This is a genomic window from Deltaproteobacteria bacterium, from assembly GCA_016235345.1.
GTDB lineage: Bacteria > Desulfobacterota > Desulfobacteria > Desulfobacterales > Desulfatibacillaceae > JACRLG01.
Genome location: JACRLG010000016.1, coordinates 1 through 57,671, shown reverse-complemented (window position 1 = coordinate 57,671; position 57,671 = coordinate 1). Strand labels below are relative to the sequence as shown.

At 57.0% G+C, this 57,671-nt stretch carries 49 protein-coding genes and 1 tRNA gene (1 of these 50 running past the window's edge); 23 read left to right on the top strand and 27 right to left on the bottom strand.

Annotation, left to right across the window (positions count from 1 at the left end; genetic code table 11):
- Window positions 1-1,370, top strand: the 3' portion of a protein-coding gene (locus HZB23_08550; protein MBI5844703.1) for a cobyric acid synthase. The gene continues 178 nt to the left of window position 1, outside the view; the window shows 1,370 of its 1,548 coding nt (coding positions 179-1,548); its start codon lies beyond the left edge, outside the window; its stop codon occupies window positions 1,368-1,370.
- Window positions 1,371-1,481: 111 nt separating this feature from the next.
- Here the strand turns inward: HZB23_08550 and HZB23_08545 are convergent, their stop codons facing one another.
- From HZB23_08545 to HZB23_08535, 3 genes are all read right to left on the bottom strand, one after another.
- Window positions 1,482-1,646: a hypothetical protein gene (locus HZB23_08545; GenBank protein MBI5844702.1), complete on the bottom strand. Its 165-nt coding sequence runs from the start codon at window positions 1,644-1,646 to the stop codon at window positions 1,482-1,484.
- Between the two features lie 283 nt (window positions 1,647-1,929).
- Window positions 1,930-2,313 carry an IscA/HesB family protein gene (locus tag HZB23_08540; GenBank protein MBI5844701.1) on the bottom strand — a complete coding sequence of 128 codons (384 nt, stop codon included), beginning with the start codon at window positions 2,311-2,313 and terminating at the stop codon, window positions 1,930-1,932.
- 129 nt (window positions 2,314-2,442) lie between these two features.
- Window positions 2,443-2,967: an O-acetyl-ADP-ribose deacetylase gene (locus tag HZB23_08535; protein ID MBI5844700.1), complete on the bottom strand. Its 525-nt coding sequence runs from the start codon at window positions 2,965-2,967 to the stop codon at window positions 2,443-2,445.
- A gap of 215 nt (window positions 2,968-3,182) precedes the next feature.
- Between HZB23_08535 and ndk the strand changes: the two genes are divergently transcribed.
- From ndk to mdh, 4 genes are all read left to right on the top strand, one after another.
- Window positions 3,183-3,614, top strand: coding sequence for a nucleoside-diphosphate kinase (ndk, locus tag HZB23_08530; protein MBI5844699.1), 432 nt, complete (start codon window positions 3,183-3,185; stop codon window positions 3,612-3,614).
- A gap of 5 nt (window positions 3,615-3,619) precedes the next feature.
- Complete coding sequence (locus HZB23_08525) at window positions 3,620-4,402, top strand: RNA methyltransferase (protein ID MBI5844698.1); 783 nt, start codon at window positions 3,620-3,622, stop codon at window positions 4,400-4,402.
- Between the two features lie 12 nt (window positions 4,403-4,414).
- Complete coding sequence (locus HZB23_08520; protein MBI5844697.1) at window positions 4,415-5,251, top strand: fumarylacetoacetate hydrolase family protein; 837 nt, start codon at window positions 4,415-4,417, stop codon at window positions 5,249-5,251.
- A gap of 157 nt (window positions 5,252-5,408) precedes the next feature.
- Window positions 5,409-6,338, top strand: a complete 930-nt coding sequence (mdh, locus tag HZB23_08515; protein MBI5844696.1) for a malate dehydrogenase — start codon at window positions 5,409-5,411, stop codon at window positions 6,336-6,338.
- Window positions 6,339-6,603: 265 nt separating this feature from the next.
- Here the strand turns inward: mdh and HZB23_08510 are convergent, their stop codons facing one another.
- From HZB23_08510 to HZB23_08495, 4 genes are all read right to left on the bottom strand, one after another.
- On the bottom strand, window positions 6,604-6,924 hold the full coding sequence (locus HZB23_08510; protein ID MBI5844695.1) for a hypothetical protein: 321 nt from the start codon (window positions 6,922-6,924) through the stop codon (window positions 6,604-6,606).
- 11 nt (window positions 6,925-6,935) lie between these two features.
- A complete protein-coding gene (locus HZB23_08505; GenBank protein ID MBI5844694.1) occupies window positions 6,936-7,400 on the bottom strand; it encodes a hypothetical protein in 465 nt (154 codons plus the stop codon).
- 444 nt (window positions 7,401-7,844) lie between these two features.
- Entirely contained in the window at window positions 7,845-9,515 is a 1,671-nt protein-coding gene (locus tag HZB23_08500) for a ribonuclease J (protein ID MBI5844693.1), read from the bottom strand.
- Window positions 9,515-9,850: a hypothetical protein gene (locus tag HZB23_08495; protein ID MBI5844692.1), complete on the bottom strand. Its 336-nt coding sequence runs from the start codon at window positions 9,848-9,850 to the stop codon at window positions 9,515-9,517. Before HZB23_08495 ends, HZB23_08500 begins: the two co-directional genes overlap by 1 nt.
- A gap of 317 nt (window positions 9,851-10,167) precedes the next feature.
- Between HZB23_08495 and HZB23_08490 the strand changes: the two genes are divergently transcribed.
- From HZB23_08490 to HZB23_08480, 3 genes are all read left to right on the top strand, one after another.
- Window positions 10,168-12,273 carry an ATP-binding cassette domain-containing protein gene (locus HZB23_08490; GenBank protein MBI5844691.1) on the top strand — a complete coding sequence of 702 codons (2,106 nt, stop codon included), beginning with the start codon at window positions 10,168-10,170 and terminating at the stop codon, window positions 12,271-12,273.
- A 248-nt stretch (window positions 12,274-12,521) separates the two neighbouring features.
- Window positions 12,522-12,932 (top strand): ATP-binding protein, encoded by a 411-nt coding sequence (locus HZB23_08485; protein MBI5844690.1) that lies wholly within the window; start codon window positions 12,522-12,524, stop codon window positions 12,930-12,932.
- Between the two features lie 74 nt (window positions 12,933-13,006).
- Entirely contained in the window at window positions 13,007-13,984 is a 978-nt protein-coding gene (locus tag HZB23_08480; protein MBI5844689.1) for a hypothetical protein, read from the top strand.
- A gap of 288 nt (window positions 13,985-14,272) precedes the next feature.
- Here HZB23_08480 and HZB23_08475 read toward each other — a convergent pair whose 3' ends face one another.
- The 8 genes from HZB23_08475 to HZB23_08440 all read right to left on the bottom strand — a co-directional run bounded on the left by HZB23_08475 (window position 14,273) and on the right by HZB23_08440 (window position 22,223).
- Window positions 14,273-15,970: an SGNH/GDSL hydrolase family protein gene (locus HZB23_08475; protein MBI5844688.1), complete on the bottom strand. Its 1,698-nt coding sequence runs from the start codon at window positions 15,968-15,970 to the stop codon at window positions 14,273-14,275.
- Complete coding sequence (locus HZB23_08470; protein MBI5844687.1) at window positions 15,970-16,938, bottom strand: SGNH/GDSL hydrolase family protein; 969 nt, start codon at window positions 16,936-16,938, stop codon at window positions 15,970-15,972. Before HZB23_08470 ends, HZB23_08475 begins: the two co-directional genes overlap by 1 nt.
- 79 nt (window positions 16,939-17,017) lie before the next feature.
- Entirely contained in the window at window positions 17,018-18,238 is a 1,221-nt protein-coding gene (locus tag HZB23_08465; GenBank protein ID MBI5844686.1) for a response regulator, read from the bottom strand.
- A gap of 170 nt (window positions 18,239-18,408) precedes the next feature.
- The gene (locus HZB23_08460; GenBank protein MBI5844685.1) at window positions 18,409-18,936 is read right to left on the bottom strand and encodes a response regulator; all 528 of its coding nucleotides are present in this window, start codon (window positions 18,934-18,936) and stop codon (window positions 18,409-18,411) included.
- A 61-nt stretch (window positions 18,937-18,997) separates the two neighbouring features.
- Window positions 18,998-20,587 (bottom strand): (Fe-S)-binding protein, encoded by a 1,590-nt coding sequence (locus HZB23_08455; protein MBI5844684.1) that lies wholly within the window; start codon window positions 20,585-20,587, stop codon window positions 18,998-19,000.
- 70 nt (window positions 20,588-20,657) lie between these two features.
- A complete protein-coding gene (locus HZB23_08450) occupies window positions 20,658-21,581 on the bottom strand; it encodes a respiratory nitrate reductase subunit gamma (protein ID MBI5844683.1) in 924 nt (307 codons plus the stop codon).
- Between the two features lie 29 nt (window positions 21,582-21,610).
- Complete coding sequence (locus HZB23_08445) at window positions 21,611-21,994, bottom strand: response regulator (GenBank protein ID MBI5844682.1); 384 nt, start codon at window positions 21,992-21,994, stop codon at window positions 21,611-21,613.
- Window positions 21,957-22,223, bottom strand: coding sequence for a hypothetical protein (locus HZB23_08440; protein ID MBI5844681.1), 267 nt, complete (start codon window positions 22,221-22,223; stop codon window positions 21,957-21,959). Before HZB23_08440 ends, HZB23_08445 begins: the two co-directional genes overlap by 38 nt.
- Window positions 22,224-22,625: 402 nt before the next feature.
- On the opposite strand from HZB23_08440, the gene HZB23_08435 reads away from it, so the two are divergent.
- The 4 genes from HZB23_08435 (at window position 22,626) to HZB23_08420 (ending at window position 28,281) form a co-directional block, all read left to right on the top strand.
- Complete coding sequence (locus HZB23_08435; GenBank protein ID MBI5844680.1) at window positions 22,626-23,021, top strand: response regulator; 396 nt, start codon at window positions 22,626-22,628, stop codon at window positions 23,019-23,021.
- Between the two features lie 10 nt (window positions 23,022-23,031).
- A complete protein-coding gene (locus HZB23_08430; GenBank protein MBI5844679.1) occupies window positions 23,032-24,834 on the top strand; it encodes a PAS domain-containing protein in 1,803 nt (600 codons plus the stop codon).
- A 392-nt stretch (window positions 24,835-25,226) separates the two neighbouring features.
- Entirely contained in the window at window positions 25,227-26,597 is a 1,371-nt protein-coding gene (locus HZB23_08425; protein MBI5844678.1) for a sigma 54-interacting transcriptional regulator, read from the top strand.
- Between the two features lie 133 nt (window positions 26,598-26,730).
- Window positions 26,731-28,281, top strand: coding sequence for an FGGY-family carbohydrate kinase (locus HZB23_08420; protein MBI5844677.1), 1,551 nt, complete (start codon window positions 26,731-26,733; stop codon window positions 28,279-28,281).
- Window positions 28,282-28,448: 167 nt separating this feature from the next.
- Here the strand turns inward: HZB23_08420 and HZB23_08415 are convergent, their stop codons facing one another.
- The 4 genes from HZB23_08415 to HZB23_08400 form a co-directional block, all read right to left on the bottom strand.
- Window positions 28,449-28,847 (bottom strand): hypothetical protein, encoded by a 399-nt coding sequence (locus HZB23_08415; protein ID MBI5844676.1) that lies wholly within the window; start codon window positions 28,845-28,847, stop codon window positions 28,449-28,451.
- A 75-nt stretch (window positions 28,848-28,922) separates the two neighbouring features.
- Window positions 28,923-29,369: a universal stress protein gene (locus tag HZB23_08410; GenBank protein MBI5844675.1), complete on the bottom strand. Its 447-nt coding sequence runs from the start codon at window positions 29,367-29,369 to the stop codon at window positions 28,923-28,925.
- Window positions 29,370-29,510: 141 nt separating this feature from the next.
- Window positions 29,511-30,278, bottom strand: coding sequence for a hypothetical protein (locus tag HZB23_08405; protein MBI5844674.1), 768 nt, complete (start codon window positions 30,276-30,278; stop codon window positions 29,511-29,513).
- A 5-nt stretch (window positions 30,279-30,283) separates the two neighbouring features.
- A complete protein-coding gene (locus HZB23_08400) occupies window positions 30,284-31,549 on the bottom strand; it encodes a sulfite exporter TauE/SafE family protein (GenBank protein MBI5844673.1) in 1,266 nt (421 codons plus the stop codon).
- Window positions 31,550-32,269: 720 nt separating this feature from the next.
- On the opposite strand from HZB23_08400, the gene HZB23_08395 reads away from it, so the two are divergent.
- The gene (locus tag HZB23_08395) at window positions 32,270-32,410 is read left to right on the top strand and encodes a hypothetical protein (protein ID MBI5844672.1); all 141 of its coding nucleotides are present in this window, start codon (window positions 32,270-32,272) and stop codon (window positions 32,408-32,410) included.
- A gap of 174 nt (window positions 32,411-32,584) precedes the next feature.
- Here the strand turns inward: HZB23_08395 and htpX are convergent, their stop codons facing one another.
- Window positions 32,585-33,517, bottom strand: coding sequence for a zinc metalloprotease HtpX (gene htpX, locus HZB23_08390; GenBank protein ID MBI5844671.1), 933 nt, complete (start codon window positions 33,515-33,517; stop codon window positions 32,585-32,587).
- 125 nt (window positions 33,518-33,642) lie between these two features.
- Between htpX and HZB23_08385 the strand changes: the two genes are divergently transcribed.
- The gene (locus HZB23_08385) at window positions 33,643-34,806 is read left to right on the top strand and encodes an amidohydrolase family protein (protein ID MBI5844670.1); all 1,164 of its coding nucleotides are present in this window, start codon (window positions 33,643-33,645) and stop codon (window positions 34,804-34,806) included.
- A gap of 161 nt (window positions 34,807-34,967) precedes the next feature.
- Here the strand turns inward: HZB23_08385 and HZB23_08380 are convergent, their stop codons facing one another.
- Window positions 34,968-35,858 carry an alpha/beta fold hydrolase gene (locus tag HZB23_08380; GenBank protein ID MBI5844669.1) on the bottom strand — a complete coding sequence of 297 codons (891 nt, stop codon included), beginning with the start codon at window positions 35,856-35,858 and terminating at the stop codon, window positions 34,968-34,970.
- Between the two features lie 37 nt (window positions 35,859-35,895).
- Window positions 35,896-36,222 (bottom strand): divalent-cation tolerance protein CutA, encoded by a 327-nt coding sequence (locus tag HZB23_08375; GenBank protein MBI5844668.1) that lies wholly within the window; start codon window positions 36,220-36,222, stop codon window positions 35,896-35,898.
- A gap of 134 nt (window positions 36,223-36,356) precedes the next feature.
- Between HZB23_08375 and HZB23_08370 the strand changes: the two genes are divergently transcribed.
- On the top strand, window positions 36,357-36,965 hold the full coding sequence (locus HZB23_08370; GenBank protein MBI5844667.1) for a threonylcarbamoyl-AMP synthase: 609 nt from the start codon (window positions 36,357-36,359) through the stop codon (window positions 36,963-36,965).
- Between the two features lie 163 nt (window positions 36,966-37,128).
- On the opposite strand, the gene HZB23_08365 is transcribed toward HZB23_08370, so the two are convergent.
- The 3 genes from HZB23_08365 to HZB23_08355 all read right to left on the bottom strand — a co-directional run bounded on the left by HZB23_08365 (window position 37,129) and on the right by HZB23_08355 (window position 43,725).
- Window positions 37,129-40,140, bottom strand: a complete 3,012-nt coding sequence (locus tag HZB23_08365; protein ID MBI5844666.1) for a formate acetyltransferase — start codon at window positions 40,138-40,140, stop codon at window positions 37,129-37,131.
- A gap of 113 nt (window positions 40,141-40,253) precedes the next feature.
- Window positions 40,254-40,922 carry a TetR/AcrR family transcriptional regulator gene (locus HZB23_08360; protein ID MBI5844665.1) on the bottom strand — a complete coding sequence of 223 codons (669 nt, stop codon included), beginning with the start codon at window positions 40,920-40,922 and terminating at the stop codon, window positions 40,254-40,256.
- Window positions 40,923-41,343: 421 nt separating this feature from the next.
- The gene (locus HZB23_08355) at window positions 41,344-43,725 is read right to left on the bottom strand and encodes a PAS domain S-box protein (GenBank protein MBI5844664.1); all 2,382 of its coding nucleotides are present in this window, start codon (window positions 43,723-43,725) and stop codon (window positions 41,344-41,346) included.
- A gap of 836 nt (window positions 43,726-44,561) precedes the next feature.
- On the opposite strand from HZB23_08355, the gene HZB23_08350 reads away from it, so the two are divergent.
- The 5 genes from HZB23_08350 to HZB23_08330 all read left to right on the top strand — a co-directional run bounded on the left by HZB23_08350 (window position 44,562) and on the right by HZB23_08330 (window position 51,476).
- Entirely contained in the window at window positions 44,562-48,815 is a 4,254-nt protein-coding gene (locus HZB23_08350; protein MBI5844663.1) for a diguanylate cyclase, read from the top strand.
- A 159-nt stretch (window positions 48,816-48,974) separates the two neighbouring features.
- Window positions 48,975-49,166: a hypothetical protein gene (locus HZB23_08345; GenBank protein ID MBI5844662.1), complete on the top strand. Its 192-nt coding sequence runs from the start codon at window positions 48,975-48,977 to the stop codon at window positions 49,164-49,166.
- A 293-nt stretch (window positions 49,167-49,459) separates the two neighbouring features.
- Window positions 49,460-50,212, top strand: a complete 753-nt coding sequence (locus HZB23_08340; GenBank protein ID MBI5844661.1) for a ribonuclease H-like domain-containing protein — start codon at window positions 49,460-49,462, stop codon at window positions 50,210-50,212.
- 80 nt (window positions 50,213-50,292) lie between these two features.
- Window positions 50,293-50,847: an oligoribonuclease gene (gene orn / locus HZB23_08335; GenBank protein ID MBI5844660.1), complete on the top strand. Its 555-nt coding sequence runs from the start codon at window positions 50,293-50,295 to the stop codon at window positions 50,845-50,847.
- A 62-nt stretch (window positions 50,848-50,909) separates the two neighbouring features.
- Complete coding sequence (locus tag HZB23_08330) at window positions 50,910-51,476, top strand: class I SAM-dependent methyltransferase (protein MBI5844659.1); 567 nt, start codon at window positions 50,910-50,912, stop codon at window positions 51,474-51,476.
- Between the two features lie 109 nt (window positions 51,477-51,585).
- On the opposite strand, the gene HZB23_08325 is transcribed toward HZB23_08330, so the two are convergent.
- On the bottom strand, window positions 51,586-52,584 hold the full coding sequence (locus tag HZB23_08325; GenBank protein ID MBI5844658.1) for a hypothetical protein: 999 nt from the start codon (window positions 52,582-52,584) through the stop codon (window positions 51,586-51,588).
- A gap of 79 nt (window positions 52,585-52,663) precedes the next feature.
- A complete protein-coding gene (locus HZB23_08320) occupies window positions 52,664-53,305 on the bottom strand; it encodes a protein-L-isoaspartate(D-aspartate) O-methyltransferase (protein MBI5844657.1) in 642 nt (213 codons plus the stop codon).
- A gap of 210 nt (window positions 53,306-53,515) precedes the next feature.
- Here HZB23_08320 and HZB23_08315 point away from each other — a divergent pair, with 210 nt between their 5' ends.
- The 3 genes from HZB23_08315 (at window position 53,516) to HZB23_08305 (ending at window position 57,351) form a co-directional block, all read left to right on the top strand.
- Window positions 53,516-55,147, top strand: coding sequence for a PQQ-binding-like beta-propeller repeat protein (locus HZB23_08315; GenBank protein ID MBI5844656.1), 1,632 nt, complete (start codon window positions 53,516-53,518; stop codon window positions 55,145-55,147).
- 56 nt (window positions 55,148-55,203) lie between these two features.
- Window positions 55,204-56,706 (top strand): cobalamin B12-binding domain-containing protein, encoded by a 1,503-nt coding sequence (locus tag HZB23_08310; GenBank protein MBI5844655.1) that lies wholly within the window; start codon window positions 55,204-55,206, stop codon window positions 56,704-56,706.
- Between the two features lie 569 nt (window positions 56,707-57,275).
- Window positions 57,276-57,351, top strand: a tRNA-Arg gene (locus HZB23_08305).
- Window positions 57,352-57,671: the final 320 nt, after the last annotated feature.

The window sequence follows — 57,671 nt, the reverse complement described above, 5'->3', positions numbered from 1 at the left end:
AGATGGGCCGGGCCCAGGTGGTCCAGGCCGAGGCGGCGCGTGTTGCTCCCCACGTGGACATGAACCCGGTTCTGTTGAAACCCGCCACGGACACCGGGGCCCAGGTGGTGGTGCAGGGCCGCCCCATAGGAAACCGCAAGGCTGCGGATTATTTCAAAGACACCCTGCCCCTGTTTGAAAAGGCCAAGGAAAGCCTGGACCGCCTGAGGTCGGAACACGATCTCATAATCATGGAAGGCGCGGGCTCCTGCGCCGAGATGAACCTTTTAAGCCGCGATTTCGTCAACTTCCGCATGGCCGGGTACGCCAAAGCCCCGGTGATACTGGTTGCCGACATCGACCGGGGCGGGGTCTTCGCCCAGATCATCGGCACCATGCACATTCTTCCCGAAGAATACAAAAGCCTCGTAAAAGGCTTCATAATCAACCGGTTCCGGGGCGACGCCGCGCTTTTCGACGATGGCATCCGCTACATCGAGGAGTTCACCGGCCTTCCGGTTCTGGGTCTTGTGCCGTATTTCCGGCACATAGAAATCGACTCAGAGGATGGCCTTCCCCTGGACATCGTAATCGATCCTCCGGCAGGGCCGGTTCCCGGACGAATCAACATCGCAGTGATCCGGCTTCCCCACATATCCAACTTCACGGACTTCAACCCGCTCATCCGCCAGAAGGCCGTGAGCCTACATTATCTTTCAAAGCCCCGTGCGCTTTCGGGCTGCGACCTTGTGATCCTTCCTGGCTCCAAGAACGTGAGGAGCGATCTCGGCTGGATGCGGGAAACCGGCTGGGACCGGGCCATAGGGGATTACTGGGACAGTGGGGGGAGGATCCTGGGGGTCTGCGGCGGCTACCAGATGCTTGGAAATATTATCCGCGATCCCCTTGGCCTGGAAGGCGATCCGGGCGACACAGTTGGTCTTCGATTCCTCGACGTTGAAACCGAACTTCAGCCCGAAAAAATCCTCACCCGTTCCAAGGGGGTCTGGATATCAAACGGCTACGCAATTGACGGTTACGAAATCCACATGGGCCGGACCCGCGCCCTTTCGGAACCCGCCCCCACGGCCCGGATTTCCTCCAGAAACGGTGAGCCCGCAAGCGAGACCGACGGCCACGCATCCCCTGACGGCCTTGTGATAGGGACCTACCTTCACGGCCTCTTTGATCAGCCGGGCTTTTGCCACGCGTTTTTATCGGATTTGAGGCCGGATATGGAAGAATCGCTGTCATCGCCCGATTCCGCCGCAGCCGATGCCTTCCGCCAGGGCCAGTACGATCTTCTGGCCAGGCATTTTTCGGACCACCTAAATATGAAACGGCTTATGACGATTCTGGACCGGGCGGAACCGGCGATAAGGGAGGGATAAGGGGCAGGCCAACAAAAAGGGTTTTACTGGCGGCCCCCTATGGGCCAAAAAAACGGGGAAAAGGCCGCTGGGCCCTTTCCCCGTTTTGATCAGAATCCATAGATTTTTGAACTATCCGCAGCTTCCGCCGCAGCTTCCGCTTTTGCATCCGCCAGCGGCAATCTCAAGGCCGGAGGAAAGCTCGAAACCCATTGGCGAAAAGTCAATCTTGATGGGCTTTGCCTGCTCCATGAACTCCTTGTCCACGAGGTAGGTGAAGCCGTTTATGTCCAGCACGTGGTCGTTTGCCTGCGGCTCATCCAGAGCCAGCGCCAGTGACGGCCCGCCTCAGCCATGTTGGTTGAGGAAAACCCGGATGGCGCTTACCGTATCCTGGTTTGCGAAATACTCCGCGAATCTTTCGTGGGCGGAGGGTGTGACTTCGAGCATGATGCCTCCTTGTTGGCTTTTATCCCCCAGGCCGAAAAAACCTGTTGGTTAAAAGATAACCTTTGGAGGAATCTTGTCAATAGTTTTTCGCAAATCCATAGAAAAAGGCCGAAAATCTTCGAGGGCTTCTCTAATGGCAGCCGCAGCCGCCGTGGCCATCACCCTCACCGTGGCTGTGGCCGTCTTCGTGATCGTGGCCGCTTCCGCAGCCTCCGCCGCAACCGCCGCAACCTGCGCCCGGTTCAAAGACGAGGCTTGAGGAAAGCTCGAAACCCAAGGGCGAAAAGTCGATTTTTATGGGCTTGGCGGCTGCCAAAAACTCCTTGTCCACAAGATAGGTGAATCCATTGATACTGAAAACCTGATCGCTTACCTGCGGGTCGTCCAGGGCGAGCGCAAGGGACGGGCCGCCGCAGCCGCCCTGGTTAAGGAAAACCCGGATGGGGCTTACCTCAGGCTGTTCCTTGAAATACTCGGTAAATTTTTCGTGTGCCGAAGGGGTGACTTCCAGCATGGGATGGCTCCTTTGGATTATATTGCGGCCCTTGGGACAGGCCGGTTGTTCGCTTTTGAAAGCGAATAACTTTCAATATAGGGCACCTCGAAGCCTTGTCAAGTCAACATGTTGTTTTCTATAGACAATCTAAAAGCTATTGAAAATATCTCTGTAGATGGCAAGATGCGGCCCGGAAAAGAGGACGAAAAAGACCTTTTGGATGGAATCGTCCGATTTCAGAAATTCCGTTGTGGTTTCCACTGCGACTTCGGCGGCTTCGGATATGGGATAGCCGTAAACGCCGCAGGAAATGGCCGGAAAGGCGATGGTTTTGCAGCCGTTTTCCACCGCCAGCGTAAGGCTTTCGCGATAACAGCTTGCCAGAAGCACGGGGTCTTTTTCCGTTCCCGAATAGACCGGCCCCACGGTGTGGATCACGAATTTGGCGGGCAGGTTGTACCCTTTGGTAATGCGGGCCTGGCCCGTGGGGCAGCCGCCCTTTATTTTGCGGCACTCGGCCAGAAGCTCCGGCCCTGCGGCCCGATGAATGGCCCCGTCAACCCCTCCCCCGCCCAGAAGGCTTGAGTTGGCCGCGTTCACGATGGCGTCAACCTTCATTTTGGTGAGATCGCCCTGCACGGCCTCCATTCGTTCAAGAATGCCTTTTTCCATGTCATCCTCCCGGATTGGGTAGTGAAAACAAATCGTATCGGTAAAAGTGTATATTTTGCGGCCTCCCAAAGTCAACAAGGCGGGTTCTGTTCGTGGATTTTCATCCGACAGCCTTTGTTGACAACTTTGGGCGCAAGTTGTATCAGGCGGAAGAAAATCGGGCAATCGAGACCCTTTTTACAACTTCAACCTGTACAGAAAGAAAAGGACGAAAAATGATCCAGCGCACGCTTTCCATCATCAAGCCCGACGCCATGAAAAACGGCAACATGGGAGACATCATAGCCCTTCTTCAGAAAAACGGCTTTAACATCGTGGCCGCCAAGATGCTTAAAATGAGCAAGGCCCAGGCGGAAGGATTCTACGCCGTCCACAGGGAGCGCCCTTTTTTCGGTAGCCTCACCGATTTCATGCGCCAGGGTCCTGTCATGGTGATGGTGCTTGAGGCTGATGACGCCATCGCCCGCTACAGGGCGGTGATGGGAGCCACCAACCCGGCCCAGGCTGAGGACGGCACCATCCGTAAGCTTTATGCCACAAACGTTGAGCAGAACGCCGTTCACGGCTCTGACGCCCCTGAAACCGCAGCCGTGGAAATCGCCTATTTTTTCACTCCCCTGGAACTGATTGCCCTGCAACAGGCTTAAACTCCATGCCTCATACCATTGATCCGTTGAGGGTGGCCGTTGTCCTGTGCCGTCCGCAGATTCCCGAAAACGTGGGAGCGGCGGCCAGGGCAATGGCTAACATGGGCCTTTCCCGCCTCATCGCCGTGAGCCCAGAGAACTGGGACATCAACCGGGCCGCACGCATGGCCACGGGTAGCGGCCTGGAAATCCTTAAAAGCATTCAGATTTTCGACAGCCCCGAAGCCGCGCTCGCACCCTTCGGGTTCGTTGCCGGGGCCACTGCCAGGGTGGGGGGCATAAGAAAGAGCTGGCTTACCCCTCCGGCCCTGGCCCAGAGGCTCTTGGCCATAACGGGCGAAAACGAGGCCGCCATCGTCTTCGGAAGCGAGGACCGGGGCCTTGAAAACAACGAAATCCGCCTCTGCCACGTTCTGGTGAACATCCCCACCGCCGGTTTTTCCTCGCTCAATCTCGCCCATGCGGTGCTCGTAATCTGCTACGAGATTTTCAAGGCCCAGTCGATTGATCCCGTTCAATGGGTTCCGCGCCTCGCCAACCGCCACGAGCTTGACGGCATGTACGGGCAGCTTAGGGAGGTCCTCACCCGGATAGGCTTTCTGGACGCCGAAAACCCCGACCACTGGCTTGATTCCATGCGCCGCCTGTTCAACCGCTTTCCCCTTACGGCCAGGGAGGTGAAGACCATAAGGGGTGTTTTCAGGCAGATGGACTGGTACACCGAGCGCCGCTTCAAAAAGCTTGGGCTTAAAAGCGACGTTCCCCAGGATGCCACACCCGATGAATGAAAGGAGGAGGCCATGCGCCTTGTTCGATTCGGAGAAAAGGGCGATGAGCGCCCCGGCCTTTGGAAGGACGGACGGATAATTGAGATTAGAAAGCATTTGCCCGACTGCCCGGATATAGGCCGCGCCTTTTTCGAGGCCGGCTGGATCGAAAGGGTTGCGCGAATCAACGACCCAGGCGAAATTCTGGAAACCCGCCTGGCAAGCCCGGTGTCGACGCCTGAAAAAATCATCTGCCTTGGAAAAAACTACGCCGACCACGCAAAGGAAGGCGGAATGTCCATCCCGGAAACGCCCCTTTTATTCTCGAAGACCCCCAATACGGTTAACGGCCCCTTTGATCCGGTGATCCTCCCCGAAAGCGACACCCAGATTGACTGGGAGGTGGAGCTTGCTGTGGTCATCGGCAGAACCTGCAAAAGGGTGGGCGAAAAGGACGCCCCGGCCTTCATCGCCGGCTACACCGTCATGAACGACGTCTCCGCCCGCACGGTGCAGTTTTTCGACAAGCAGTGGTTTCGGGGAAAATCCTTCGACGGCTTCGCGCCATTGGGGCCGGTTCTGGTGACGCCGGATGAGCTTGGCGACGTCTCCCGCCTTCGCCTCACAACCCATGTAAACGGCGAACTCATGCAGGACGGGGCGACGAGCGACCTCATTTTCGACGTTTACAGCCTCGTTTCCTTCATAAGCCGTGACATCACCCTAGTTCCGGGCGACATCATTTCAACAGGCACGCCTTCGGGGGTAGGGATTTTCCGGGATCCGCCAATAACACTTAAAAACGGCGACATCGTGCGGTGCGAGATTTCCGTCATAGGCTTTATCGAAAACCGCTTCCAGGCCGAATAACAGCAGGGCCGCATAAACGGCAAAAGCCCTTGGTCTTTGGCTTGACAAAAAAACCCGTTTGGTGTTCAGTTGACCGTACGGTCGGTCGATAACTTGGTTTAAGTTCTTATCAATCTGATTTTCAAGGCTTTTAACATAAAAATTGAAGGAGAGAATCATGGTCAAGAAGGTGTCGGTGATCGGAGCGGGAAACGTGGGAGCCACTGCGGCCCAGCGTCTGGCGGAAAAGGAGCTTTGCGACGTGGTGCTGGTGGACATCGTGGAAGGCGTGCCCCAGGGAAAGGCCCTCGATCTGGCCGAAGCCGCGCCCATAGAGCTTCACGACTCCCACCTCACGGGAGCCAATACCTACGAGGCCACCGCAGGCTCGGACGTGGTGATCATCACGGCGGGCATACCGCGAAAGCCCGGAATGAGCCGCGACGATCTTTTGAACACCAACGCCGGGATCATGAAGAGCGTTGCAACCGAGGTGGCCAAATACTCCCCCAACGCCTGCCTCATCATCGTGTCCAACCCCTTGGACGCCATGTGCCACGTGGCTTACGAGGCTTCGGGCTTCCCCAAGAACAGGGTTTTGGGCATGGCCGGAGTGCTGGACTCGGCGCGTTTTCGAACCTTCATCGCCATGGAGCTTGACGTATCCGTGGAAAACGTCCACGCCTGCGTGCTTGGCGGCCACGGCGACACCATGGTTCCTCTGCCGCGCTACTCCACTGTGGCGGGCATTCCCATAACCGAGCTTCTGCCCGCCGAACGTATAGAAGAACTGGTGAAGCGCACCCGTAACGGCGGAGCGGAAATCGTGAGCCTGCTCAAAACCGGCTCAGCCTACTACGCCCCGGCCTCCGCCGCCGTCGAAATGGCCGAGTCGATTTTGAAGGACAAGAAAAAGATTCTGCCCTCTGCTGTCCTCCTCGAAGGCGAATACGGCATAAAGGGGCTTTTCATCGGCGTTCCGGTGAAGCTTGGCAAAAACGGAGTGGAGGAGGTTCTCGAAATCGCCCTCACCCCCGAAGAAGAAGCGGCGCTTAAAAATTCCGCAGCAGCGGTGCAGTCTTTGGTGGACGTTCTGCACAAGAAATAACAGCCTGTCTAAAAACGCGAACTGCTGTGTCAGGCTTCAAAGCGCGGGTCGGTCATATATGAACAGCATTATTCCTCCCCGCGCTTCTCGCCAACCTTAGCATTTCATCGCGTTTATCCAGACTGATATCCAGGCTTCACATCGAGCATGTTATGTCAGGCTGTAAAAAAGCTCATAAAACAGGCCGGGGGGGGCGTCTCCCCGGCCTGCCGTCCGCTAGGTTTTCTACCCAATTGTCGCATTCGCGCAATGCAAGGTCCAATCATTACCCTGCGATCAGGAAAAAGCCCGCAATAATGAGGCTCCCGGCCACGATGGACCCCACGATGGCCGAGACGAGGTTTTTGGGTGTGATTCCGATACCCCGTCCGTTGCCGACAAAGCCCAGTCCAAAGCCTGCGGCAAGAAACACGATCATGTTCAACAGCCCGTGCGTGACCCAGTGGTGCACGGTGACCTGTTTCATCCAATCGAGAACGGGCGGGCTCGATTCCTTGACCACAACGAGAATGGCGCTGAAAAGGCTTGTCATGGCCAGGGCTGTTCCGAAAGACCGCGTATATTTTCCAAGCTCCGTGCTTTCCATGGCTTTCTCCTTTACTTGATCATCAATCCGAGTTTGGCGCCCAGGCCGATTATTGCGCCCGATCCGTCCATCACGATGCCCAAGAGTACGATAAGGCCGCTTGTCCAGAGAACGAGCTTTCTGGCCGGGTTTTTGGGCAGGAGATTGTTGGATGCCGCAATCGGCAGGTACGTGCTCAGCAGAAGAAGCCCCATGACCACGTGTTCCTTCATCTCCATGAAGAATTTATGGGCAAAAGGCCAGGGGCCTTTGAGGATGAGAGCCTTGTCAACCTTGTAGAAGGCCACATACCAGTAGCCGCCTATGATGAACGACAGCCACATGAAGACAGCCGAGTAAAAGCACAGCTTGCGTATTCTAGCCTGGTTGGCGACGTTGGCGTTAAGCGTGTCCACAAAAGCCCATAAGGCTGTGAGAATGCACAGCATTCCGAAGCCGACGTGCGTCATCAATACAAACTCATTGAAATTGGACATGACCCTCTCCTTTCGTTGAGATTGCGCCGCATGGTCCCCGGTTTCTGGGTGGTTCAGGAAACCGGTCGCCAGGGATTCCCTGATTGGTCGGCAGCAAATACGCCGACGTCAAGGATTGGAGGATGGTGGGGAGAATGGGAGAGCGCGCCGGGATTAAAGGCGGGCCGCTACGCCTGTATGAAATTTCAGCTAATAGTTCCTGTTGTTAATAGTATGAATTATTTTTTGAAAAGCAAATCTATTCAATTAATTTATTCAATAATATTCCAATTGATGGCGCAAATCAAAAAATTCTTGTTACCGTTGACGACAGCATCGGAAAAGGCTTGATATCGGGAAGGGCAGGGGAAAAGCCGTTGGGAATTTTTGAAAAAATGGCAAGAGGCAGGGGAGCTTGCTGCGGCTGGAGGAATGAAAAAATAAACCTGTGATTGAAATGACTGCCTAAATCTCGATTATAATCGGTACGATAACCGGCTTCCTCTGGATGACGAAGCTGAAGTGGCGGCGAAGTACCCTCTGGATTTCTTTTTTTATGGCCGGGATGCGCTCTGACGAGGACATGTCGGTGTTTTCCACCAGATCCACTATCTCGCACACGGCATCGGTTAAAAGATGCCCCTTTTCCATCTCGAAAACGAATCCACGGCTCGTTATATCCGGCCCGTAGAGCACGTAGCCGGTTTCGGCGTCAAGAACCAGGCTCACCACCACCACGCCGTGTTCCGAAAGCGCCCGGCGCTCCCGTAAGACCGACCGGCCCACGTCGCCTATGCCCTTGCCGTCGATGAGGGTGCGGCCCGTTTCCACGTTGCCTGTCACAGACGCCCTGCCGTCCTCGAAACTCACCACCGAGCCGTTTTCAACGATCAAGATGTTGCTTTCGGGAATGCCCATCTGCACCCCAAGCCGTGCGTGATGGGTAAGATGGCGGTATTCCCCGTGAACCGGTATGAAATTTCTGGGCTTTACGAGCTGGATCATAAGCTTCAGCTCTTCCCGGAACGCGTGGCCGGAAACGTGGATGTCGGAAATTTTTTCGTAGATGACCTCGGCCCCAAGCCGGTACAGGCGGTTGATTATCTGGGCTATGGCCTTTTCGTTTCCGGGGATGAACTTTGACGAGAGAACGAAGGTGTCGTTCTTGGTGACCTTTATCTGCCTGTGAGTGCCGGAGACTATCCGGGCGAGCGCGCTCATGGGCTCCCCCTGGCTTCCGGTGGTGATTATGACAACTTCGTTATCCGGGTAGTCCTCCAATTGCTCCACATCGATCAGCATGTCGTCGGTGATGTCCAGATACCCAAGCTGCCGGGCTATCTGAACGCTCGCCTCTATGCTGCGACCGTTGAAGCAGATCTTGGCCCCCTTTTTTTTGGCGGAGGCCACAACCTGGCAGATGCGGGGGATGTTGCTGGCGAAAACAGCCACGATCATGCGGCCCGGACTGGTGCGGGCTATTTCGTCCAGGGTTTTGCCGATGGTGTTTTCGCTTATGGTGTAGCCTTCCTTTTCCGCGTTGGTGGAATCGGAAAAAAGGGCCAGCACCCCTTCCTCGCCCAGTTGCGCGAACCGGGCCACATCGGTTGTTCCGAACTTGCCGGAATCGTGGGTGATCTTGAAATCGCCCGTATGGACCACAAGGCCAACAGGGGTATAAATGGCAAGGCCCACCCCGTCCACCACCGAGTGGCCCACCTTGACCGGCTCCACCAGAAAGGGGCCGATGCGCACCCTGTGCCTGGGCTTGATCTCGATGAGGATAGCCTTTACAGGCGGCTCACGCTCCTCCAGCTTTTTGTGTACAAGGCCCAGGGTGAAGGGGGTGCCGTAAACCGGCGCGTCAATCTCCCTCAAAAGGTAGGGGAGGGCGCCTATATGATCCTCGTGGCTGTGGGTGAGGACTATTCCGGCGACTTTTTTGTGGGGGTTTTGCCTCAGATAGTCGAAATCCGGGATGACCACGTCAACGCCCAGCATGAAATCTTCGGGGAACATGAGGCCGCAGTCCACCACCATGATGGAATCCCCATATTCCAGGACCATCATGTTGAGGCCGATTTCCCCAAGGCCGCCAAGGGGAATCATTTTAAGTGGGGTGGAATTTTCCGGCATTATACGCTTATGGAGAGCTCATTCAGAATTCTGTCAAAAAACCGTATTATCACAAGGGCTTGAACGTCATCGGCGTAGCTTATGCAGTCGCAGCGGACGCGATTTAAGGTGCGGATCAGAAGCTCGCATGAAAGTTTTTCAAAGGTAAGTTCCACCGCGAACACAAAGGGGCTGCACTGGGGATGTTCGCGCTGCACGGCGTTTTCGTGTTCGGGGTCGAGGGGAATGAACCATACGCCTTCCATCATACGGTTTTCGCCGTAGGCGTTGTTCATGTAGCCTTTGAGCTTTTCGTAATCCGCCGGACGCAACTGGTCCACCACGTATTGTTTCATGGCAAAAGCCTCTGTCGGAAAAAAATGTGGAAGAGGGAAGGTGAAAAACGAGATGTTCCGATTGTTTTGAGCGACTCCGGGCGGGCGCAGGCACTTCCCTTTTTATCATTACTACGGATCGGCCAAAGGTGCAAGGCGAATTGTTTCAATGACTCGCAGGTTGAGGAAATCCGGCTGTCGCCAGCCATGAGATCCTTGGCGTTTATCGAAATGCGCCTGTCAAACGCGCTCACAAAAACGCGCTTGTCGAATTTGACAGATATGCCGGTGTCGGCTATATTGAAAGGTCACATTTCGTTTAAGGGAGCATATTTGCGATGAGCCTCATTACTGCTGAAAACCTGGGCCTGTATTACGGGGAACGGGCGATATTCGAAAACTTTTCCTTCCAGGTGGCCAGGAAGGACCGCATAGGTCTTGTGGGCAGGAACGGAACAGGCAAGACCACCCTGATGCGCCTCATCGTGGGCCAGATGGAGCCCCACAACGGCAGCCTGCGCGTCACCAAGGGCGTAAGGCTCGGCTACCTTCCCCAGGACGTCACCGACGCCCCTGAAGGAACCCTTCTGTCATCGGTCCTGTCTTCGGTCCCCGGAAAGCAAGCGGTGGAGGAGGACATAAAAAAGGTTGAGGACGCCCTGGCCTCCTCCACCGACCCGGAGGAGCTGTCCGATCTCGCCGACGAGCTCTCCGATCTTCTTGAAACCCAGGAGCACTTCGACACGGTCTATGCGGCCCACAAGGCCGAGGAAATCCTTACCGGCCTCGGTTTTCCCACCGCCCGGTTCAACGAGCCCCTTGCCCATCTTTCGGGAGGCTGGCGAACCCGCTCGGCCCTGGCCGCGCTTCTCTACCAGAGGCCGGACGTGCTCATCATGGACGAGCCCACCAACCACCTGGACGTGGACTCGGTGCGCTGGCTGTCCCAGTACCTTCTGGCCTACGACCAGGCCCTTTTGCTGGTCTGCCACGACAGGGAGTTTCTGAACCGGCAGATTACGCGCATAATCAGTTTCGAGCCGGAGGGCATGAGGCAGTACCGGGGCGATTACGAGTCCTACGTCACCCAGCGGGCCGAAGAGGAAAAAATCCTTGAGCGCCGGGCAAAGAACCAGGAGCAGAAGGCCCGCGACGCCATGAAGTTCGTGGAGAAGTTCCGCTTCAAGGCCACCAAGGCGCGCCAGGCCCAGAGCAAGCTGAAGCTTTTGCAGAAAATGGAGATCATAGAAAAATTCCAGCCCCAGAGGACCATAAGGTTTTCGTTTCCCAAGACCGCTCCCAGCGGGCGCGTGGTTTTCAGGCTGGACAACATCGGCATGGCCTTTGGCGACAACCCGCTCTACAAAAACGTGAACCTTCACATCAACCGGGGCGACCGGGTGGCCATAATCGGTCCCAACGGAGCGGGCGTGACCACTCTGATGAAGATCATGGCGGGCGAGCTTGCGCCTGAGTCGGGCTCGGTGACGCCGGGCCACGGGGTCACGCTTTCCTACTACGCCCAGCACCAGGCCGAGCATCTCGACCCCAAGAGGACCGTGGTGGAGGAAGTCGGCACGGCGGCCCCGGATGCGGTTCAGAGCGTGATAAGGGGGATTCTGGGCGCCTTTCTTTTTTCGGGCGACGAGGTGGACAAGACGACCGGCGTTCTTTCGGGCGGGGAAAAGGCCAGGGTGGCCCTGGCGAAACTTCTGGTGCGTCCCGGAAACTGCCTTTTCATGGACGAGCCCACCAACCACCTGGATATCTTCGCCTCCGAAAAACTCATAGAGGCCCTTACCAATTACGACGGCACCCTGGTCTTCGTCTCCCACAACCAGGCCTTCGTGAACCGCCTTGTCACCAAGGTCTGGGACATCAAGGACGGAGGGGTGACGGAGTATCCGGGAACCTTGAACGAATATTATGATCACCTTGCCCGAAACGACGCGGGTCCGGAGCCTCTTTCCAAAAAGGAGCGCAAGGCCCTGCCCCAGGGGCCGCCCGCCGTAAAGGAACGGAACGCCGGTCCGACCGGGCCGTCGTCCAAAAAGGGACAAGTCCCCCAGGCGACTCCGGCGGCAAAAGAGAAAGCGGATAATCAGGCGGTGCTGAAAGGCGCGCCGGAGCCTGTGAGCCTTGTGCGGGCCGACGAAAAGGCCAAGAAACGCGCCGAGGCGGAGGAGCGCCAGCGCCTCAGCAAGGTTCTCGCCCCGGTCAGGGCGCGCATTCAAAGCGCGGAACGGGAAATAGCCGAACTTGAGGAGCGGGAAAGGGCCATCACCGATAAGTTGGCTGACCCGGATGTCTTCAGCGACCCGGAAAGGGGAAAGGCCCTCATGTGCGAGTACGAGGCCGTGCGGAAGGACATAGCAAGGCTTCTGGCCCGCTGGGAAAAGGACAACAGCCAGCTTGAACAGCTCACCGGGGCGGGGGCGGCCTGAGCCTTTCACGTGGTTAGCAGCCCGTTGAAAAACTCAAATTTGACAGGCTGATGAAAAACGATGAGCCGCAAGGCGTGCGAAAAGCCAATGAGTAAGCGTACTTTTCGTACGTGACGGAATTGGCTTTGAAGCACAACACAGCGGATCGCGTTTTTCGACAGCCTGTTATGGATTATTGAAACTCATTCTGTTATAATGGCACCATGGCGAATGACATCACCGGACAAGGCGTTCCCCGGCGGGCGCAAATGGATTTGAACTCGAAGCTTTCCGAGCTTTCGCGCCTCAGGTTTTTCGTGCGGAAGTTCTGGGAGGCCGAAGCCGGTTTCATGCACGACGAAACCGGCGCGGACGCCCTGATTCTTGCCGTCAACGAGGCCGCCGCCAACGTCATACGCCATGCTTTCAGCGGCCTTTCGGACAGGCGTTTTTCCGTCATGGCCGAGGCCTGGCCCGACCGGGTGGTGGTGGAACTGTCCCACGACGGCCAGGGTTTCCCTCAGAAAAGCGCCCCGGCAAGTCTTCCGCCGGAACCCCAGGATCACGGCTACGGGCTCTACATCATTGAAAATTGCCTCGACGGTGTGTCCTACATAACCGATGACCAGGGCACGCAGCGCATAATCATGGAAAAACGTCCCGCGCCCCAGCCGGGCTGACCAAAAAGTCCGATCGCTTGCGCTGGCCGTTGAGATTCATCGGGCGGCCTCTTTGGGCGAAATCGAAAAAAGGCATGAAGATGACCGCCAGGAAACGGATACTTTTCCTCATCAATCCCGTTTCAGGATCGAGCCCCGGCCCGGTTCTGGAAGCCCGCATAAGAAACGCCTTAAGCGCAGCCGGGGTGGGCCCCGACCAGTACGACACCGTGTTCACCTCCCCGGAAATTTCCTCCCAGGTGAAGGAGCTTGCCCCCGGCTACGAGATCGTGGTGGGCGTGGGCGGGGACGGCACCTTCGGCGGCATAATGCAGGCTGCGGCCCGCATGGAAAACGTGCCCAAGCTGGGGATAATCCCCTACGGGGTGGGGAACGACCTGGCCAGGAGCCTGGGGATGTTTCCCATTCTCAAGACGAAGGGGGTGCACGAGACCCTTGGAGTCATACTGCGCGGAAAGACCAAAAAGGTGGACGTTCTGGAAGTAAGCGGGGACAGCCTTTTTGCAGGGTATTTCGGGGCGGGAAACGACGCACTCACCTCCAATACCTTCAACAGGTTGCGGCCCAGGGCCTTCAAGCCCGCCGCCGGAGTGCGCATCCTGGTGAATAACGCCCTGTACGGGCTTCTTGCGGTGCGAAACCTCGTTTACACCATCCCTTTTTCGTTCCAGTTGAAATATACGGACAAGAGGGGCAATTACAAAGTCTACAACGTGCCAGCCGACATCCACGGAATCCTCATCACCAACACCAGCATCTACGCGGGCGGGGCCATCATATCCTCAAAAACCGACATGAGCGACGGCTTTTTCGAGGTCACCATCATAAGGAAGCTCGCAGAATGGTGGTCCATGCATTTTACGCGGTTTTTCCGCTGCCCCCTGGACGTCCTGTGCCCCAACGTGATCCAGTTTCAGACCGACAGCCTCCAGGTGGTGCTGGACGGCAAGACCTTTTACCAGCTTGACGGCGAAAAACCCGGACAATCGGTAAGCATAAAAAACGTTCTGGATTTCAGGATAATCGGACAGGTGGAGATGATCGTTCCTTAACAGGCTGATGAAAAACGCGATCCGGCAATGTTCGCGCTTCAAAGCCAATTCCGTCACGTACGAACATCCTGATTTAGCCCAAGAACTCTGCGATTTCTTGGGCGGGTACGCTTGACTCATTGGCTTTTCGCACGCCTTGCGGCTCATCGTTTTTCATCAGCCTGTTCAGTTCGAGTTTTTCAACAGGCATTTAAGTGCGCGAAAGCTCTGAAATGCACATCGGAGAGGCCGATGATTGGCTCCCCAAGGCGCTCAAGCTTTCCACCTTGATTCCCAGGCCCGCATCAGTTATGGCAGGGTATCGAACCGCATTTTCCCGTCAGGTCCCTCAAGATCGCCCAGGCCCTGGAAGTGCTCCATCCTCACCGTGTTTTCATCGAAACAGCCCATCCCCTTCAATCGCAAAACCGCGTTTTTGAAATTATCCGGAAAAAGCGGGTGCCGGGCCAGCCTCGTGTAAGCCGCGCATGCATCCTTCTGCCTGCCCGTGCGGCTGTATATCTCCGCAAGCTCCTTTAAGGCGAAACTGTAGTCGGGAAGGGTTTTCAGCACCTTTTTCATGTAGATTTCGCGCCCGGAGCCTGAGAGCCGGTGGCCCGCGTGATACCAGGGCATGGCGAGCCCCGGAGCCAGGGCTTCGAGGGATTCGTAAAGCCTCCGGCTTTCTGCGTCGTGGCCCAGGTTTTCGTGAACAAAGGCCAGGTGGAACCTTGTCCAGGGGTCTTTGGGATGGATGCTGGCAAGGGCTGAAAATAGATCGAGCTGCTTCTCAAGGTTTTCGCTATGATCTTTCCAGCTTTTGGACGCAAGGCCGCGCAGGGGGGCCTCCTCTTCCCAGCCCTGGCCCTTGGGCCTTGGAACCGGCAGGCGGTCTGGAAAGATTTTGGTGGTGATGGCTTCATAAATGGCCCTGGCCGCAAGCTCGTGGCCAAGGGGGTTGGGGTGGCTGTCGCTTTCCGAAACCGACAGATAGCGCCCCCTGGCCGTTTTTCGGTATATCTCCATCATGTCGCAAAGGGGAAAGCCGACTGCAATGGCCCCTTCGGTCAGTGTTCTGTAAAGTTTCCGGTTAAGCCCGGCCTGGCCTTCCATGTTGGTGTAATTGTTGAAATTTAAGCCGTTCCTGTCGCTGTCCAACATGGGAAAGGCCACGACAAGCACCGGCACACCCGTCCTTTTTCGCCATTCGTCCAGAGACTTCAGCACTTCGCCATAAAGCCGGGACTCGAAGGAATGAGGCTCAGTCATCCTGGCCATTTCACTATCCCGGAGCATGCAGGTGAAGTCCCTGATATCCCTCTTCTTCAAGACTTTCAGGGTTTTCACGGCAAATTCCAGCCTGGAAAAGAGGCCCTTTGCCTGTCCGGCCTCGTAAAACCAGCCCCCGAAGAAATCAATATACGGTAATAACAGGGAATATTCCAGATCGTTCAACTGGAGTTGGAATATTAAGAGGTCCGGGGCAAGCGCCTCACCGTGGGCCAGCAGGCGCACGAAGTTGTCGGCAGGTCGGCTTCCGGCTATGCCAAGGTTTATGACCTCGGCCTTTATGCCTTTGCCGGACTTTCCCGTAAGGATTTTTTCAAGGGCCGCAGTATAGGTTTCGTTCTCCTTTACTCCCCATCCGTAAGTGAAGGAGTCGCCCACTGCAACTATTCTGAAAGTATCAGGCGGATGCGCCGTGGTGTATTCCCTGCTTCTGAAGCCCTGTGAATTGTGCTGTCCGTAATGGGCCGAATCCTCGGAGAAGGGGGCCAGAACAGTGTGCATGGCCACGTTGGCGGAGGGAAAGGAATGATACCAGGGCGAGGGCTGATAAGGATGGATCACAGGCCGCTGCTGCAGAACGCTTGCCACGTCCGGCTTGCTGCCCTTCAGCAGATCGGCAAGTTGAAAAAATGCCTCGAAAAGCACAAGGCCCATTATGAGCCCGCCGGCAACTGCGGCGATTTTAATGGCGAGCTTTTTGCGCGGGATGTGTTTCATCATTTTGCCGAAGGCTTTATGTGCGCCTGAAAAAGACGCGAGATTTTAGGGTCTTTGGTAACGAATTTGAACACTTCATCAGCATATACCGTGGTGACCGGGTCTCCGGGATGCCCGTTGGCCGGATTGGCCGTAAGTTCCTTGAAGGGGCGGCCTTTCAGCTTTTCGCACACCGCCGGGAACAGGTCCAGGTGCCTGATTTTGTTTTTCCCGAAAAACGGCTTCACTTTTCCGAAAAGTTCGCCGTGGTACTCCGCGTAATTGTTGGGAGTAAGAACGAAAAGGACCGGAAGGCTTTTTTCCCGGCAAAACTGAGCGAACTCAGCAAGAACCACGTCGTAAAGGGCCAGGTTTTCCTGGGTGTAGAGCCTGTCCTGCCATGAGCTGTAACCGTAGCCCTTGAACAGGCTCTTTGAAAGGATGCTTTCTGTCCTTGCCTGCAGGGCGTTGGCCGTGTCCGGAAACAGAAGGTGCAGGGGGGCGAAGGGAAGGGAGAGGTTCAGGTCCTTTTGCGGGAAAGCCCCCACATCCGGGTCGTTGCTGACCCAGCCCACGATAAGAAGGTCGGGGGCGAAAGCGATTCCGTACTCTTTTAAAAAATTGAGCTCGTCCTTGGTGGACCAGCCGCACTTGCCCCAGCTCAGCACCTCCACATCGGGCCGTTTCGCCGTTATAAGTTTTTCCAGCTTGTGGCTCCAGATGACGTCGTAAGGAACCCCGTCGCCCCAGATGAAGGAATCGCCCAGAACAGCTATCCTGTAGCGGATTCCTTCGGGCTTTTTTTTGGTTCTGTCCCGGTCGTTGAAGCCGAACTGGTTGGACATCGAAAATTCGCGGTTCTTCTCGTTTATCCGCCTGTCGATCTCGCGGAATCTTTCCGGCGGGTTCCAGGAGGGCCGGTTCCTGTCGTAGTCGGATACCCCGCCATAACGAAGGACAATCTCGAAAACCGTGAATCCGGCGACCATGGCGGCGCATACGCAAAAAAGCGCAAAAAAGCGCCTTTTCCGCTTTTCCGGCCCGATCGGTTTTTCCGGTTGGGATGATTTAGGAGGCACGCTTGGACTCGTCTATGACCCTGCGAAGGGTTTCAGCGACCTCGTTGAAGCCCAGGGGCTTTTGAAGGCAGGCTTTCAGATGGTTCTGGGCGAGCATTTCCGGGGTCATTAGCCCGCTGTGGCCGGTGCACATGATTATGGGGATTTCCGGCCTTATCTTGGAAATGGCCCGGGCCAGCCGCTCGCCCGGCATGATTGGCATGGTGCGGTCGGTGAGAACGCAGTCGAATCCGTTCGGGTCTGCGGTGAAGATGTCCAGGGCCTCCCGCCCCGAATGGGCGACGGTGACATCGTAGCCCATGTCCTTCAGGACCTCCTGCCATAGTTCCGCCAGAACCACCTCGTCCTCGACGAAAAGGAGCCGTTCGCTTCCTTTGGACGCGTCCCGTGGCGCTTCGGGCTCCGCCTTGCGCAGGTCCTCCTCCATGCCCGGAAAGTCCATGTTTAAGACCAGTTCCCCGTTTTCCATGTAAACGGAGCTGCTGCCCAGGTGCTCGGCCATAATGCCGCTTATGAAGCCTATGTAGCGGTTGAAGTCCGGGTCGGCGAACATGGCAAGGTCAACGGCATCCGGCGAGGGCCTCTCCCTTTTGCACACCGCCGAAAGCCGGAGCATGGAAGGGGCGTTTTCGGCCCCGATCCGTAAAAGGCTTATGGAAAGCTCGCCGCCCGTGCGGTCCAGGGCCTGGGACGCTATGGAAGCGAGATATACCAGTATCCTGTGCACTTCGCCGGGGTCCGCCTTTACCGCGCCCGTACCCGCCGAAACGTCCATGTTGAGATTGACGTTGATGGGAAGGCTTCCCTCCAGGAACCTGGACGCCCCCTTGACTATGAGGCCGATCTCCACCGGGGAATTGGCCTCGGATTTCCGGTACGACGCCGGAATCTGGCTCACAAGGTCGGTGGCTCTTTTCACTGCCTCAATGAGCCTCGAATAATTGGCGTGTCCCGTTGTCCCCGGCGGGTTGACCGCAAGCCCGCGCTCCACCAGGGCCATTATGATGCCCAGGACGTTGTTGATCTCGTGCACGATCCCACGGGCAAAGCTGCCCATGGCCCCGTACCTGGCCGATTCGGCCATCCCTGCCTTGAGCCTTTCCAGTTCGGGTTCAAGGACCAGGGCTTTTTCCAGCCGGGCTTCAAGGTCCGTGAGCCTTTTTCTCAGGTCATCATCGGTCATGGGGGAGGAGGTTCGTTCATTTTGCATGTTTCACCTGGGCGTTACAATATCTGTAAAACGGGACTGGGCCGCATCAAGTACGAACTTGGCTCAATGATACCATCTTGGAGCGGGAAAAAAAAGGGGAACCGAAAAAATCCGGTTCCCCCGTGAGGCCGAAAAGGCCATGCCGCCCCTTTAAAAAGCGGCTGGCGCGGCTACTTTTTGTCCAGAAGCGCCCTTATTCGGTTCAAGGTATCCGGGTCGGCCCCGGAGATGAGCTTTGAAAGAAGCTCGGAATCGGGGCTTGAAGGCTGCCCGGCCTCGTCCGCCTCGTCCGGGTCCACTTCCAGGATGTCGGCTATGGCCTTCACGAGCTTCTGGGGCGTTATGGGTTTTTCCATCATGTACTTGGGCCGAAGCCTTGCCGCGAACGCGTTCAGCTCCTTTATCTCGTCCGAGCCGAACTCGTCTTTGGCATGGGCCGTGATGACGATGACGGGCACGTGTGCGGTCTTCTCGTTGGCCCGAAGCTCCCGCATCACCCTGGTTCCGCTCTGGCGGGGCATCACCATGTCGAGGGTTATAAGATCGGGAACGTGAGCCGCCACCTTTTCCAGGGCGTCCACGCCGTCCTTTGCAGTTTCCACGTTGAAACCGGCGTCCTCCAGGCACGTGGCCAGGAAGTTGCGGACGTCCGGCTCGTCGTCCACCACCAGTATGGTCTTTTCCGATGCACGCGCCATGAGAGACCTCCTTTTTCCCGTATAAATCGCGGGATGTTTTCTGATGTCGAATCGTGTCAGCCTATTCTTCCCACTTGATAAACCCTGGCTTCACATCCACCATGGCGTTCACGATGAGCTCCACTATTCCGCCGTAGGCCATGGATTCCTTTTCCATCAGCTCGTAATGGCCGATCATGTCGCGCATCTGGCCCTTGCAGTTGGAGCAGGGAGCGCACACGTACTTCTGGTGCTCCGGCCCCCGGCAGTCGGAAAAGGCGTTCAGAATCTGATCGAGCTTTTTTCTTCCGGCAATGAACATGCGCCAGTCGAGGATGTTGTTCCGGTGCATGATGGCGTAGCCCGATCCGCCGCCGCAGCAGTAGTTGTGAACGCCGTGGGGGGTCATTTCCCGGAACTGGGGGCAAAGCGCCTTCATGATGTCCCTCTGGGGCTTTATTATGCCCATGAGCCGTGTCACGTTGCAGGGGTCGTGAAGGGTTACCGGGAAATTGTTCCGGGTGGGGTCGAACTTGATCTTGCCGCTCAAAACAATGTCCCTAAGAAGCGGGAAGCACGACTCGCGCGGGATTTTGAGGGGCACGGGCAGAACCCTGTCGGCGATCACGGTGAGGGCCTTGTGGGCGTGGCCGCACTCGGCCAGTATGATCTTCTTGACTCCCAGCTTCTGGGCGGCGGATGCGTGAAGAATGGCGGTGCGGGCGAACTGCACGTCGTCGTAGAAGGTGCCGTAGTTGATGGAATCATACGCAGTGATGTCGGAGGACAGGGTCCAGGAAAGCCCGGCGGCCTTGAAGATCATGTGAAAGGCCGCGATGTTTTCGGGCCAGGCCATTATTTCGCCCGCGTTGTGGATGAGAAGGATATCGGCCCCTTCCACGTCCCAGGGGGTGTGGAACTCGTAGCCGAACTCCTCGGAGAAGTCCTGGTCGATGAACTCCATGTTGTCCTTCACCACCTCGGCGGTCATCTGGGTGGATGAGCCGGTCTTGAGCTGGAGCATGGAGCCTTTCTCGTGCAGTTCCGGGCACTGGATGCCCATTTCCTGGGAGAAGATTTTCCTAATTTCACGCGCCAGAAGGGCGTTGTCCACGCCTATGGGGCAGGTCTGGGCGCAGCGGCGGCACAGGTTGCACCGGTAGGCGAGTTCCCCAAGGCGGGCAACGGTGCGCCAGTTGAGATCGATGTCGCCATGACGCCACTTGGCGAAGGGTTCCTTTTTCACGTACTTCTTGTAGATGCGCCTGAATATCTCGCTCCTGAAATTCGGCCTGTACATGGCGTCCTCGCCGGAGGCCTCGTAGAGATGGCAGGCTTCGGAGCAGGTGTTGCACTTGGCGCAGTGCTCCATGGAAGTTTCCAGCATGGCAAGGAAGGTCCAGTTGTTTTCCTTGGTGAAGCTCTTTCTCATGCCGTCTATGAACTTGTTTACAAGCGCCTCCTCCTCCTCCTTGGTCTTGGGGCGGGGAATGGGAAGAATACTGGTGTCGTCCAGGATGGCGGCGTACCGCTCCTTCACGTCGGCCTTCAGGGGGGTCCAGACGTTGTCGTCGTATCCCTCGATTTTCATTAGAGTCGAAGGATCGAGATGGCGGAACTGGTCCGTGGCTTTTCCGATGTCGTTTATGTTTATCTGCCTTTTGGTGCTCATTGTAATCGTCCTTCCGAAAAGTTTTTCCGGTTGATTCCGGCAGCCTGATGAGGCCCGGTGCGCAGGCCTCTTATTTCGGCTGCTGATCGTCTTTCGCGTCAAGGGCCGGGTTGAACGTCGCCACCTCTGCCCAGGTGGTGCGGCCGTGTCCGGCAATGTGCGAGGCTGACCAGGAGACCGGGTAATTGAGCACTACGCCGATTTTGGCGTCGGTTTCGGGAGTGTCGATGTTGGGTTCGTCTCCCCAGCGGATGTCGTGCCACATGAAGTACTTCATGAAAAAATGCGCCATGTGGGTCATGGGGATGTAGGCCAGGAGGAAGAACCCGCAGAAAACCTGGAGCGCGAAAAGGCCGGAAAGGGTGTCGAAACGGAAGAGGGCGAGATCGGCCACTAGCGCCCTGGCCTTGGAAAAGTCGGTGTCCACGAGAAGCCAGGTGAGAATGGCCACTATCATGGTGACGGCGAAAAGGATCAGGTTCACGAAATGTCCCGCAGCGTTGTAGGGCTTTAAGCCCTCGTCCGTCATGCGGCGGCGGAAAAGGCCCACCGAGCCGAAAAGCACGAGGACGAAGGAAAGCGGTCCGATGAAGGATGTGAGCGCGTGGACGGGCGCGGCAATAAAGGATTTTCCGGCAATCGCGCCCACCACCAGAAGGCCCACGAAGGCCGCCGCAAGATAGAGCCCAAGATGAAAGGGATAGGACACGTACCAGAGGGACCGGTTTTTCTCCCACACGCCCTTCAAAAGCAGGATTTCCTCGCCCATTGTGGTGAGTTCGGCGATCTTGTTCTTATGGCGGGGCTTTTTCCACCAGTCGACCTCTTCCATGTAGCTTCCGCCGTACTCGGCCTTTTTACCCTCGTGGGCCACGGGATAGAGTTCCCAGCGCACATGCAGGGGAAGGTCCAGGTATTTTTTCACTCGAAAGGCGACCGCGCCGGCAAAGGCCGCGATGGCCAGATAGGCGAAGATGTGCAGGAATAATGACATTGAATTATCTCCTATGGAATGTAGAGGGATCAGTCACCAAGAATGTTTTTGGCCATTTTCAGAAGGTCTTCGGGCACCACCGGTTTGGGCATGAAACCTGCGGGCTTTCCGAAAGACTTCATCTTGGTGAAGTAGGTCTCCATCTCCTCGCCCACTCCGGTGACCACGATTATGGGGATGTCCTTCAAGGCCGGGTCGTCCTTCATGGCCCTGTATGTGCGCACGCCGCTTTGTTCGGGCATGGCCATGTCCAGGGTCACAAGGTCCGGTATTTCGCTTTTGACCTTTTCCAGGGCCTCCACGCCGTTTGAGGCGGTTATGGTCTCATAGCCGTTGTCCTGAAACAGGGCCGTGAGATAGGCCAGGATGTCTTTTTCATCGTCCACCACCAGGATTTTCTTCTTTTCGCTCATGGGACTCACCTTCGTTGGGGGTTTTTGAAACCTTTTCCGTCTTGCGGCTTTTTGTCCGCGAAGCTTCCAGTTCCTTTTCGGCAAGCCGTCGCACCTTGTAGGCTGCGTCACGGAGCGCTCCGTAAACCACGCCGCTTCCGGGGTCGTTGCGTTCGTGGTCGCCGTGGTCGGCCAGCTCCAGCATCTGGTAACAAATGGCAATGACTCTTTTGAGGTTTGAATCGGGCATGGAAGACTCCCGTAAGTATGAGACTCCAATCTATAACGCAAGGGCCGTGCCAGAAAATAAAAAAGTAAATCATCGACAATTTTAGATATGATATCAGTCTGTTGAATTTATGCAAAAGCGGCGGGAAGGCCGGGGTTAACTGAATGTGTCTCAAGACACTTTTCGGAAAAGGCGGGTAAGGAGGATGGAAAAGCCAGGATCAGACTCGGATTTATATGGAATATCGGCCACAAGGGCGGAAAAATATCTTTCGTGAGACACATCTGAGACATGAGACACCAACTTTTTTATTTTGCAGACCCGGGTTGCGCAGATTTGCCGCTTCTGCTAAAATGCCACGACGTTGACGGGGAACCCCCTGTTCATTTGGAAACAGCGCAGGAAGGACCGCAGTAAAGCCAAATGCCCAGTAAAATTCTGATTATAGACGATGAGCTGGACATCCGCATCTATCTTGCGGCGGCCCTGGAAGACGCGGGTTACGAGACAGCGGCCTTGGGGAACGAAGAGCCAGGCCTTTCGGCCATTGCCGCGATAAATCCAGACCTGATAATTCTCGATATCATGATGCCGGGCCGGAGCGGCATATCTATTTACCGCGAACTTCGGGCTGACGAGCGCCTGAAAGACACCAAGGTCGTGCTTTTTTCGGGGATGCCGCTTTCAAGGGAGGCGCTTTCGGCGGACTTTGAAAGCCTTTCGGGGGACGATTCCCTGCCCCCGCCCCAGGGTTTTCTGGAAAAGCCCCTCAATCTAGACGCACTGAAAAATCTGATCAAAAAACTTCTCGGAACCTAAGGTGCACGCCATGCCCACATCGCTTGCCGGCCTTGACAACTGGCTCAGGGACAGTCTGTTCGATTATATGCCCATGGCCATTGCCGTAATTGACCGGGATTTCAACCTGGTCAGGGCCAACACGGCCTTTTCGGACATGTTCGGTCGCTGGGAGTCGCGCAAGTGCTACGCCGTTTACAAGGGCAGGGACACCCTGTGCCCCATGTGCAAAGGCAGCTTCGCCTTTGATGACGGAAGGGCGCGGGTCAACGAGGAGGAGGGCTTCAACAGGCTTGGAAAGCTCACCCGATATATAAAGCACACGCTGCCTGTCAGGGACGATACGGGCCAGGTGGCCTTTCTGGTGGAAATCTCGACGAACATCACGGAGACCGAGCGAATCAGGCATGAGCACCAGCTTCTTTTCGACCAGGTGCCTTGCAACATCACCATAATGGACCGGAACCTCATGGTGGTGAGAGCCAACAGGCGGGCCAAGGAAAGCTTCGGGGCGGTTGAGGGAAGGCGTTGTTTCGAGGCTTTCAAGCACCTTGACAAGGAATGCTTCGAATGCCCGGCCAGAAGAACCTTCTCCGACGGCAAGCTCCACACCGCCCACTCGGTGGTGCGAAACATCTCAGGCCAGAAGATGGACCTTCTGGTCACCACGGTCCCCCTGGGTTTGGTCACTGACAATTTCGAGTACGTCATGGAAATGGGCGTGGACATCACCCAGACGCTCCGGCTGGAGGACGAGCTCACCATAGCCTACACCATGATGGAGACCATGATCGCCACGTCCATCGACGGAATCATCGCCGTGGATCACGAGAGGGTCACCATATTCAATCCGGCTGCGCGCGGCATTTTCAACGTGCCCGACGGCCGCACCGTCACCCGCGCCGAGCTTTACGCCATGTTTCCCGAAGGCTTTCCCGACTGGGTGGCCAAGGCCCCGGCCTACGTCTACCACCCGGACGTCACCGTAACCACCCTGGACGGCGAGCAGGTTTCAGTGCGCCTAGTGGGAATGCGCCTGGAGGTGGGGGACAGGCTCCTTGGCCTGGCCTTCTCGGTCCAGGACCTGCGCAAGGTAAAGCAGCTGGAAAAGGAGAAACTGGACGCAGAGCGCCTTGCAGCCGTGGGCCAGACAGTGGCGGGCCTTGCCCACGGGGTGAAGAACCTCATCACCGGGCTTGAGGGCGGCATGTACATGCTGACTTCGGGCCTGAAGAACGGAAAGGCCGACCGGCTGGCCCAGGGCCTTGACATGCTCACCAGGAACGTGGAGAGGATCGCGCTTTTCGTAAAGGAGTTCCTGAGTTTTTCCAAGGGCAGGCAGATCAGGGTGAAAGAGGGGGACCCGGCGGCGGTGGCCTCGGAGGTTGTGGAAATGTACGCCACCAGGGCCCGCGAGCTTGGAATTTCCCTCACCCACGAGGCCGACGGAGGGGTGAAACCGGCCAACCTGGATTACGAGGGAATGCACGAGTGCCTCACGAACCTCGTGGGAAACGCCATAGACGCCTGCCGCATGAGCGACAAGCCACAGTGCGGCGTGACCGTCAAAACCTTCGAGCAGGACGGGGCCATCGTCTACGAGGTCACTGACGACGGCACTGGGATGGACTACGAGGTGAAGAAAAAGGTCTTCACCAATTTTTTCACCACCAAGGGTTCGGGCGGCACGGGGCTTGGTCTTCTCATGACCAAGAAGATCGTCACCGAGCACGGCGGGCGCATAGATCTGGAATCCGAACCGGGGCAGGGCACCACCTTCCGCATAATTCTTCCGCGCGAACGGCTTCCCGAACCCCCAACACCTTCAGAGTGAACGAGGACGCCGCCCTGGAAAGAAAGCCCCTAATTCTTTTTCTGGGTTACGGAAAAAATAACCTGGAACTGATGGCCGAAGCATTCGCCGCCTTGCTTGCGCCCAAAGGAGGCATCGGGGTGATCGCGGCCTCCATGACCCCTTCGGCCGTAAATCCGGCAACCGTGGAGGTAATGGCCGAGGCCGGGCTCGACGTGGGAAACCGCACGCTTTTGACCCTTCTGGACGTGGAACCCTTCAGCTTCGATCTCACCATCACCCTTGGCGATTTTGACTTGAGCTGCCGCCCAAATCTTCCGGGGATGCCCCCTCACTTTCACTGGGACCTGCCGGACCCCAAGCCGGACGATCCGCCGGAAACCATCCGCAAGGCCCTTTACGGCGCGCGCGACATGTTGCGCCGGAAGGTGGAGACCCTGTTTTCCTCGGACATCCTCTCCGCCCTTTTCGTGACCCGCAAGAATTTCGAGCTGATCCTGGATAACCTTCTGGACGGGGTCCTGGCCCACACCCAGAACAGGCGCATCTTCTTTTTCAACAAGGCCGCCGAAAAGATCACTGGTTATCGCCGGGAAAACATTCTTGGCCAGGACTGCCACGAGGTCTTTCCGGGTCGTTTCTGCGGGGGCGAGTGCGAGTTCTGCGACAGCACCCGCAAAAGGGGCGACGGGCCGAAAAAGAAGGAAATCGATTTCACGAGGCCCGACGGAACCAAACGGGTCCTTTCCATGTCCATAATGTCCCTTTCCGGCGACGCTGGCCGGAACGTGGGGGCGCTCATCTCCTTCAAGGACGAGACAGAGCTTTCGCTTCTGAAGACCAGGGTCAGGCATCATCACAGCCTTTGCGGCATGGTGGGAAAAGACCCCTTGACCCTGAACCTTTTCGACCAGGTTCGCGAGGTTTCCCAGGCCCCGGTGCCGGTCCTGATCCAGGGTGAAAGCGGGACCGGAAAGGAACTGGTGGCGGCTGCGGTCCACGAGCTTTCCGGGCGCGGAAAAAAGCCCTTTGTGGCCGTGAACTGCGGGGCGCTCCCAGAAGGCATACTGGAAAGCGAGCTTTTCGGCCACGTGCGCGGGGCCTTCACCGGGGCGGTTTCCAACAAGAAGGGCAGGTTCGAGCTTGCCGACGGCGGAACCATCTTTCTGGACGAAATAGGCGAAATATCGCCAGCCATGCAGGTGAAGCTGTTAAGGGTGCTTCAGGAGCAGACCTTCGAGAGGGTGGGGGGGGAGAAGACCGTAAAGGTGGACGTTCGGGTGGTTTCGGCCACCAACCAGGACCTTAAAAAGCTGATGGAAAAAAGGCTCTTCCGCCGGGACCTCTACTACCGCCTGTGCGTGGTGCCCATTTTCGTTCCTCCTTTAAGGGAGCGGAGGCTGGACATCCCGGTTCTGGTGGAGCATTTTCTCGAAATGGTGGCGATGGAGCTTAGGCGGCCCCCTCTCATCCCCGGCAACGAGGCCCTGGACATTCTTACCCGCTACCCCTGGCCCGGAAACGTGAGGGAACTCGCCAACGCGGTGGAGTACGCCTACGTGAAATGTCGGGCGGGCGTCATGGAGGTGCGGCACCTGCCCCCGGAAATAATCGGCCACCAGCAGACGGGTGATGCGAGGTCAGGCCCGTCGCACCTTCTCTCCCGTGAGGACATCCTTCTGGCCTCGGCCAAGGCCTTCGGAAACCGCAAGAAAACCGCAGAAATCCTGGGCGTCGGCAGGGCCACCCTCTATCGTTACCTGGCCCTTTACGGCATAAAGTAGCCCCCGTGTCCGAAAACACCCGCCTGAAAAAGCGATTGACAAAGGCTCATAACCTGAACTAAGTTAATTTAATAAGGTCGCCGCCGGATAACGGCCTCAGGAAATGGAAACCTCCAAGACCAGGGTTTTTGACATGTCGGATCGCTACATTCTGGCGCTTGACCACGGCACATCGGCCATGAAGGCGGCCCTGGTCACCGTGACCGGACGAATCGTCGGCTTCACGTCGGAAAAATCCGCCACCCGGCTTCTTGCAAACGGCGGGGCCGAGCAGGATACGGCCCAGTGGTGGGAGTCCCTTAAAAAAGTCTGTCGTACCATCCTCGACAGCACAGGGGTGTCGCCCGAAGACATAGAGGCCCTAAGCGTTTCCAGCATGTTTTCCACAACGGTGGCGGTGGACGAAAAGGGGGAGGCGGTGATGCCAGCCCTTTTGTGGATGGACGGGCGCGGCGAGCCTTACGTGCGCCGGGCCATGGACGGCTGGCCGAAAATCATGGACTACGGGGTCTATAAAGCCCTTTCCTTCGTGCGAAAAACTGGCGGAGCGCCCACCCTTACCGGGAAAGACGACATCGGCCACGTTCTTTTCGTAAAACACGCCCTCCCCGAAATCTATGAAAAAACCGCCTGGTTTCTCTCCAGCAAGGACTACCTCAATTTTCGGCTGACCGGGAAATGCGCGGCCAGCGCCGATTCCATGACCCTTTTCTGGGTGGTGGACAGCCGGGACATCAATAACCTTCGTTACGACGAAAAACTTTGCCGGGTCTTCGGCATCGACGTGGAAAAACTTCCGCCCCTCGTGCCTTCAACCCACATCCTGGGGCCGCTTCTCCCGGAAGTTGCGCGGGAGCTTGGGCTATCGGAAAAGACCGTGGTGGCGGCATCATCCCCCGACCACCAGTGCGCCGGGGTGGGTGCGGGCTGCGTGGAGGACTTTTCCGGGCACATCTACATAGGAACCTCAAGCTGGGTCCAGTGCGTGGTTCCGTTCAAGAAGACCGACATTCTTCACTCCATCGCATCCCTTCCCACCTCGGTTCCGGGCAAATACTACGCCGCCAACGAGCAGGACACGGCGGGCGGCTGCCTGGTCTTTCTGCAAAAAATACTGGCCGCCGGAGGCGTTGACATCCCGTCCTTCGAGAAGATCAACGCCCTGGCCGCCTTGTCCCCGCCCGGAAGCGGGGGGGTGATGTTTCTCCCCTGGCTGAACGGAGAGCGCTCGCCCGTTGACGACGGAAACCTTCGCGGGGGTTTTTTCAACCTGTCATGCGGCACGGAAACCGGCGACCTGGCCCGCGCGGTGATGGAGGGGGTGGCCCTGAACCTTCGCTGGAGCCTCAAATACGTGGAGCGCTTCATAGGGCGGAAAATGGACCCCTTGCGATTCGTGGGGGGAGGGGCCTTGTCTGACCTGTGGTGCCAGATAATTGCGGATGTACTTGACCGCACAATACTTCGCATGGAGGAGCCCATCCAGGCCAACGCGCGCGGGGCGGCCCTCATCGCTTCGGTGGGCCTTGGCAGGATAAAATTTTCTGATATACCGGCCCTGGTTCCGGTAAACAGGGAATTTTCTCCCCAACCGATGAACCGAGGCCTTTACGACGGGCTTTTTTCGGCCTTTCTCACCTTCCACCGCAAAAACCGGGGCCTTTTCCACCGGCTGAACGGTTGAATAACTACAGGGTGCAACATGCACATTGAAAAAGGCTTGATATGAATCCTGGATAAAAACGATGAAGCGCAAGGAACGCGAACGGCGCGGGGAGGAGTAGTACTTTTCGTACATGACGACCCGCGCCGTGATGCGTGACACAGCGATTCGCGTTTTTGGACGGGCTGCTAAGAAGTGAAGACGCCGGTAAGACTGATCTGCAGCTTGGTCTGGTATGGACGCAGGGTGTTTTTGGCAAGGCTTACGAAGGGCAGGCGGTTTCCCTCCCTGTAGGCGCTTTGGGAGAAGTCCATCTGCATCAGTTCCGCTCCGCTTTCGCCTATCTTGGCTATCGCCGCCGTGAAATCCCTTATGAATGCCGGGTCCTTGGGATTCGGTTCGCCGAAAATGCGGATGTTGGGGGCTGTTACGGTGAACCCGCTTTCAATGTTCGGGTCTTTCTGGGCAAAGGCTTTCGGAACGCGCACTGCGTAACCGCATTTGGGGCATTTCCCCTGGCGTCCGGCGAATTTTTCGTTCGCGGCAATGCTTGAGCGGCAATCCGGGCAGTTGAACGTGATGGACATTGATTTCAAGGTCTCGCGGTATGGTCGGTTTCAGGCGGAGTCGCCCTAATGAGTCACTGCCGATTTATAAACGGTTCATAGGTCGGATGATTTGATTACCATGACCGAGCACGGGCTTTCCCGGGCGATTTGTGCAACCGCGCCGCCCAGGCCGGCCCTGACCGCCTTGTCCGTGCCCGTTCCTAAAATAATCAGGTTCACGGCTTCCTGCAGGGCGTATTCCACAACCGCGTCCCCGATGCTTCCCCCTGCCTGGATGGTGCAGGTCGAGGCTATGTTGACGCCCTTTTCCGCAAGAAAGGTTTTCGCCGCCTCAACCGCTTTTTTTGCGAGGTTTTCTATGCCCAAAAGGTGTCTGTCCCGGCGGGCTGGGGATATCTCGTAATCCTCCATGAACGCGGAAAGCGCTGGAACCACGCCGACGACGTCCACGGCGGCCCCTGTTTCAAAGCATATCTTCGCCCCCGGGGAGAGGGCGCGCATCGTATAGGGCGATGCATCCACCACGAACAATATTTTCACGAGACATTCGCTTTCGCCGGGCAATGATGCTTTCCGGCAGCAAAAGCACGCGCCCGCCGCACCCGGAACCTTCTTGTCCGGGCGCGGCAAGGCGCTGCACGAATGCGTCATCGTGAAAAACGCGCATCACAATGACGCCGGTTAAACTTCCTTCTTCACTTTGGCCTTTTTGGTGGAAAGCCCAAGGCCTTCAAACATGAAGAAAATGGAGAAACCCCACCACATGGTGTAGATGACGTAGAAGACCAGAAGGCCGATAAGGGTGACGGCCCGCTCGGAGACCTTTTCGCCCTTTATGCCGTAAAAATTGTAGGCGGGTTCAACGGCCTTCTTGATTACCTGGTTCACCGATTCCGCGTCGGCGTTCTTGCCCTGCTTCTGGAGCTCCTTCACCATGCCGGAAAGCAGGTTCCACCATGCCTTCATAAGGGGCTTGGCTTCCTTTTCCTCAACGCCATAGCGGCCGGCGAACGAAAGGCCGTCGTTGTTGTACATGTCCTCGGAATCAGCAGCCGCTTTTTCCAGAAGAACCTTCACGTTTGCGGTCATTTCGATCCTGTCGCCAATGATCATGGCGCTGGCGCCTCCGGACATGTCGGCCAGCTTCTTGGCGTTTGCCAGGAGCTTGGCGTCCTTGGCCGGGTCTTCGCCCTTGACGTCCTTCAGCTTGTAGGAAAGCTTCACGGGTTCGGCGGAAACCGAAGGAATCTTGTCGGCTTTAAGGCCGGGGATGAAGTAGGACGATCCCTTGGCCAGGGTGTTGAAAAAGTTGTCGGAAAACTGCAGGCCGTTTAGGCCCTTGCCATTTGCGTCGGTCCCGAAAATGGGCGAGAAGATGGCGAGCATCACTCCCCAGAAGGTGACGGCGAGGATGGCTCCCTTTACGAATGCCTTGGAATCCCTGATCATGGTGATCACTCCTCCGCCCTAAGCTGTCCTAGGTTTTTGAAAAACATGCTGAACACCCAGATACCGAAAGCGCCGACCACAGCCCAGAAAACAACGTTGCCCACGAGCTCTATGCCGTGAACCACGCCGTTTGAAAGGCTTATGACTTCCAGTTCGTTGAGTTTCTTGGGAAGCGTGGCGGCCCGGTTGATGAAGCCGGCCAAGATGGAAATCGCGTAGAAACCCCGGATGTAGATGCCCTTCACAACCTTGGTGGTGAGCGCCCCGACCTGAATTCCGATGAGGGAGCCCACCAGCATGCCCATGGCCAGGGTGTAGAACACGTAGCCGTAAATGGCGTACTGGCCTATGGCTGCAAAACCTGCGGTGAAGATGATCTGGAGAATGTCTGTGCCCACCGTGGTCATGGAGCTGACGCCGAAAATGTAAACGAACATGGGGAAGGTGATGAAACCGCCGCCCACGCCCATGATGGCCGCCATTATGCCGACAATCACGCCGCCCGCCGCAACCACCACGCCGCTTATGTTCTTGCCGCCCGGAACGAAGTCCTCGTCAAAATTGATGACGGGCGGAATTTTCCACGCCTGGATTTTTTGTGCCAGGGCCGGGGTTCCCGAAGAGGGGCCGCCGTGGGCGTCGCCGCCTGCTTCCTGGGGGCCTTTTGAGGAGCGGATGAAGTCAATGAGGGCGTAGGTGCCGAGAAATCCGAGAAGAACCGCGTAGATGAGGCTGATGAAGGCCTCTGAAAGAAGGGGGTTCTTGTCGTAAAGGCCCTTGTTGATGGCGCCGCCTATAAAGGTGCCGCCAACCGAGCCAACCAGAAAGGCGACCGCGAGCTTCACCGACACGTTGCCCAGCTTCTTGTGAACGGTGGTGCCCATGATGGCTTTGGCGAAGATGTGGAACAGGTCGGTTCCGACCGCCAAAATGCCCTTGATGCCTGCGGCCATAAGGGCGGGGGTGATGATGAATCCGCCGCCCGCGCCGATGCAGCCGGTGATGAGGCCGGCGGCCAGGCCGATGGCGATTGAAACCAGAAAGATGTTGGTGGAATAAAAGGCCGGCGCGTAAGCGGTTTTTGCGCCGATCAGGTCCATTTTCCCAGCCGCAGTCGCCACGGAGATGGCGAGAATGGGCAAAAGAAGCAGAAACAGAACCATGAGGCGCTTTTTGCTGCGCACTATGGATGTGCTCACTTCAATGTCCCATTTCGCGTGCGCAATGGATGCGGCCTTCAGAAACTCGAAAACCTGTCTTGGTCCTCCCATGCAATACGTCTCCTTAAATAAGGTTCACAACTATTGACCCCGGTCTCTTGCCTATCCTGCTATGTCAAAAGAGAATGGCATCTCTTTTGGGTGCGTGAAAAGAGCCTTCGGGCTCCACAAGCTGCTGGCGGCCAAACAGCGCCGCACTGGTCGCCTTTTGCATGGCTTATGGCATCCGGCCCACCCCGGCCGGTCATGGCAGGGGTCTTCCGATAATGACGCATTGCATTAGCCGCTTGGGGCTCTTTTGTCAAGACCGCCCTATAATTTATATGGTGAAGAACTCGATTGAGACATGAAAAAATAATGGATACGCGGTTTGACGGGGCAGGCGATTTTGCGGTTTTCACTTACTAGACAAAAAAAGTTCTTGACACAGTGCGTCATTGATCTTATCGTTAGACATAGTTCGGTGCAGAAGCCGTGTCACAGCGCGTGATTAGCGGCTTCTGGAAAAACAGTCCGAATGCTTTTTTAGTAAAACCGGCCATGTAAACAGGCAAAAACGAGACATCGGTCCGGCGGCGGGAATTTTGATGCCGTCGAAACAGAAGGGCATAAGGGAGGTGAAAAGCCCCTTCTTCAACCCGTATCAGCGGCCACAACCAGCAGTTGCCGGGGAGTCTCCGTAAGGAGCGCCCAAAAAAGAGATCATGGGGAAAACGAAGTCTCCCCGATCATAAAAGGCCGCGCAATAACGTGGAAAAAAGGAGGTTCATCATGGGTAAGCTCGGAATCGCAATCAAAAACGACACCAGGCAGAACGAAAACCTCGCTCTGTCCTATCCTCTTCTGGCTTTCAGCTACTCTCGCTCCGGTTTCATCCGCCTTGCCGGGAAAAAATTCAAGATCCGGAAATAGGCGGGTGAGTTCCTCCACCCGGAACGTCAAAAAAGGGGACGCCGGTTCACAGAATCTTCGGCGTCCCCTTTTTTAGCTTCCCGCTTCAACCTGCCGCGCCGCAAGTTCCCCAAATTCTTTATTCCGCACCGGCGGGTTGTATGCCGACACGGAGCCCAAAACCGGCCTTCATCATCATGACAAGCGGTTCCAAAAATCCTTTGCCGAGGCTTTCGACATGTCTTCCGGCCCCCGGATATCTTCTCCGGGACGTGCTGGCGTGGAAGGTCTTTGCCCGGAAAGCCGCGAGATGCGTTCCGATAGGGGCGGATGCGTGGAAAACAGGTTCGCCATGCCGCCCGCTGAGAGGGGGTTTACGATGAACATGTGGGCCGTGGCCGGGTTGGCGTCCAGGGGCAGGCGCTGGGAATAGCCCCCCAGCTTGGCCAGGGCCGAGGCGAGCCCATGAGGCGAGCCCGCGAATCCGGCCCCGGTTTCGTCCGCCATGTATTCACGGCTTCTTGAAACCGCCATCTGGATGAGCATTGCGGCGATGGGGGCCAGTATGCTCATGAGGATCACCCCCAAAAATCCGCCCGCCCTGTCCTCGTCGTCCCTGCCTCCACCGAAGATAGCGCCCCAGCGGGCCATCTGGGCCGCAAAGGTGACAGCGCCCGCAAGGGTGGCGGCTATGGTGCCCACAAGTATGTCGCGGTTCTTGACGTGGGCAAGCTCGTGGGCCAGGACCCCTTTAAGCTCCTCCCGGTCCATGAGCTGCATGAGCCCCGCAGTCACGGCAACGGCTGCGTGTTCCGGGTTCCGGCCCGTAGCGAAGGCGTTGGGGCTGTTGCGCGGAATGACGTAAACCTTCGGTACGGGAAGCCCGGCGTTTCCGGCAAGTTCCTCCACTATGCCCACCAGTTGGGGCTCTTCGCTTCGGGTGACCTCCTGGGCCTGGTACATTTTAAGCACCAGTTTGTCCGAAAACCAGTATCCGAAAAAGTTCATTCCGAAAGCCAGCATAAGCCCGATCACCGCCCCGTTTCTTCCGCCGAAATAGCCCGAAACGGCCACTATGAGGATCGTAAGAAGGCCAAGAAGAAGCCCCGTTTTCACCTGGTTGCCCATTTTACCCTCCGCTTGGAAAAAATTTTTCCGCAGTTACCGTTATCAGCCCGGAACGGCTTTTAAAATTAATGCACTTTGATTATAGTTCAAGCATGGAAAACGCATTTTTAATAAAGGCGGGCTGGATGGTGGACGGGACCGGCAGGCCGCCGGTTTCGGATATCCTCTTGCTGGTGGAAAACGGGCGCTTCGCCGAGGCAGGCCCCTCAGGCTGCGAACCCGCCGGAGCCCCGGAAATCAGCGGCGGGCCAGCCGAATGCCTCGACTTTTCCGGCGCTACCCTGCTTCCCGGCCTGGTGGACGCCCACGTCCATTTATGCTGGTCAGGCGTCTCCGACCCGGAAATACGGAAAAACCAGGTCGAGCCGGATGAGGCATGGGCCGATGCCGCCATTTCCGGGCACATAAGGGATCATCTGGCCTGCGGCGTTTTCGCCGTGCGGGACGGCGGCGACAGGCTTGGCCACGCGGGGCGCTTTTCGCGGAATCAGAAGGGGCCCCTTGAAATTCGGGCCGCCGGCAGGGCATGGCACAGGCAGGGCCGCTACGGAAGCCTCATCGGCAGGCCGGTTCCCCAGGGCTTGAGCCTTGGCAGGGCCATTTTCGGGGACCCGGACCCTGGCGACCACGTCAAGGTGGTGCAGTCGGGCTTAAACAGCCTTAAGGTTTTCGGAAAGCCCACGAAGCCGCAGTTTTCCCTGGATGAGCTGACCGATGCCGTGGGGGCCGCAAAAAGCTGCGGGCTTTCCGTAATGGCCCACGCCAACGGGCCGGAAGCCGTTGAAATCGCAGTAAGGGCGGGGTGCGCCTCTGTCGAGCACGGGTTTTTCATGGGGCGGGAAAACCTGGAGCTTCTGGCGGATTCGGGCTGCGTGTGGGTTCCAACGTCAGTCACCATGACCGGCTACTCGGAAAGCCTGGCCCCGGAAAGCCCGGAGGCGGCGGTGGCTCGCAGGATGCTCGATTCTCAGTTGGAGCAGATGGCCCTGGCCCGGAGCCTTGGGGTGAAAATGGCAGTGGGCACCGATTCCGGCTGCCAGGGGGTCTTTCACGGGCTGGCAGTGCGGTGTGAGATGGAAAACATGGTTATGGCCGGTTTTACGATTGAAGAGGCCGTCAAGGCAGGAACGAGCTCGGGGGCCAAACTTCTGGGGTTTTCGGAAACGGGCGAAATAGCAAGGGGCCGGGACGCGACCTTCCTGGTCATACCCGGCCCCCCGTGCGAATTTATCGAAAACCTGAAAAATCCTACGGCCTTCTACATAAAGGGCCGCAAGGTTTTCGGATAACGTCGCTTACCAGCATGTTAAAAAAGGCTGGAAGTAAAGCCTGCCGAAAAATGATGAGTTGCAAGGCTAAACTACAAGCCAATGAGTAAGCGTACTTTTCGTCCGTGACGGAATTGGCTTTGAAGTGCGAACACTGCCAAATCGCGTTTTTCGACGGGCTGCTAAAGAACCTCTGCGAAGAAGTCCGCCTCCGCAGTAACCACCTTCTCGAAGGGCTCCCCGCTGTAGGGCGCGAAATGATCCACCGGAAGGCGCATGAGCCTTCCCTTGGGCATGAGAGACGCCGCTTTTTCCACCAGGGACGCGGGAATGAGGTTGTCCTCCTCCGCCATCACAACAAGGGCCGGGCATTTTACCTTGGGCGCGTACTTTATGGGCCTGTAAAGGGCGGTGAGAAGGAAAATTCTGGCAGGGCAGCGGTTTCCCCAGGCGGTGCGCCTTTCTTCGGGAATGAGCCCCAGGTAGGAGTCCAGGTTTCCGGGCATGGCAAGGGGCGCTATGGCCCCGGTTCCGCCCACGATGGGGACATAAAGGGGCTCCCCGGCCACCGCTTGGCTTGCCAGGTCCAGGACGCCCGCAAGGGCCGCCCTTAAACCGAAAACAAGGCCGCGCTCGTTGGCGGAGGCCACCCCGTCCAAAAAGGGAATCTGGGAGACCACGGCCTTCACGCCCCGGTCTTTCGCCGCAGTGACCACAACGTGCCCGCCCGCGAAGGACGATCCCCATATCCCGAGCCGCTCGGAGTTCACGAGGCCGCTTTGCCGCACGTGGGCCAGGGCCGCCTTCCAGTCCACAAGGTGGCGGAACGGGTGGACCAGGTTTCGCGGCATTCCCGCTGATTCGCCGAAGCCCCTGTAATCGAACATGAAAACCGCAAGGCCCTTTTTGACGAAACGCTCGGCGAAGGGCGCAAGGCCGAAAGCCATTTCAGCCCCGAAACCGTGGCCCATCACCACCACCGGCGGGCGCTTTTTTTTGGGCGGAAGAAAAAAACGCCCCACAAGTCCGTCGCCCTTCACGAAAAAAACGCTGTCCTTTATAATCGCGCTCATTTTGTCCATCCCGAAAAAAGTTGACCGGCAACGCGCTTCAGACCGGAGGAATCCTGGTCACGTCCCTGATCCAGTTCAAAAAATCCGGGTTTCCCCTTGATATGGGCCATGACACGATGGCCGGAACCTCGTAGGAGTGCATGGCCTTCACGGCCTCGATGACGGCAGGCACCAGAATTTCGCGGGTTTTGGAGATAAGGGCCACTTCAGAGCCCTTCTGAACCGCCCCGTCCCACCAGTAAACCGAACGGATTTCCGGGATTATGTTGACGCAGGCGCAAAGCCTGTCCGCGACGAGCTTTTCGGCTATCCGTTCGGCCTCCTCGGTGTTCGGGGCCGTGATGTAGACCATAGCCTCGGCCATTCGGCGCATCCTCCCGCAAGATGGTTGTGAGCCTTACATATCAGCGTTTATCCAGGTTGACAAGACATGGCTTTGCCGATAAGGGAAGTAGCCCCTTGCAGGGCTTAAGCGAAATCAACCGGGAAGTGCCGAAAATGCTCGTTTCCATAAACCCTGAAAACCCCCAGGAACGCCTCATCGCAAAGGTGGTCACCGTTTTGAGGAACGGGGGCATAATCGCCTATCCCACCGACACCTATTACGGTATCGGCTGCGATATTCTGAACAAGAAGGCCATAAAGAAGGTCTACCAGATAAAGCAGCGAGACCCGGGCAAGCCCTTCAGCTTCATCTGCGCGGATCTCAAAAACATCTCGGACTACGCCAAGGTCACCAACTGGGCCTACAAGACCATGAAAAGGCTTTTGCCCGGCCCCTACACCTTCATCCTGGAAGGCTCCAGGCTGGTTCCCGACATCATGCTCACCCGCCGCAAGACGGCTGGAATAAGGGTACCTGACCACGCCATCTGCCTGGCCCTGGTGGAGGCCCTGGGAAACCCCGTAATCTCAACCTCCGCCCAATCCGCCGACGGCAAGGATTTCGCCGACCCCTCCCTTTTGCACGATTACTTCAAGGGCCAGATCGATCTCGTTATCGACGGCGGCCCGGTGCCCGGAAAGCCCTCCTCGGTGATCTCCCTCATAGGCGACGAGCCGGAGATAATTCGGCGCGGCGAGGGCGACGTGTCGATTTTCGAATAAGCACCCGCCTTTTTTCCCTTCTCTGGCCTGCCGTATTAACAGCCTGTCTAAAAACGATGAAGAGCAAGGAAGGCTGGCTTGGCCGGGGAGGCCGTGTACTAAATGTACATAACGAGCCGGCCAAGCCAGCCTGACACAGCTATTCGCGTTTTTAGACAGGCTGTTAAAGGCCGTACTCGGCCCTCTCGATAAGCTCCATCTGCATGTCCCGGTTGAGCGTCGTGAAATAGGCGTTGTAGCCGGATATGCGCACCAGAAGATGCCTGTAGTTTTCCGGGTTGGCCATGGCGTCCCTTAGTGTGTCGCTTGTCACCGTGTTCATCTGCATCTGCATTCCGCCTAAGGCGAAGTAGGTTTTAACGTACTGGTGCATGGTCTCCACGGTTTTTTCGTGGCTGTCGCCCGGATGCGGAACCACCTTCACGTTGAAGGCTATGTTGTTGTTCATGTTGCGAGGGTCAAGGCTGGCCACGTCCCTGAGGTTGTCCAGAAGGTTGGGGGAGGCTCCGGGCTGGGGGGTGAGGCCGGGGGTGAAGGGCTTGCCCTTGAGCTTCCCGGACGGGAGCGCGCCGCTTAAGGTGCCGTAGGCCACGTGGTTGGACATGGACCAGAAGCCCGTGGTGTACTTTCCTCCACGGTAGTTGGTGTAGGAGCCGTAGCGGTCGTGGGCGAATTTGGCTATGCGGTTGGCCATTTCCACCGCTTCGGGGTTTCCGGACCCGAAAAGCGGGACCTTGTTTTTCACCATGGCGAGAATGGCCGGGTGGCCTGCGAAGTTGTCGTCAACAGCCTTTTTAAGCTCCGAAAAGGTCAGCTTGCCCTGGTCGAAAACCAGCTTTTTTATGGCCATCATGGAATCGGTGACGTCGGCAAGGCCGATGCAGGCCGAGCCGGAACTGTTGTAGCGCGCCCCTCCCTTGGTGACGTCCCTTCCCGATGTAATGCAGTCTTCGATCAAGGTCGAAAGCATGGGGGTGGGCCGAAGCTCCTGGTGGGCCTTGGCCAGCATCTCGTTATATTGGATGGACTGGTCGATGAGAAAGGCGAACTGAATTTCAAAGGCCTCGAAAAATTGGTCGAAACTGGTGAAATCGCCGTTTTCGATGACGCCGGTATCCGGCCCCAGCTTCCAGTCCATGAGCGGGTGAAGGCCGTTGTTCATGGCCATTTCGAGAGCCGCCACCATGTTTATCATCTGGAAATTGGTGTGGCCGATGTGCCGCCCCGAAAGGGTGGGCTCCACGCAGCCGGTTGCCGACCAGTTCCTGAGATCCTCCTCGGCGTAGCCGAACTCGGCCAAAGAGGCCCACACCGCCCGGTCGTTATGCATGGAAGGAGTGGCCGTGGTGATGAGGTTCACCTCGCACAGGCGTTTCAGGTAGGTGTCGCTGTTTTTGTCCGGGTTGTAGCGAGCGTTCACGTTGGGGTCGCGTATGGCGAGCATTTCCGTGACTTTAAGGAAGATGTAGGTCATGTCGTTCACCCCGTCATCGCCTTCCGGGGTGACCCCGCCTAAGGTGATGGCCTGGTCCGAGGAACTTCCGCCGAAGTAGAAATTGGCCACGTCCGGCGTTAAGGGCAGGTGGTCGGTGGCCCTCATCATGAAGCATCCCGTGAGTTCGATGGCCCGCTTAATGTATCCCCTTCGTTCGTCGTCATCGGCGATCTTTTCCATGTCGGCCAGGAAATACGGCTGGAGCCACTGGTCCAGCCTCCCCATGGAAAGGCCCGCGTTGGTGCTTTCCATGTGAAGGGCCACAAAGGTTATCCACACCACGTTGAAGGCTTCGTCAAGGCTGCCTGCCCCGGACTCCACGGCCCTGGCGCAGGTTTCGGAAAGGCGGGCAAGCTCCGTGCGCCTTTCCGGGTCCGGGTGGGCCTGGGCCTCTTGGGCCGCCCTGGCCGAAAGGTTTTTTGCGTAGGCGATGAGCCCTTCCAGGCACAGGATCATGGCCTGGCGGGTGACGTTTCTTTCGGGGTCCGGGTCGGCCTCCATGGCCTCACGGATTTCCCTTATGATTCCGCCCGCGCCGATTTTCAGGATTTTCGGGAAGTCCGGGATGGTGTGGGAGATGGTGACGGATTTCCAGTCAAAGTAGACCGCGAAGCGTTCGTCTATCTGCTGGCATAGGGGGCTGTTGTACTTTCCCCGCACCCATTCCTTGAAATTCCGGTTCACCCAATAGGGGAAGACGTCTCGGTGCAGCGTCCGCCGGGTTTCTGGGGAGACGTCGCAGGAGTTCAGGCTCCGGTGGGGCAGGGTGAGAAGCTCCCCCCAGATCATAGTGCCGTGGCCTTCGGGATAGACCACAACCCCTATGTCCTTGCTGGTAGTGGTTCCTGCGATCAGGTCGTTTTCGTTTATTCTGGGAAGCCGGTTTTCCATGAGATTCTTGTAGCAGGCGGCTTTTCTGAGGATGGGGTTCCAGGGCGAGCCGTCCTTCTTGAGCTCAAAGCCGTTTTCCCGATGCCATTGGGTGACCAGTTGGGGAAGCTCCGGGCAGAGCTCGGCCCGGGCCGAAAAATGCCTCTCGTGAAAGGCCTTCACCCTGGGGAAGTCATCCAGGCCGTATTCCGAAAGATAGGGGTCCGCAAGGTATTTCACGAAAGGGTCGCAACCGGCGGCCTTCATGCGTTCTTTTCCGCGCACGGCCTTTTCGCCCGATGGTCCCCCGGCGGGCTTTTTGGAGCTTTCCGCGAGGCGTTTCCGGTCCTTTCGGCGCTCCCTCTCCATCACCCCGATCTGTTTTTTGCTTAAAAGAAGGCTTATGTAATAGATGAAAAGGTTGAGATAAGAGGCGTTGCCGTAAGTCTTGAACTCGTTTTTGAGGATCATGTAAACCTGATCCGTGGGTGTGGCGGAAAGGAATTTTTTGACCGCCGTGTCGCTTTTGAAGGCAAGCACGCATTGGACGTCTTCGGGGATGGCCGGAAGAACCCGTGCGAGGTTTTCGTGAAACCTTATGGCGGCGTTCACGCTTCCGTTGTCCGTTCTTATGCCCGCCGTGAAGCTGACCGGGCCTTCGAAGCCCGAAAGCTCGTTTTTGAGGCCCTTTCTGAGGTTGAAGTTCTTGGCCATGAGCCAAAGAAGGAACCTGACCAGGAGGCCGGTTGCGGAGCGGCCTTCTGAAAGGCCGATTTTACGGGCTAAAAAGGAGTCTGAGTTGAGGAACATTTTAAGCCCCTTGTGATTGATGGCGCAGGGGCGAAAAACCCCGCGCTGTTTTTGTTTTGAGGCGTCAAGACCCTCTCCAAGCGGCGGATTTCCTCTTTAAAATCAAGTTTGGGTCACAAGCCTTTTTCGGCCCCAAGCCGGGACAGGCCCAGGCGGATGCTCTCAAGAAGGGTTGCCAGAAAGCGTTCCTTCAGATCGAGGGGCTTGTCGTGCATATAGTTCAGAAGGGTGTTATTGAGCCCGGCAACGTAGCCGTGAAGCGTTGACCAGAAAAATATGGCCCAATACCTGTTGTCTTCCGTGGAGGAGCGTTCCGTTTCCGCCAGGAGCCCGTCGATCTGGTCGAGCACCAGCCTGTAAACCGCCAGGGCCGTTTCAAGCTCGACGCGGGCCGCCTGTTCCATGGGCGTATTCAGATAGTCCCGGAACTTGGGCACGTGCCAGGTGAACATGATGTTGTAAAAGTGGGGCTCTTCCAGGCCGAAATCCAGGTAGGCCCCGGCCATGGCTGCAAGGTTTTCCAAGGGCTGGCCCTGGTTGGCCGGAATTTTCCGGAACCTGTCGTAGAGCCTCTCGAAACCCCGCGTGAGGACCGCAAGGTAGAGATCGTCCCTGTTGCGGTAATAGCCGTAAAGGGTCCCCACAACAACGCCCATCCTGCGGGCCACCTCCCGCATGGAAAGCCCCTCGAAGCCCTTTTCCGCCAGAACGGACAAGGAGCATTCCAGAATCCGGCTTTTTGCTGATTCCATTTCATCCGGGCTTCGGGGTTTTTTGGGCACGGCTCCTCCATTAGTTGAACTATGTTCATTAAACACCGCTCATCTTATTTTGTCAAGGGAGTTTCCCATCCCGCCGGGGAGCGGGCAAAAATCCAGCCCCTTGGTTTCCGCCCCGCAAGACGCCTTGAGAGCCGCAACTTTATGAAACGTGATTTTTGCGAAATACAGGGCAGGCGCGGCTAGTGGAAATCATATGAGGAATGTCAGACGTTTTGAATGACGGAACCCCGCCAGGTGGGGCTGTAATATCATGCCGCCTGATAAGGTCTTTCGCGCCTTACCCTGCAGACAATTCCAGGGCGATCACAAGCGATGAGCCGCAAGGAGAACAAGCCGGGCGGGGGAGGCCGTGTACTCAAGGTACATAACGACCCCGCCCGGCGAAGTTCGACACAGCGGATCGCGCGTGTGGACGCCCTGGTCAGGGGGCGGGGAGATAGATGAATACATCGGTCCCGCCCGGGCCTGTTTCCATGCGGATGGTTCCGCCGTGACGCTTTACCACGCTCCAGGCGATGGAAAGCCCAAGCCCCATGCCTTTTTGCGTTCCGCGTTCCTTGGTGGAGAAGTAGGGGTCATAGACCCTGGGCAGGTTCTGGGCGGGAATGCCCCTGCCCTGGTCGCTGATTACGGTTTTCACGTATCGTCCGGGCGGCAGGTTGGGAAGCGAGTCCGCTGTTTTTTCGTCTATCCGTATATTTTCCGCCGAAAGCCTTATTATTCCGCCTTCCGGCATGGACTCCATGGCGTTTCTGATTATTTCGGTGAACACGGTTTTCATCTGCCGGCGGTCTATGGACACGCCCCAGAGGTCTTTTGGAAGCGCCGTGGAATATGTGATGTCGGAGACGCCGTCCAGAAGGGAGAGACATTCGGCCAAAAGATCGGCAATCATGGCCATGCTGCGATGGGGGGAGCCGCCGGGCGAGAAGGTGATGAACTTGTAAGTGAGGTCGCGGGCCCTGTGGCAGGCTTCCATTGCGTCTTCCATGAACTGGGCCGAGGGGTCGCCAGCCGAGATGCGGCTCCTTGCCAGTTCTATGTTCAGCACCAGGATGGCCAGAAGGTTTCCGAAGTCGTGTGCGAGCCCTCCGGCCAGAACTCCCGTGGCCTCCAGCTTTTTCGCCTGTAAAAGTTCTTCCTCAAGGGTCTTGCGCCTTGTTATGTCCCGGAGAAACACCACGTTGCCTGCTGTTTTGCCGTCCGCGCCGTAGAATACCGAAGAGCTTATCTGAACGTCCAGTATCCGCCCGTCCTTGGTGGAGCGGCGGGTCTCGAACAGGAGAACCTTTTCGCCCGCCTTCATGCGCTCTATGGCGTCGCGGGTTTCGGGCCAGTTCTCATCCGGCACGAAATTGATTCTTTTTCCGATGAGCTCGCCCAGTTTCCAGCCGAAGGTTTCCTCGAAGGCGGGGTTGACGTACATGACCCTGCCCTCGTTGTCGTAAACCGCGATGGGGTCGGGGGAGAATTCCAGGAGGCTCCTGTAGCGGGCCTCGCTGGCCCGCAAGGCGTCTTCGGCGCGCTTGCGGTGGGTGATGTCACGGAAAATGCCCTGGTGAATGATCTTTTTGCCTATTACCGTGGCGCAGGCGGTGATGTGAACGGGTTTTACGAAACCGCTTTCGGTTATGATCTCCGCTTCCTCGTCCGCTATCCTTGGGGTTTGAAAGTGGCGGCGGAACATCTCCATGTAGTGGACGGCCTTCTGGGGAGGGTGAAGCACCGTCTGGTGGCGTCCTATTATGCGCTCCCTGCTGGTTTCCAGGAGGGCCTCGGCGGCCTTGTTGCAGTTTAGGATGCGCCCGGTGATGGGATCGGCCCAGAATATGGCGTCCACCGCGTTCTCAAAGGCAAGGCGGAATTTCTCCTCGCTTTCCAGGAGCGCCTCCTGGCTTTCGAGCAGCTCCCGCTGGGCCTTCTGGCGCTGATCTATGTCGGCCCTGAGGCGCCGGTTTGCCTCGGCCAGCTCGTTGTGGGCATCCTGGAGGAGTTCATCGCTTCTCATCCTCTCGGTTATGTCAACGGCCATTTCATAGCGCACCATTCGTCCGTCGGGCCAGAGCAGGGCCTTGTCCATGCAGCGGAACCACCGGCCAGTGATCAGGTTTTTCTGGTTCCATACGTATGATGATACGGCGTTTTCCCCGAAGAGGGAGGAATTGGTGCAAAACGGGCAGGGTTTATCCAGGCCCTGGAAGGCCTCGTGGCATTTTTTTCCGGTGGCGTCGCCCAACAGTTTTCGCAGGGCGGCATTGATGTAGAGCACGTCGTATGTTTGAGGGTCGGAGACATAGATTGGCTCGTCTATGCTGTCGAATATCGAAAGAAGCTGGCGGCGCTCAAGGTCGAGGTCGGCGAGCGCCCGCCTGGCCGCAGTGACGTCGTTTCCGATGCAAAGTACTTCCCGCACCTGCCCGGCGTCATCGGTTATGGCCTTGTTGGTCCAGGCTATCCAGACGCGTTCGCCGTTTTTTTTGATGTTTTCGTTTTCGTTGGCGCAGTAGTTGTCCGGGTTGTTGCAAATTTTCAGGAGAAGGTCCACAAGGTCGCGCCCGGAGGTCTCGGTTTCGGGAACTATGGTTCCCACCGCAGGTTTCCCGATAATTTCCTCTTCGGAAAAGCCGAAGAATTTCTGGGCGAAAGAGTTGAAAAAGGTGATGTTGCCGTCGTGGTCCAGGCGGAGTATGACGCTGTTGGCGGTGTCCACGACCTCCCTGTAACGGGTTTCCGAGAGGGCGAGTGCCTTTTTGAGGCCATCCAGTTCTTTTTTGAGGGAATTGAGGGACGGATCGCCGGACATGTGCGGTCTCCCTTGGCTGGTTTGGATTTTTTTTGCCAGAGGACGCCACTCCTACCACTGCGGCTGGAATGGTGCAACTGTTTTTACCTGTCATCGGTTTATGCACGAATTATGCCATATATTATTCCTGGTTTCCGAAGAAGACCGGAGCAAGGCCGTTTCGGGGAAAGGCAATGGGGCCGGGCCGTGAATCGACCGGAAACGGACTAAAAACCTGGCTGCGCATAAGAAGCCCTGCCGGGATTTTTGCGGAACCATCATAATTTTGTCGGCACTTGTAAAATGAGAGAGCGGCCTTGACACGTCCGCCCGTTATGGCCTCTTTTTGGAAAAGGCGCGCTGTCCGCAGGCTTTAATATTAAGCGGAGCATGGTTCTTTTCCGTTTTAAGGAAACCTGACCGAGGGGCGAAATGCCGGAAGCCTGCTCCTCCGCCGTTTTTGGGAGTTCGAAAGATGGAATTAAACCCTGCTCTCCGTAATAATTGTTGACGGTTCATTGCACTGCCAACGGGAAAATTTTGTATCGCTTTGGTATCTGTTTGCAAATCAGGAAGTTGTGGCATAATTTTATGAATCGGGGTGATCCTGCCCCCTTTGGGACTTGAACTGTAAGCCTGTCGGACTTACAATGGTGCCTGGAGCTGAAAATAAATATTCGGCTTTATCGGGACAGGGTGGAAACCGGAGTCAGCAGCGGCTGTCCGGCCATCCTTCGGGACTGAAAGGCGTTTGCCGGATTTCAGGCGTCCGGCAGGACCTTCAAGCCTCCTTGGTGTTTTGAGCGGAAAATGCGGGCCGCCGTTTTCGGGCGGCCTGTTGAAGCGGGAACGGCTCGATGGAACAAGACCTTCTCACATTCATGAAAATGACGGGCAAGGACCCGTCGCGCCTGATATTTGAGGACGAACTCACAAGCCTCAACAACAGACGGTTCCTTGGGCATTATTTCGAGCACAAGATCGAGTGGGAAAAGACCGGCGCAAGGCCAGTGTCCCTGGTCATGCTTGACCTGGACCATTTCAAGCTCATAAACGACACCCACGGACACCAGGCAGGGGATCAGGCCCTGGTCTTCGTGGCCAACGTAATAAGACAGGCTGCTGCGGAAATGGGAATCCCCATCCGCTACGCCGGCGACGAGTTCATGGTTCTTCTGCCCGAATCGGGAAAGGCCGACGCATTGGCCCTCGGCCAGCGCCTGGTGCAGGCCGCGCGGGACAACTCCTGCCATATTTCGGACCCTGACGTAAACCTCAGCATAACCTTCAGCGTGGGCGTGGCCACGGCCCCTGAGGACGCCGCCAACGGCAAGGAGCTTGTGGCCAGGGCGGATTCCGCCCTTTACCTGGCCAAGCGCACCGGCAGGGACAGGGTTGCGGACGCAGCCTCGGTGGACCCGGAAACCACGGCGGCCAAAAACTCCCTCGCAGCCGCCAACAGGGCCCCCACGGCGGGACGCAAGGCCCAATTGGCCCAGGTGGTTGGCCACCTTAAAAAGTTCATGCAGAAGGAGAGCCAGTTCATAATTGTAGAAGGGGCTCCCGGCACCGGCAAGACGGCCTTTCTGGACATGGTGGACCAGACCCTGGCCCGCACCAGGATTCCGCGAATAAGGGTTGCGTCCAAAGCGCACGAGCTTTTCCGGCCCTATTGCGTGGCTGCGGACATCGTGCTGGCCCTTATGGACAGGAGGCCGGACAAGGGAGTGGCCGCACTGAAAAGCCTTTCGGAGGCCGAGCGCGACGCCCTGGCCTGCGTGCTCCCGCAGCTTGCGGGCTGCGACCGAAAGTGGGAGGACGAGGAGGACGACTCCCGAAATCGGGAAATGATCTTCACCACCCTCTTCAGGTTCATACCGGCGCTTAGCGAAAAAGGCCCCCTCGTTATTTTCGTGGATGACATGCACCTTGCCGACGAGGCGAGCCTGATGCTCCTTCGCCTTTTCATCCAAAAAAAGACGCTTCCCCTTTTCGTTTGCGCCTCGGCCACGGATACCGGCTCCACCTCCGTCATACCCGACGACGACTCAACCCCCCTGGAGCGGTTCCGCTATAACCACGGAAGCGAGTTATCCATTCACAAGGTGAGGCTGACGCCCCTTTCCGATGAAGACTTGTCCACGCACCTTTCCCAGGCCTTTCCGGGAGCCGTGTTTCCCAACGGTTTCGTGAGGGAACTCGCCAGAACGAGTCAGGGCAATCCCCTGTTTCTTTCGGAAATTTTAAAAAATCTGGTCTCCGACAAGAAAATCAAGGCGTCCGAAAAAAGCTGGGCGGTTGCGCCCCTGGAAGAGGGCTATCTGCCGCGTTCCCTGGAGGAGATCATAAGCCGTAAAGTGACCAGCCTGGATGAGGAGTCCAAAAAAATCCTGGCCACGGTTTCAGCCTATGGCGACAACGTTTCCATGTCTCTTCTTTCCGGCAGCGCCGATGAAATGGAGGCCCAGGTTCAGGACTTTCTGGAACAGGCCGTCTCCCAGGGCCTTGTAAGCGTGGATTTCGCTTATAACGACGAAAACGTCAGGTTTTTGAGCTCCAGGGTGGCGGAGCTGATATACGGCGGCATGGGCGACGACCCCAGGGAAAAGATTCACGAGCGCATAGGCTCCTACCAGGAATCGCTTCACAAGGAAGGCCTTCTTCCCTCGGCGGCCATCCTGGCCTACCATTTCCAGCGCTCCGCCAACATCGAGAAGGCCAAGCTCTACGAGGCCCTACAGTCCCGGCACAACACCGTGGTGTTCAACGCCTCGGAGGCCGCCTTCTACAGCGGAGACGGCCCGCCCGACGCGATCCCCGACGAGCCCCTGGATGGCGAGGGCACAAGCCTTGTGCCCGACCTGATGCGCTCTTTTCTGATCGCCATCAGGAACACCAAGCTGTATCCCGCAGGCTCCCAGCTCACCAGAAACGCCGTGACCAAGCTGAAGTCGGTCCTGGACGCCATCCTTTTGTCCAATTCCCAGGTCCATCTGGCCCATGAAAAAAAGGCCCTTTACATCAACGGGGTCGAGGCCGACGTTTCCGATTACAAGGGCACTGCCGAAAGCTTCATCACCTTTTTGAGCAGGCTTGAACTTGCCGGAGTCATCTTCAAGCAGGGAATCTCCGAGGACGAGCTTTTCAAGATGCTTGACGCGGCGGGGCGGGTGGACCGCAAGATGATCCGGGACAAGTTCTGGGTCGAATTCGCCGCCGAACAGGGTCTGGCAAGGATCATTCTCCGCCAGGTGCGCTACGCGGAAATGAGGGAGGGGCCCGCCGTCCCCACCGAAGAGGAGGCAAGGGAGCTTGCCGCCACCCTTTCCGAGGATTGCGAGCTGTCCGAAGAGGACCTTGTTTACGCCGCAGCCGCCGTGCGAAACTTTCTGGGAGCCGCCGCCAAGATGAGGCTCTATCCCCCTGAGGGGCCGGTGGCAGCCATTGCCATAGAGCAGGTGATGGAGTCCCTTAAAAATTTTTTCGCCCGCCAGCCGTATCTTACCCTCGCTCGTGTGGGAACGACGTTTCTGGCCAACGGGGTCAGGGTGGAGCACCCGGAATTCGAAAAGCTCACCCCGGCCCTTCTGCGCTACCTGGAAACATGCGGTATAAAGAGCATCACCTTCCTGCCCAAAAGCACCACGGCGGATTTCGTGGCCTTTTTCAGAACCGCAGCCAACCGTCCCCAGGAAAACGTGGACGCCGCCTTCTGGACAGGTTCGGCCAGGGAGCAGGGCATATCGGGAATCCTTTTTGACCAGGCCGTTTACGGCATCCTGGAAAGCCAGACAAAGGCGGCGGGCCTTCCCGAAGACGAAGAATCCCTGGAAGACGGAGAGACCGGCATAGCCCAGGAGGGAGCGGAAGAAGCTGAAGCCGAGAAAAAATCCCGGAAGGAAAAACGCGATCCCGTCCAGGAAGCCCCGGAACTGGTCCGCGACCTCTTTTTAAAAGGCGAGGCCGAAAATGCCGCGATGGAGCTGGAAAACCTTTTTTCCATCTACACCCAAGGCGACGGCACAAAAAAGCTCGCGGTGATCCAGGCGGTGAAAAGCCTCGCCGAAGCCCCGGACCTGAATTCCCAGGCCCCCTTTCTCAAGCTTTTGGCCGAGCCGACCCTTGCCGCCTTTTCAGCCGAATCCGAATCCGAATCCCTCGCAAGGCTCGTGTCGGTCCTGGTGGGTGTCGCTTCCAGCATGGTGGAGATTTCCGACTACAACCTGGCCACCTGGGTCCTGGGAAGGCTCAACCAGAGAAGGGACAGCCTCTACGAGTCGGATTCCGAGAAGGACTACGACCTTGCCGACCGCATCGTCATCCTTCTTCCTCCCCAGACCGAAAAGCTCCTGGTCACCGACGCCGCATCCTCGGACTCCGAACGAAGGCAGGCGGCGCTGTCCATAATGGGCGGCTTAGGCCCCGCCGCCGTTCCGCTCCTTCTTTCCGTCATCAAGGAAAGCGACGATCCCCGCACCAGGCAGGTGGCGGCTTCCGCCATCTCAAAGGCCGGGGACGAGGCCGTCGGCCTTTTCAAGGCGGAGCTGGCCACCGATTCCGAACCCGCCCACCGGGCCGGTATGCTGACCGTGGCCGATCTGGTTGACCGCGACCTGGGCTCGGAAATCGCCATAGCCTTAGGCGACGGAAACCCCAAGGTGCGCCACGCCGCCTTCGGTCTGGCCGAGCGCCTTGGCGGGGTGGAGATAACAACCCTGCTCATGTCTTACGTCGACAACTCCGATGTCCCCCTGGCCGAAGGGGCGATACGCACCCTGGGGCGCATATGCTCGAAAAACGCGGTTCCGGCCCTCGTCGAGGTGGTGAGGTCGGCAAAGGAGCCAAGAACCATCACAGCAGCCTGCACCGCCCTGGGATGCCTCTGCTCCAAAGAAGCCGTGGAGCCCATCGCGCGCCTTCTGAAGCCCAGGGGTTTCCTCTGGTTCAAAAAGGAGCAGCCCGCCGCAGTCAGGGCCGCCGCAGCCCTGGCCCTGGCCTCCATTGCAGACCCCGCAGGACTCGAAGTTTTAGCCACCCTGGCCGATGACCCGGAACCCCGCGTCAGGGAGGCCGTAAAACGCGCGTTCCCCGGAAAAACCCCCGAAAAGTGAAAAGCATTCCGAAAGCCCCGCCAAGGATGAACTCCTGCGATATTCCCGCGCCCGGTCCGAACGGGTTTCCCGTCCTTCGGGAACTCGCCGTCCGGTGGAGTTCAAGGCGAAAACCTTGTTCCGAAAACCTTAAAACCCAAAGCCAAAGGAAGAAGATGCATGGATACGCCCGATTTCGATGAAATGAACCGCGACGACCTCTTTCTCTACGTGGAGTTAATATTGAAGGCCAAGGGCCTTGGTTCCGTAACCGAAACCTGGAGGGAAACCGCAGTGAAGATCGAGGCCACAGACCCCGAACTGGCGGAAATGCTGCACAAGGCCATGGATCGCTGGAATGAAATGAACTGATAGAGTGCGCACAAGCGCGAACTGCGGCGTTGCGCATCGCCTCGCGTGTCGGTCACGTACAAAAACGTACGCTCCCTCCCCGCTCGCTCGCGCGCCTGGCATTTCATCGCTTGTGCGCACTCTATCATCGTGGTTTCAAATAATGGGAAACGTGAAAGAAAGTGCTTTAAGGTTAACCCTTCAAACCTATTGCACAAAAAGGCCATTGGGCGGGTACGCTCCCTCCCCGCTCGCTCGCGCGCCTGGCATTTCATCGTTTGCGCCCATCCTGGCCGATGCCTGAAAGACCGGACTTGAGCCTCATCGAACAAACATTCATCCATCTTGACGGCATCGGGCACAGGACCGAAAGGCGGCTGTGGGACAGGGGAATCCGCACGTGGCGGGATTTTCTCGACCGGAACAGGATGGTGTTTTCCCCCGGCAGAGACGCCGCCATCAGGGGTGTGCTGAAGGAAAGCATTGCGCACCGGGATGATCCGGGCTGGTTCTGGGAAAGGCTTCCGGCCCAGGAAACCTGGCGTCTTTTCGGCGATTTCGGCCACGACGCGTGTTACCTCGACATCGAAACCGCTGGCCTTGATTTCGGCATGGACGAAATTACCGTCATCGGCCTGTATGGAAAGCGCGGCCCGGAAAGCTTCGTGGCGGGCTTTAACCTCGATGATTTCGAGGCGGCTGTGGCCGATTACGGGATGGTCGTAACCTTCAACGGGGCAGGATTCGATCTCCCCTTCATAAGGCGGGCCTTTCCCAACATCTGGCTTCCCAAGGCCCACATCGACCTAAGGTTCGTGCTGCGTAAGCTGGGCCTTACGGGTGGATTGAAAAAAATCGAGCACGAAACGGGGATTTCCAGGTCAGCCGACATAGACGGTCTAAACGGCCTGGACGCGGTGTATCTGTGGCGCAACTGGCAAAACGGGGACAGGGAGTCCCTGGACCGGCTGGTGGCCTACAACCGGGCGGACGCCGAAAACCTCGAACCCCTGATGAATCTGGCCTTCGAGCGTCTCCTCGCCCGGAACATCCCCCCGAAGGATTGATTTGACGCGGCCTTGACCAAAAGCCCTTTCGCGTGTAGAAAATTTCGTGCTTTTTCAATAATCCGCGAATCGGAGAAAAAATGGACGACTATTTGGTCTGGATGGACCTTGAAATGACGGGCTTAAACCCGGATACGGCGGTGATCGTCGAAATAGCCACCCTGATTACGGACAAGGACGCAAACCTTGTGGCAGAAGGGCCGGTGATCGCCATCAGCCATCCCCCGGAAGTGATCGCGGCCATGGATTCCTGGAGCCGGGAGCATCACGAACAGTCCGGCCTTCTGGCCCGGATGCTGGCCTCGAAAATTGATAACGCAGAGGCCGAAAGGTTGACGCTCGCCTTCGTGTCGGCCCACGTGAAGGAAAAGACGGTGCCCCTGTGCGGCAACTCAATATGGCAGGACCGTCGCTTCCTGGTGAAATACATGCCCGCTTTAAACGAGTATCTTCATTACAGGATGGTGGATGTCTCCACCATAAAGGAGCTTGTGAAGCGCTGGTATCCGAATCTTCCCCGCTACGAGAAGAATAACGCCCACACCGCCTTAAGCGACATCATGGAATCCATCGGGGAACTCAAATTCTACCGGCAAAGGCTTTTCGTGAAACCCGAAGACCTTCAAAAGGTATGACTCGGCCCATAGGCTGAACGAAAATTTCAAGGTCTCACCCCTTGCTGAAACAGGAGCTTCCAATGGCCCACAGGGTATGCCCCCCCATCATCGGCTACGTTCTGCTCAATCCCTTGCGCAAATTGATAGAAAACCCGGAACGCATGTTCTCCCCCCACGTTCTTCCGGGAATGACGGTTCTGGAGCCGGGCTGCGGCATGGGCTACTTCACCCTTCCGCTGGCAAGGCTGGTGGGGCCCGAAGGAAGGGTGATCACCGTTGACATTCAGCCCAAAATGCTCTCCGTTCTGGAAAAAAGGGCGAAAAAGGCGGGGCTTTCCCAAAGGATAGAAACAAGGTGCGTGGCCCCAGGAAGCCTTGGCATAGCCGATCTCAAAAACTCGGTGGACTTTGCTGCGGCCATCCACATGGTTCACGAAATGCCGGATCAGGCGGCGCTTTTTTGCGAGATATACGGCGCGCTTAAGCCTGGCGGAAGAATGTTCGTGAAGGAGCCGGGCGGCCACGTGAAGTTGGCCGAGTTTGAAAAAACGCTGGAAATTGCAGGCAAGGCGGGTTTTTCAACGGAACCGGCTTTTTCGGATTTGTCAAAAAGACGGCTTCTTCTTATAAAGCCCCCAGAAGCCTGATTCATGGCCCTGCGCCTGAAAACGACGGTGAAGCGCCCCTTTTTACGGCAAAAAAGCGCTTCACCGTTTTTTGTCCCTCGCGGCTTAAAAATTTTCCGAAAAACCCCGGTCATGCTTTGGGGGCGAATACCAGACAAAGTTCCAGGGGAAGCTCCCTGTCGTTATGTTTTTGCTGGATCATGAGCCTTTTCTCCCCCACGGCCCAAACCGCAGCGAAGTCCGCCCATTGATCCGCCGGGAAACCCTTTTCGCCTGAAGCTCCCGCAAAAAGCGGCGGCCCTAAAAGGGCCTTGGAGTAATGGACCGCCTGCTCGAAAAGAGCCTGGAATTCATCCTGCTTTTGGGAAAAGGCTGTTTCGTCCAGAAGGTGAGGGTCCTTGAAATCCGCAAGTATGAACTCGATCCAGGTGACGGCGTCCCCGTCCGTCGCTATCCTGAGCCTTGCTCCGTCCGGACAGGAGAAGTACAATTCCTCGTACTCCTCGCCGGTCGGCCTGAAACCCAGGGACTCCGCCTGTCGGGCAGCCCCGGCCTTATCCCATTTCCAGGCGGTTGACCTGTAAGTCACAAGGAGCCTTCCCAGGGCTGAAATCACTTCGATGGCCGATGGCCCGGGCGGCCCGGGAGCTTCCTCAACCCGTCCCACAGGCTCGGCCACGGGTTCAATCCTGACCTTTTCCTCTTCCTCTATGGTCAGGAAGAACGAGGCCGACTCAAGGCCCTTTAAGTCCATTTTAACAAAGGGGAAGGAAACGTTGATCGCCCCGCGAAATCCCGCCATGCCATCTGGCATCGCCGACCCCATTATTTCCTGGTCTGTCATGCCCTGTTCGGAAGAACGGGCCGATGCGGGCCATGTAATGCTCCAGCCCCTTCCGATGCGGTGCGCTCGGCTGAGGGCGTCCAAGGCAATTTCCCCTGCAGTGCGCTCGGAAGACTGGCCGATGAATAAGATGTCGTGGAGTCCGAACTCCCTCATTATCCAGCCATAGTCGTCGGGCTTGGCGACACTGGCGATGGGGGAGATGAGGGCCGCTGCATTTTTCATTTCTTCCTTGCCCGGAAGGGAAATGAAGGAAAGCCGCCAGGTGATGAAGGACTTTTTCATGGCTGTCTATCCCTGTTTGGGCGGATTGGAGTTTACCCAATATTTTGCAGGCAGGGCAGGGCGGTTTTGCTTCTCGATTTCACTCGCGCCATCCCTGCTTTCCCACCAGGGGAACGAACCTGCACCCGCCAAGGTCGTATTCCCTGAACCCGTTGTCGTCTTTTACCAGAAGCATGAGATTTTGAAGCCCCTCGTCCCCGACCGGTATCACCATGCGCCCTCCCTTGGCGAGCTGGGCCTTGAGCGCGGACGGAACCGAAGGCGAGCCCGCCGTAACCAGAATGGCGTCAAAGGGCGCTTCCTCAGGCCAGCCAAGGGTTCCATCTCCGCACCGGAAACTGATGTTCAAGTATCCAAGCTCGGAAAGCAGGGATTTTGCCTCTGCATGGAGGGGCTCCACCCGTTCAATTGTGTAAACCCTCCTGGCTATCTCCGCCAAAATGGCGGTCTGGTAGCCTGAGCCCGTGCCTATTTCCAGCACCCGGTCTCTTGGGGTGAGGCTTAAAGCCTGGGTCATTTCCGCCACGATGAAGGGCTGGGAGATGGTCTGGCCCTCCCCGATGGGCAGGGGGTGATCCTCGTAAGCCTCGTCCCTGAAATCCTCTCTCACGAACAAGTGGCGCGGAATTTTGCGCATGGCCGCAAGCACGGCGGGATCAGATACGCCCCGCATCCTGATCTGCTCCGTCACCATCCGTTCGCGCAGGGAATCGAGGTTCATGCAGGGTCTCCATTTTATGGGTTCATCATTATTTACCAACTGCTCAAGACTTCGTCAACAGGGGCAACGGAAGTCAAACAAGGAGAGGCAGCCTGGGGGGAATAATGCATAACCTTGAAAACGCGTGATTTTTCTTGACAACAGGCCCTGACAATTGGCTCTTATGATGCTGTGTATCCGGTTAAAAATCATACGGTCGAAAGGCTTCAATTGGGCGCGATGATCAAGCGGCTGGACAGGATGCTGTTTCCCTTTTTTTCCGCCTGGGCCGTCGTGGCCTACATGCACGCGATCCAGACCATTTACGTGTTCTGGAAACTGCCGTACAATTTTGCGATCTGGCTTTTTTTCGCCCCGGTTCTCCTGGCCGAGTACTTCTGTTCGGGCCGTTTCAGGCTCATGCATTCGCAAAAGGCTAAGGAAACCATCCGCTCAGGCATACTTTTCCCGGCCTTTCTGGCAAACTCCTTCTTCTGGCTTGTTTTTTTTTCCGGCTGGGTCGTCTTCGTGGGCTACTTCAGCCGGTTCAATCCCGCATTTCAACTTTACGGTACCTATTTTTTCGCGCTAACCCTGGCCTTGTGGACTTCAATGGCATGGATGGCCATTGCCGGAATCGCCGCATGGCTTATTTTTTACCTTTATTTCACGGTGAAAAGGGGGCGGTTTCGCATAGCCGCGAGCGTGATTCCGTATTTTTTCCTCACGCTGTGTTTTTTCGCCCACCAGTGGTACCTTGGCGGCCCCGGTCGTTTTCCGGCTGAAAAGGTCGCGGCCCAGCCCGGAGTGGTCAAGTTGTTCGATTCGGTCGAACTGCAGGCCGCCATGGACCGTGATCCCATGCTGCGCGGGCGGGTGCTGCGGCCCGAATGGGAAAGGTTTGAATCGAAGGAAACCATAAGGGCGGTTCCCAACGCCAGAAGCATATGGGTGAACGATGCCCAGGATACGCTTTTCCTCACCTACGGCGTTACCTACGTACAGCAGCTTACCTATCCCATGCTTGTGCGCAAGGACCTTTTGACGGGTGAAATCAGATACGTCCTCACGGATTCCAACGTGCGCCAGACATGGTACACCGAAGACTCCGTTTTTCTCGCCCCCTGGCACGACCATCACATCTACGAGCTTGACGCAAAAGATCTGTCCATCAAAAGGGTGATTGAAAGCCAGGTCCGCCTGCTCCCCATCCTGTGGGAGCCCATGAGCGTCATAAAGGACATCGCCTCTGAACGCATAGTGGTGGCCACGGAGTTTTACCCGGCCCTCCTTTTATACGACCTTGAAACAGGGAATCTCCTGCACGGAAGAAACCTTTCCGCAGAGGGGTACATGGGCAGGGGCGATACTGCGTGGTGCCCGGTTCAATCCAAAAAAACCGGAAAGATGTATTTCATCCTCACTCCGGGCAAGGCGGACCTCATCGAGGTTGACCCGGACAACCTTGAGATTTTGCGGACCCTTGACCTTGGCTGGACCCTGGGGACCGCTCTTGCCTTGGACGAGGAAAGCGGGACCTTGTATTTTCAGTCCGGGGTTTACAATTCCCTCTATGCCGTTGATCTTAAAACCTTTACGGTGAGGCGCACCTACAGGGGGGCGGTCCACGCAAGAAGGCTGCGCCTCGATTTAAAGCGTAACGCGATTTACATACTCGATTATTCCGGCGGACGCCTCATCGCCCTTGACCTCGCTTCAGGAGAGCGCGCATGGGAACTCAGGATGGGGGGGCGTCCGCACGGGATATGTATCAAAGGCGATACCGCTTGGGTCCACTCCATGGCCGGGGCCTTCCGGGTTGACCTCGCCGCTCAATGGGCAGGGGTTTCCGCCAAGCGTTGAGAAACCGCTTCGGTTGCGGGCGGACAGGCTGCATAAGGGAAAGGAACCTCAAATTCATGGCAGAAGGCCGATCCGGATTTAAAAAGATAATGCTCATATCGCCGCCGCTCAGGTTCGGCCTCTTAAGCGCCCGCTCCATGACGCCCCCCCTGGGCCTGCTTTACGTGGCCTCCAACGTGCGCGATCTTGCTGACGTGGTTGTGCTGGACGCCTTTGCGGAAGGTTTCGACACCATAAGAACCCATGACGCCCGAACCCAGGTGAGCGGCATGGAGGATTGCGACATATTGCGGCGGATAGAGGAATGCAGGCCAGACATCGTGGGCATTTCATGCCTTTTTTCCATAAGCTTTCCTGTTGCGGCGAGGCTTTTCAGGGAAATCCGCCGAAGGTTTCCAGAAATCATAACTGTCGCCGGAGGTGGGCATGTTTCCTGCCTGCCGGAGATCGTTATGGAAGAAAACCCGGCCATCGATTACATCGTCATCGGCGAGGGGGAGAAATCCTTTCGGGACCTCATCGTTTGCCTTGATAACGGCCATAGGCCCGCTGAAGTTGACGGGGTCGCCTATCGCCTTGGAGGGCAGGTGATCGTCAATAAAAAGGAGGTTTTTCTCGGTAAGCTGGATGAGCTTCCAAGGCCGTCATGGGACCTTGTTCCGGTTGAGTCATACAGGAGCAACTGCCTCCTTCTTCAGTACATGATGCCCGGAGCAGGCCCCCACGGCCTGCTGCAGTTTTCAAGGGGATGCCCTCACGGCTGCCTTTTCTGCGCCACCACCCGCTTTTGGGGGAGCAGACATCGGCAGCGCGATGTCCGGTTGGTCCTGGACGAGATGGAAGAACTGGTCGGGCGATACGGTTTTCGCAGCCTCTCTTTTGTGGACGACAATTTCATGATCAACAAGCGCCGGGCGATTGAGCTCATGGAAGGAATGATCGAGCGGCGGATAAACGTTCCCTGGTTTCCGATGGGGCTCGACTTCGAACACCTGGACGAGGAAACCCTTTCGCTTATGTGGCGTAGCGGCTGCCGCTCCCTGTGTCTTTCCCTCGAAAGCGGAAGCACTACCATTATCTCCCGCTATATGCAAAAACCTCATGATCTCGAAAAAGCCCGCAGAATTATCGAAAGCGCCCAAAAAATGGGGTTCCGGTTTTTGCTGAACTTCATGGTGGGTTTTCCCGAAGAAACCAGGAATACCTTGCAAGAGACTTTCGACTACATCAAAACTCTGTCAGGCGGCGTTTTCCAGTTCAACATGGTGTCGCCCTTCGCGGGTACGGCGCTTGAAAGGGAGTGCAGGGAAACGGGGTCGCTTTCCGGGGATTTTGATTATACCGAGCTAAGCCACACAAGAAGTTTCATAAAGACCAGGGACTTTACTCCCAACGAGCTTACCCGTCACGTGCAAAGAAAACAGCTTCTCCTGTTGCTTTACCTGTTTTTTAGGCACCCCCTTGGAGGAGTGAAAAGCTCCCTGCCCCTTTTAAAAAGCTCCTTCGTGGCCAGGGAATTTTTACGGCTTTCATGGGTTAGGGTCATTGGCAGGGTCTGACGGATATCGATATTGTCCGGTTTCATTTTTCAGATGGCCATTGACAGATTTCGTCATTCCGGGCTTTGCGCCTTAAGTCGGCTTCGGCATTTGCGGGTTTTTACCGGGCCCGGCGCAAGTCACCGGTTTACATATGTTTTCTCTCCATCACGACCGGCGGTTTTTCAAACAAACGGGACTAAATCCCGCTCGCCGAAATATTTCAGCAGGCGGAAATTTTTAATTTCAGGGAAAAAAATGCTTGAGGGATTAAGCGGCTTGGGCTATGGTACGGATTCCGCCGAGGGAGCAATCGTCGGCATTTGAAAACAAAGGTCCAAGGTGTCGACCCTTGAATTTACAAGCCCGATGCGTCGGCCTTTGAATTTACAAGCCCGCTCCGTCGGCATTTGAACATATAAGCCGGAGTCAACACCTGAATAACTAATCTCTCGGCGCCTGTATTTTATCTTACACTCTCCCTGAACGTGTATTTAACCTACACTCTCCCGGAGCCGGTATTTTGCAGCAGAACCTCCGGAATTGGCATTTGATTGTGTAAGTTTTCGGAGCCGAAGTTTAAAACATAAGCCCCCGTAGCTCAGTGGATAGAGCAATGGATTCCTAATCCATGTGCCGCAAGTTCGATTCTCGCCGGGGGCACCAATTAAATCAAGGGGTTAGGCCATAAACGGCTTAACCCCTTTTTCGTTGCCTTCGGTTTTATCCCGCTCCTATCCCGCTATAAATTTTTATCCCGCTTTTATCCCGCTCACCACCGCCACGGATAAGGCGACACCACCACCGGCCAGGGAGATACTTTCCGGGGTGATCCGGGCAAGGGGTGCCCTGCTCCCCAAAAACTGGACCGTTTGATATGTTAGAATCCTCTAAAACCGGGAAGGAGGATTTTGATGAAGGTGAAGCGGTTCAGTCAGGAAGAGATTATCGGGATTCTGAAGGAGGCGGACTGCGAGGGCGTGACT

Bases quoted from the DNA above. Each gene is read 5' to 3' on its own strand.
- ndk (MBI5844699.1), top strand. From the start codon at position 3,183: ATGATCCAGCGCACGCTTTCCATCATCAAGCCCGACGCCATGAAAAAC.
- HZB23_08475 (MBI5844688.1), bottom strand. From the start codon at position 15,970: ATGAAACACATCCCGCGCAAAAAGCTCGCCATTAAAATCGCCGCAGTT.
- HZB23_08395 (MBI5844672.1), top strand. From the start codon at position 32,270: ATGGGTAAGCTCGGAATCGCAATCAAAAACGACACCAGGCAGAACGAA.
- htpX (MBI5844671.1), bottom strand. From the start codon at position 33,517: ATGGGCAACCAGGTGAAAACGGGGCTTCTTCTTGGCCTTCTTACGATC.
- HZB23_08330 (MBI5844659.1), top strand. From the start codon at position 50,910: ATGGCCCACAGGGTATGCCCCCCCATCATCGGCTACGTTCTGCTCAAT.
- HZB23_08520 (MBI5844697.1), top strand. From the start codon at position 4,415: ATGCGCCTTGTTCGATTCGGAGAAAAGGGCGATGAGCGCCCCGGCCTT.
- HZB23_08435 (MBI5844680.1), top strand. From the start codon at position 22,626: ATGCCCAGTAAAATTCTGATTATAGACGATGAGCTGGACATCCGCATC.
- HZB23_08320 (MBI5844657.1), bottom strand. From the start codon at position 53,305: ATGAACCTCGATTCCCTGCGCGAACGGATGGTGACGGAGCAGATCAGG.
- HZB23_08370 (MBI5844667.1), top strand. From the start codon at position 36,357: ATGCTCGTTTCCATAAACCCTGAAAACCCCCAGGAACGCCTCATCGCA.
- HZB23_08525 (MBI5844698.1), top strand. From the start codon at position 3,620: ATGCCTCATACCATTGATCCGTTGAGGGTGGCCGTTGTCCTGTGCCGT.
- HZB23_08455 (MBI5844684.1), bottom strand. From the start codon at position 20,587: ATGAGCACCAAAAGGCAGATAAACATAAACGACATCGGAAAAGCCACG.
- HZB23_08385 (MBI5844670.1), top strand. From the start codon at position 33,643: ATGGTGGACGGGACCGGCAGGCCGCCGGTTTCGGATATCCTCTTGCTG.
- HZB23_08470 (MBI5844687.1), bottom strand. From the start codon at position 16,938: ATGGTCGCCGGATTCACGGTTTTCGAGATTGTCCTTCGTTATGGCGGG.
- HZB23_08505 (MBI5844694.1), bottom strand. From the start codon at position 7,400: ATGTCCAATTTCAATGAGTTTGTATTGATGACGCACGTCGGCTTCGGA.
- HZB23_08355 (MBI5844664.1), bottom strand. From the start codon at position 43,725: ATGTCCGGCGATCCGTCCCTCAATTCCCTCAAAAAAGAACTGGATGGC.
- HZB23_08450 (MBI5844683.1), bottom strand. From the start codon at position 21,581: ATGTCATTATTCCTGCACATCTTCGCCTATCTGGCCATCGCGGCCTTT.
- HZB23_08480 (MBI5844689.1), top strand. From the start codon at position 13,007: ATGAAGATGACCGCCAGGAAACGGATACTTTTCCTCATCAATCCCGTT.
- HZB23_08465 (MBI5844686.1), bottom strand. From the start codon at position 18,238: ATGCAAAATGAACGAACCTCCTCCCCCATGACCGATGATGACCTGAGA.
- HZB23_08415 (MBI5844676.1), bottom strand. From the start codon at position 28,847: ATGTCCATCACGTTCAACTGCCCGGATTGCCGCTCAAGCATTGCCGCG.
- HZB23_08380 (MBI5844669.1), bottom strand. From the start codon at position 35,858: ATGAGCGCGATTATAAAGGACAGCGTTTTTTTCGTGAAGGGCGACGGA.
- HZB23_08375 (MBI5844668.1), bottom strand. From the start codon at position 36,222: ATGGCCGAGGCTATGGTCTACATCACGGCCCCGAACACCGAGGAGGCC.
- HZB23_08405 (MBI5844674.1), bottom strand. From the start codon at position 30,278: ATGATCAGGGATTCCAAGGCATTCGTAAAGGGAGCCATCCTCGCCGTC.
- HZB23_08460 (MBI5844685.1), bottom strand. From the start codon at position 18,936: ATGGCGCGTGCATCGGAAAAGACCATACTGGTGGTGGACGACGAGCCG.
- HZB23_08430 (MBI5844679.1), top strand. From the start codon at position 23,032: ATGCCCACATCGCTTGCCGGCCTTGACAACTGGCTCAGGGACAGTCTG.
- HZB23_08420 (MBI5844677.1), top strand. From the start codon at position 26,731: ATGTCGGATCGCTACATTCTGGCGCTTGACCACGGCACATCGGCCATG.
- HZB23_08485 (MBI5844690.1), top strand. From the start codon at position 12,522: ATGGATTTGAACTCGAAGCTTTCCGAGCTTTCGCGCCTCAGGTTTTTC.
- HZB23_08325 (MBI5844658.1), bottom strand. From the start codon at position 52,584: ATGAAAAAGTCCTTCATCACCTGGCGGCTTTCCTTCATTTCCCTTCCG.
- mdh (MBI5844696.1), top strand. From the start codon at position 5,409: ATGGTCAAGAAGGTGTCGGTGATCGGAGCGGGAAACGTGGGAGCCACT.
- orn (MBI5844660.1), top strand. From the start codon at position 50,293: ATGGACGACTATTTGGTCTGGATGGACCTTGAAATGACGGGCTTAAAC.
- HZB23_08400 (MBI5844673.1), bottom strand. From the start codon at position 31,549: ATGGGAGGACCAAGACAGGTTTTCGAGTTTCTGAAGGCCGCATCCATT.
- HZB23_08490 (MBI5844691.1), top strand. From the start codon at position 10,168: ATGAGCCTCATTACTGCTGAAAACCTGGGCCTGTATTACGGGGAACGG.
- HZB23_08535 (MBI5844700.1), bottom strand. From the start codon at position 2,967: ATGGAAAAAGGCATTCTTGAACGAATGGAGGCCGTGCAGGGCGATCTC.
- HZB23_08350 (MBI5844663.1), top strand. From the start codon at position 44,562: ATGGAACAAGACCTTCTCACATTCATGAAAATGACGGGCAAGGACCCG.
- HZB23_08495 (MBI5844692.1), bottom strand. From the start codon at position 9,850: ATGAAACAATACGTGGTGGACCAGTTGCGTCCGGCGGATTACGAAAAG.
- HZB23_08510 (MBI5844695.1), bottom strand. From the start codon at position 6,924: ATGGAAAGCACGGAGCTTGGAAAATATACGCGGTCTTTCGGAACAGCC.
- HZB23_08310 (MBI5844655.1), top strand. From the start codon at position 55,204: ATGGCAGAAGGCCGATCCGGATTTAAAAAGATAATGCTCATATCGCCG.
- HZB23_08425 (MBI5844678.1), top strand. From the start codon at position 25,227: ATGTTGCGCCGGAAGGTGGAGACCCTGTTTTCCTCGGACATCCTCTCC.
- HZB23_08365 (MBI5844666.1), bottom strand. From the start codon at position 40,140: ATGTTCCTCAACTCAGACTCCTTTTTAGCCCGTAAAATCGGCCTTTCA.
- HZB23_08345 (MBI5844662.1), top strand. From the start codon at position 48,975: ATGGATACGCCCGATTTCGATGAAATGAACCGCGACGACCTCTTTCTC.
- HZB23_08500 (MBI5844693.1), bottom strand. From the start codon at position 9,515: ATGCCGGAAAATTCCACCCCACTTAAAATGATTCCCCTTGGCGGCCTT.
- HZB23_08540 (MBI5844701.1), bottom strand. From the start codon at position 2,313: ATGCTGGAAGTCACCCCTTCGGCACACGAAAAATTTACCGAGTATTTC.
- HZB23_08440 (MBI5844681.1), bottom strand. From the start codon at position 22,223: ATGCCCGATTCAAACCTCAAAAGAGTCATTGCCATTTGTTACCAGATG.
- HZB23_08445 (MBI5844682.1), bottom strand. From the start codon at position 21,994: ATGAGCGAAAAGAAGAAAATCCTGGTGGTGGACGATGAAAAAGACATC.